This is a genomic window from Burkholderia sp. Ac-20384 (genome assembly GCF_017104605.1).
Classification (GTDB): Bacteria; Pseudomonadota; Gammaproteobacteria; order Burkholderiales; family Burkholderiaceae; genus Burkholderia; species Burkholderia lata.
The window spans coordinates 1-48,225 of sequence record NZ_JAAGPE010000046.1; the positions used below are offsets into that span (position 1 = coordinate 1).

52 protein-coding genes and 4 tRNA genes are annotated in these 48,225 nt (G+C 61.4%); 54 read left to right on the forward strand and 2 right to left on the reverse strand.

What is annotated here, in order from left to right:
* Positions 1-2,408: 2,408 nt before the first annotated feature.
* The 50 genes from G3O00_RS11635 (at position 2,409) to dsbD (ending at position 40,446) form a co-directional block, all read left to right on the forward strand.
* Positions 2,409-2,494 (forward strand) — tRNA-Tyr (locus G3O00_RS11635).
* A 44-nt stretch (positions 2,495-2,538) separates the two neighbouring features.
* Positions 2,539-2,612 (forward strand) — tRNA-Gly (locus G3O00_RS11640).
* Between the two features lie 24 nt (positions 2,613-2,636).
* Positions 2,637-2,711, forward strand: a tRNA-Thr gene (locus G3O00_RS11645).
* Positions 2,712-2,777: 66 nt separating this feature from the next.
* Entirely contained in the window at positions 2,778-3,968 is a 1,191-nt protein-coding gene (gene tuf / locus G3O00_RS11650; protein ID WP_011350666.1) for an elongation factor Tu, read from the forward strand.
* A gap of 59 nt (positions 3,969-4,027) precedes the next feature.
* A tRNA-Trp gene (locus G3O00_RS11655) sits at positions 4,028-4,103 on the forward strand.
* A gap of 43 nt (positions 4,104-4,146) precedes the next feature.
* Entirely contained in the window at positions 4,147-4,527 is a 381-nt protein-coding gene (gene secE / locus G3O00_RS11660) for a preprotein translocase subunit SecE (protein WP_006482892.1), read from the forward strand.
* Between the two features lies 1 nt (position 4,528).
* On the forward strand, positions 4,529-5,086 hold the full coding sequence (gene nusG, locus G3O00_RS11665) for a transcription termination/antitermination protein NusG (protein ID WP_006400672.1): 558 nt from the start codon (positions 4,529-4,531) through the stop codon (positions 5,084-5,086).
* Positions 5,087-5,228: 142 nt separating this feature from the next.
* Positions 5,229-5,660, forward strand: a complete 432-nt coding sequence (gene rplK / locus G3O00_RS11670; RefSeq protein WP_006477201.1) for a 50S ribosomal protein L11 — start codon at positions 5,229-5,231, stop codon at positions 5,658-5,660.
* The gene (rplA, locus tag G3O00_RS11675; RefSeq protein ID WP_174936650.1) at positions 5,661-6,359 is read left to right on the forward strand and encodes a 50S ribosomal protein L1; all 699 of its coding nucleotides are present in this window, start codon (positions 5,661-5,663) and stop codon (positions 6,357-6,359) included.
* A gap of 294 nt (positions 6,360-6,653) precedes the next feature.
* A complete protein-coding gene (gene rplJ, locus G3O00_RS11680) occupies positions 6,654-7,151 on the forward strand; it encodes a 50S ribosomal protein L10 (protein ID WP_011350668.1) in 498 nt (165 codons plus the stop codon).
* Between the two features lie 63 nt (positions 7,152-7,214).
* Positions 7,215-7,589, forward strand: coding sequence for a 50S ribosomal protein L7/L12 (gene rplL, locus G3O00_RS11685; protein WP_011350669.1), 375 nt, complete (start codon positions 7,215-7,217; stop codon positions 7,587-7,589).
* A gap of 379 nt (positions 7,590-7,968) precedes the next feature.
* Entirely contained in the window at positions 7,969-12,075 is a 4,107-nt protein-coding gene (rpoB, locus tag G3O00_RS11690; protein ID WP_011350670.1) for a DNA-directed RNA polymerase subunit beta, read from the forward strand.
* Between the two features lie 21 nt (positions 12,076-12,096).
* On the forward strand, positions 12,097-16,341 hold the full coding sequence (gene rpoC, locus G3O00_RS11695; RefSeq protein ID WP_011350671.1) for a DNA-directed RNA polymerase subunit beta': 4,245 nt from the start codon (positions 12,097-12,099) through the stop codon (positions 16,339-16,341).
* Positions 16,342-16,362: 21 nt separating this feature from the next.
* The gene (locus G3O00_RS11700; RefSeq protein WP_174936647.1) at positions 16,363-16,584 is read left to right on the forward strand and encodes a hypothetical protein; all 222 of its coding nucleotides are present in this window, start codon (positions 16,363-16,365) and stop codon (positions 16,582-16,584) included.
* An 18-nt stretch (positions 16,585-16,602) separates the two neighbouring features.
* On the forward strand, positions 16,603-18,450 hold the full coding sequence (gene recQ, locus G3O00_RS11705; protein ID WP_174936644.1) for a DNA helicase RecQ: 1,848 nt from the start codon (positions 16,603-16,605) through the stop codon (positions 18,448-18,450).
* 227 nt (positions 18,451-18,677) lie between these two features.
* Entirely contained in the window at positions 18,678-19,058 is a 381-nt protein-coding gene (rpsL, locus tag G3O00_RS11710) for a 30S ribosomal protein S12 (RefSeq protein ID WP_006400662.1), read from the forward strand.
* Between the two features lie 172 nt (positions 19,059-19,230).
* Entirely contained in the window at positions 19,231-19,701 is a 471-nt protein-coding gene (gene rpsG / locus G3O00_RS11715) for a 30S ribosomal protein S7 (RefSeq protein ID WP_006477195.1), read from the forward strand.
* A gap of 123 nt (positions 19,702-19,824) precedes the next feature.
* Positions 19,825-21,927, forward strand: a complete 2,103-nt coding sequence (gene fusA / locus G3O00_RS11720) for an elongation factor G (protein WP_206143045.1) — start codon at positions 19,825-19,827, stop codon at positions 21,925-21,927.
* Positions 21,928-21,966: 39 nt separating this feature from the next.
* The gene (gene tuf / locus G3O00_RS11725) at positions 21,967-23,157 is read left to right on the forward strand and encodes an elongation factor Tu (RefSeq protein ID WP_011350666.1); all 1,191 of its coding nucleotides are present in this window, start codon (positions 21,967-21,969) and stop codon (positions 23,155-23,157) included.
* 287 nt (positions 23,158-23,444) lie between these two features.
* Positions 23,445-23,756, forward strand: coding sequence for a 30S ribosomal protein S10 (rpsJ, locus tag G3O00_RS11730; RefSeq protein WP_004199280.1), 312 nt, complete (start codon positions 23,445-23,447; stop codon positions 23,754-23,756).
* A gap of 177 nt (positions 23,757-23,933) precedes the next feature.
* A complete protein-coding gene (gene rplC / locus G3O00_RS11735) occupies positions 23,934-24,584 on the forward strand; it encodes a 50S ribosomal protein L3 (protein ID WP_006482922.1) in 651 nt (216 codons plus the stop codon).
* On the forward strand, positions 24,584-25,204 hold the full coding sequence (rplD, locus tag G3O00_RS11740) for a 50S ribosomal protein L4 (protein ID WP_011350675.1): 621 nt from the start codon (positions 24,584-24,586) through the stop codon (positions 25,202-25,204). The genes rplC and rplD overlap by 1 nt, the downstream gene beginning before the upstream one ends.
* The gene (gene rplW, locus G3O00_RS11745; protein WP_004199275.1) at positions 25,201-25,515 is read left to right on the forward strand and encodes a 50S ribosomal protein L23; all 315 of its coding nucleotides are present in this window, start codon (positions 25,201-25,203) and stop codon (positions 25,513-25,515) included. The genes rplD and rplW overlap by 4 nt, the downstream gene beginning before the upstream one ends.
* 2 nt (positions 25,516-25,517) lie before the next feature.
* A complete protein-coding gene (gene rplB, locus G3O00_RS11750) occupies positions 25,518-26,345 on the forward strand; it encodes a 50S ribosomal protein L2 (RefSeq protein ID WP_006482900.1) in 828 nt (275 codons plus the stop codon).
* A gap of 10 nt (positions 26,346-26,355) precedes the next feature.
* On the forward strand, positions 26,356-26,631 hold the full coding sequence (gene rpsS / locus G3O00_RS11755; protein ID WP_004199273.1) for a 30S ribosomal protein S19: 276 nt from the start codon (positions 26,356-26,358) through the stop codon (positions 26,629-26,631).
* Between the two features lie 12 nt (positions 26,632-26,643).
* Positions 26,644-26,973: a 50S ribosomal protein L22 gene (rplV, locus tag G3O00_RS11760; protein ID WP_004199272.1), complete on the forward strand. Its 330-nt coding sequence runs from the start codon at positions 26,644-26,646 to the stop codon at positions 26,971-26,973.
* Between the two features lie 11 nt (positions 26,974-26,984).
* The gene (rpsC, locus tag G3O00_RS11765; RefSeq protein ID WP_006482899.1) at positions 26,985-27,785 is read left to right on the forward strand and encodes a 30S ribosomal protein S3; all 801 of its coding nucleotides are present in this window, start codon (positions 26,985-26,987) and stop codon (positions 27,783-27,785) included.
* Positions 27,786-27,787: 2 nt separating this feature from the next.
* Positions 27,788-28,204 carry a 50S ribosomal protein L16 gene (gene rplP, locus G3O00_RS11770; RefSeq protein WP_006482873.1) on the forward strand — a complete coding sequence of 139 codons (417 nt, stop codon included), beginning with the start codon at positions 27,788-27,790 and terminating at the stop codon, positions 28,202-28,204.
* Between the two features lie 9 nt (positions 28,205-28,213).
* On the forward strand, positions 28,214-28,408 hold the full coding sequence (gene rpmC, locus G3O00_RS11775) for a 50S ribosomal protein L29 (protein ID WP_006400652.1): 195 nt from the start codon (positions 28,214-28,216) through the stop codon (positions 28,406-28,408).
* Positions 28,405-28,677: a 30S ribosomal protein S17 gene (gene rpsQ, locus G3O00_RS11780; protein ID WP_006477189.1), complete on the forward strand. Its 273-nt coding sequence runs from the start codon at positions 28,405-28,407 to the stop codon at positions 28,675-28,677. Before rpmC ends, rpsQ begins: the two co-directional genes overlap by 4 nt.
* 309 nt (positions 28,678-28,986) lie before the next feature.
* The gene (gene rplN / locus G3O00_RS11785; protein ID WP_006482918.1) at positions 28,987-29,355 is read left to right on the forward strand and encodes a 50S ribosomal protein L14; all 369 of its coding nucleotides are present in this window, start codon (positions 28,987-28,989) and stop codon (positions 29,353-29,355) included.
* Positions 29,356-29,364: 9 nt separating this feature from the next.
* A complete protein-coding gene (gene rplX, locus G3O00_RS11790) occupies positions 29,365-29,673 on the forward strand; it encodes a 50S ribosomal protein L24 (protein WP_006477187.1) in 309 nt (102 codons plus the stop codon).
* Between the two features lie 16 nt (positions 29,674-29,689).
* Positions 29,690-30,229 carry a 50S ribosomal protein L5 gene (gene rplE, locus G3O00_RS11795; protein WP_006477186.1) on the forward strand — a complete coding sequence of 180 codons (540 nt, stop codon included), beginning with the start codon at positions 29,690-29,692 and terminating at the stop codon, positions 30,227-30,229.
* Positions 30,230-30,236: 7 nt separating this feature from the next.
* Positions 30,237-30,542: a 30S ribosomal protein S14 gene (gene rpsN, locus G3O00_RS11800; protein WP_011350676.1), complete on the forward strand. Its 306-nt coding sequence runs from the start codon at positions 30,237-30,239 to the stop codon at positions 30,540-30,542.
* Between the two features lie 14 nt (positions 30,543-30,556).
* Entirely contained in the window at positions 30,557-30,952 is a 396-nt protein-coding gene (rpsH, locus tag G3O00_RS11805) for a 30S ribosomal protein S8 (protein WP_011350677.1), read from the forward strand.
* Between the two features lie 18 nt (positions 30,953-30,970).
* The gene (gene rplF / locus G3O00_RS11810) at positions 30,971-31,501 is read left to right on the forward strand and encodes a 50S ribosomal protein L6 (protein ID WP_006758786.1); all 531 of its coding nucleotides are present in this window, start codon (positions 30,971-30,973) and stop codon (positions 31,499-31,501) included.
* 12 nt (positions 31,502-31,513) lie between these two features.
* Entirely contained in the window at positions 31,514-31,879 is a 366-nt protein-coding gene (rplR, locus tag G3O00_RS11815) for a 50S ribosomal protein L18 (RefSeq protein WP_006477183.1), read from the forward strand.
* Positions 31,880-31,893: 14 nt separating this feature from the next.
* Complete coding sequence (rpsE, locus tag G3O00_RS11820) at positions 31,894-32,412, forward strand: 30S ribosomal protein S5 (protein WP_006482895.1); 519 nt, start codon at positions 31,894-31,896, stop codon at positions 32,410-32,412.
* A 15-nt stretch (positions 32,413-32,427) separates the two neighbouring features.
* The gene (rpmD, locus tag G3O00_RS11825; protein ID WP_006400644.1) at positions 32,428-32,610 is read left to right on the forward strand and encodes a 50S ribosomal protein L30; all 183 of its coding nucleotides are present in this window, start codon (positions 32,428-32,430) and stop codon (positions 32,608-32,610) included.
* Between the two features lie 26 nt (positions 32,611-32,636).
* Positions 32,637-33,071: a 50S ribosomal protein L15 gene (gene rplO / locus G3O00_RS11830; RefSeq protein WP_006477180.1), complete on the forward strand. Its 435-nt coding sequence runs from the start codon at positions 32,637-32,639 to the stop codon at positions 33,069-33,071.
* Between the two features lie 42 nt (positions 33,072-33,113).
* The gene (secY, locus tag G3O00_RS11835) at positions 33,114-34,463 is read left to right on the forward strand and encodes a preprotein translocase subunit SecY (protein ID WP_006482915.1); all 1,350 of its coding nucleotides are present in this window, start codon (positions 33,114-33,116) and stop codon (positions 34,461-34,463) included.
* Between the two features lie 5 nt (positions 34,464-34,468).
* Positions 34,469-34,687, forward strand: a complete 219-nt coding sequence (gene infA, locus G3O00_RS11840) for a translation initiation factor IF-1 (protein WP_004521905.1) — start codon at positions 34,469-34,471, stop codon at positions 34,685-34,687.
* Positions 34,688-34,707: 20 nt separating this feature from the next.
* Positions 34,708-34,824, forward strand: coding sequence for a 50S ribosomal protein L36 (gene rpmJ, locus G3O00_RS11845; protein WP_004199844.1), 117 nt, complete (start codon positions 34,708-34,710; stop codon positions 34,822-34,824).
* Positions 34,825-34,862: 38 nt separating this feature from the next.
* Positions 34,863-35,228 (forward strand): 30S ribosomal protein S13, encoded by a 366-nt coding sequence (gene rpsM, locus G3O00_RS11850; protein WP_006477178.1) that lies wholly within the window; start codon positions 34,863-34,865, stop codon positions 35,226-35,228.
* Between the two features lie 28 nt (positions 35,229-35,256).
* Positions 35,257-35,658 carry a 30S ribosomal protein S11 gene (rpsK, locus tag G3O00_RS11855; RefSeq protein WP_004197937.1) on the forward strand — a complete coding sequence of 134 codons (402 nt, stop codon included), beginning with the start codon at positions 35,257-35,259 and terminating at the stop codon, positions 35,656-35,658.
* Positions 35,659-35,812: 154 nt separating this feature from the next.
* Positions 35,813-36,436, forward strand: coding sequence for a 30S ribosomal protein S4 (rpsD, locus tag G3O00_RS11860; RefSeq protein WP_011350679.1), 624 nt, complete (start codon positions 35,813-35,815; stop codon positions 36,434-36,436).
* Between the two features lie 124 nt (positions 36,437-36,560).
* Complete coding sequence (rpoA, locus tag G3O00_RS11865) at positions 36,561-37,538, forward strand: DNA-directed RNA polymerase subunit alpha (RefSeq protein WP_006477176.1); 978 nt, start codon at positions 36,561-36,563, stop codon at positions 37,536-37,538.
* Positions 37,539-37,675: 137 nt separating this feature from the next.
* Positions 37,676-38,071, forward strand: coding sequence for a 50S ribosomal protein L17 (gene rplQ, locus G3O00_RS11870; RefSeq protein WP_006477175.1), 396 nt, complete (start codon positions 37,676-37,678; stop codon positions 38,069-38,071).
* 202 nt (positions 38,072-38,273) lie between these two features.
* Positions 38,274-38,600, forward strand: a complete 327-nt coding sequence (cutA, locus tag G3O00_RS11875; protein ID WP_206143046.1) for a divalent-cation tolerance protein CutA — start codon at positions 38,274-38,276, stop codon at positions 38,598-38,600.
* Entirely contained in the window at positions 38,593-40,446 is a 1,854-nt protein-coding gene (gene dsbD, locus G3O00_RS11880) for a protein-disulfide reductase DsbD (protein WP_206143047.1), read from the forward strand. Before cutA ends, dsbD begins: the two co-directional genes overlap by 8 nt.
* 154 nt (positions 40,447-40,600) lie before the next feature.
* Here the strand turns inward: dsbD and hemB are convergent, their stop codons facing one another.
* Complete coding sequence (gene hemB, locus G3O00_RS11885) at positions 40,601-41,599, reverse strand: porphobilinogen synthase (protein WP_206143048.1); 999 nt, start codon at positions 41,597-41,599, stop codon at positions 40,601-40,603.
* 252 nt (positions 41,600-41,851) lie between these two features.
* Positions 41,852-42,511: a ribosome biogenesis GTP-binding protein YihA/YsxC gene (gene yihA, locus G3O00_RS11890; protein ID WP_011350683.1), complete on the reverse strand. Its 660-nt coding sequence runs from the start codon at positions 42,509-42,511 to the stop codon at positions 41,852-41,854.
* A 214-nt stretch (positions 42,512-42,725) separates the two neighbouring features.
* On the opposite strand from yihA, the gene G3O00_RS11895 reads away from it, so the two are divergent.
* From G3O00_RS11895 to msrP, 4 genes are all read left to right on the forward strand, one after another.
* On the forward strand, positions 42,726-43,379 hold the full coding sequence (locus G3O00_RS11895; RefSeq protein ID WP_011350684.1) for a c-type cytochrome: 654 nt from the start codon (positions 42,726-42,728) through the stop codon (positions 43,377-43,379).
* 231 nt (positions 43,380-43,610) lie between these two features.
* The gene (locus tag G3O00_RS11900; RefSeq protein ID WP_206143049.1) at positions 43,611-45,827 is read left to right on the forward strand and encodes a cytochrome c biogenesis protein ResB; all 2,217 of its coding nucleotides are present in this window, start codon (positions 43,611-43,613) and stop codon (positions 45,825-45,827) included.
* A 4-nt stretch (positions 45,828-45,831) separates the two neighbouring features.
* Positions 45,832-47,022 carry a c-type cytochrome biogenesis protein CcsB gene (gene ccsB / locus G3O00_RS11905; RefSeq protein ID WP_011350686.1) on the forward strand — a complete coding sequence of 397 codons (1,191 nt, stop codon included), beginning with the start codon at positions 45,832-45,834 and terminating at the stop codon, positions 47,020-47,022.
* A gap of 158 nt (positions 47,023-47,180) precedes the next feature.
* A complete protein-coding gene (msrP, locus tag G3O00_RS11910; protein ID WP_011350687.1) occupies positions 47,181-48,176 on the forward strand; it encodes a protein-methionine-sulfoxide reductase catalytic subunit MsrP in 996 nt (331 codons plus the stop codon).
* Positions 48,177-48,225 lie beyond the last annotated feature (49 nt).

The window sequence follows — 48,225 nt, forward strand, 5'->3', positions numbered from 1 at the left end:
CCCGAACAGGACCGTGAAACGACTCTACGCCGATGATAGTGCGGATTCCCGTGTGAAAGTAGGTAATCGTCAGGCTCCCTAAGCCAGAAACCCCCGCCCGAAAGGCGGGGGTTTTTGCATTGGCGCGGCGGAAATGCACCAAGGGACGGGCGGCCTGGCCGGAGCTGGGGCGCCGAATGCACCGATCCAGGCACCTGCCGTTCTCGAGCGATCCGCGGCACCGTCGCCACGCAAGTCTTTAGGTGCGTTTCGCGGCGCTCCACATCAATCTGGCTGGGGCCGAAGCGCCGAAGCGCCGAAGCGCCGAAGCGCCGAAGCGTCGTCTCGGGTCTCCATTGTTCTCGAGCGGTCGACAGCTCTGCGCCACTGATCAAATCGATCGAGCTGGCCCCGCACTCGTGGCTGGCGCTGGCCGAAACCCACATTCCAACATCCGCCTTCCCGCTGTTCACGACGATGGCGACCAGGTCGAGTAGCGTCTCCATCACATACCTAGCTACCTCTCGACGTAGATTTGAACGTCGCGGGCTCTGGTCCGATGTGGCATCGTCGCCCCCTCGATTGCCGACTATCGGACGTCGTTCAGCGGCGTATTGAGCTCATCCTTGGCCCAAAGTCACCATTGCAATTCCGTGCCTATCGAGCATGTTTCGCTGCCTCCGTCACCGCGTGAAGCGCCAACATGAGCCAGGCAACGGGTCGCCTCAATCGGGTGTTTGGGCGTGTTCTAACCACGAGCGTTGAACGACTGCTACCCGTCGAGCGAGTGAAGACGGATTGAGCCCAGGATGACATCGTGTAGCCATTCAGAGCTGTTTCCGCCTCAATTCATTGCATCTTCGCTCAAGTTGACCTACACGAAGATACGAGCACGCGTAATCAGTCGGTTCGAAAAAAGCGGCGTGTCGCGCGAACCGCACGTCCGCGAGTTCATCGACCGGATAGCGTCAGGAATCCGCGCTGTTGCTTTTGACGAGCACGGGCTGCCCGTCGCGCAACACCTAGATTTCTTCAATGACTGAATAGGCCGTGCCGCCAAAGCAGTCTCACCCTTCGTCCATTGAGCGCGAAGTGTGTGCAGTCGACGTCGACGCCGTTCGATCGTACCGTGCATCCGATACTCGGATCCCGGAGTGCGGAGCCATCGACGGGCGAAAACCAGCGCGCCGTGTTCCGGCCTTGATCTCGGGTTAGCACGACCAACGCCGGGAGCGAGCAGTAGGTACTGAAGACCGGATGTCGAACGCCAGCTTTCCGGCGTCGTCGGATAGATGCGGAGCGGAAAACGCGCCGGCGTCAAACTCCGCGCAGGTATTGATGTTCAACTGCACGAGACGAGCATCGTACGGGCAGGCGGGATGTCGCGTGTATGCTGCGGACTCGCTGCGATAGGCCGACCAGATACTGATGTTCGTCGGCTTACACGATGGAGAGATGCAGTGGGCGGCACATTGCAGAATGTTCGCCGAGATCGCTTCGACAAGCCTGCGGGGCAGGCTCGGGCGGGGCCGCATATCGTCGCCGAGCAATGGCTGCAACGGGTCGACGCTCGCCGGTCCGTCGGACTCACGCTCTGGTGCGTTATCGCCGGCGCAGGCGAGATTACATGGACACCTCGTTGAGCAGCCACGCATAGGCGATCGCATCTTGGCCCAACGGGGAGGCCTAGCAGAACCGATGCGCACGGCACCGAGGCAGCCGGCATCTAGTGCGGGCTTCAGTCGGTCATATGCGGTGAGCACTGCGGCTGCCGCCGGGCGTCCTGGAGCGTGGCTGTCACCCAGCGCCAGCTGGCGGATCCTGGTGATCGTGCTCGGGCGATACCAGGCGTCCGACGGACCGGCGGCATGCACGGTCAAAGCCATGAAGTCATCGCAACGGCAAGCCTGCGCACGAAGATCCGAACCGGAGGCGGGCAGTTGACCCGCGATGGTATCGCGCCTGTCGCTTAAGTCGGCAAAGGTCGGTGTCGCGCCCATCACTTCCGGTCGGCGGCCGGCCGGATGGCCCGAAGCAGCTGCCGGAAAACACCCGAAAGCCTTGCCATGTATATCGCCTGCAGGTCCGGCCAGACAACCGTGAGATCGGAGGCGGCATCGCGCAAAGTATCAGGGGCGGATCAATGAATCCGCCCGGCACGGAATTTGCGGAAATTTTTCGTTTACCCGCTTGGCAGAGTGCGAAAGAGGTCGTATGATGGCGGTCTTTCGTTTTCAGCGTAGATGCAGATCGACGTTGAGGGCGGAGTCTGACGAAGATGTGGCACTGATCGGTAGCACCCATGCTTGCCTTAGCCGGGCGAGGGCGGGAGATCGGTGGTCAAGCCGGTGTCGGGAAGAGAGTGAAAATAATCTTCCGGATGTGCTTGACAGATGTGCGATGCACCCCCATAATCGTCAGTTCTCTACGGAGGGGTGCCCGAGTGGCTAAAGGGGGCAGACTGTAAATCTGTTGGCTTACGCCTACGTTGGTTCGAATCCAACCTCCTCCACCAAGATTATCAGCGCAGTGAGCGGTAAGGAATCGTTTGTGGCCCGTGCGGGTGTAGCTCAATGGTAGAGCAGAAGCCTTCCAAGCTTACGACGAGGGTTCGATTCCCTTCACCCGCTCCAGACCGCGAAGTTGAAGCGTAAAGCGCCCATGTGGCTCAGTGGTAGAGCACTCCCTTGGTAAGGGAGAGGTCGGCAGTTCGATCCTGCCCATGGGCACCAGCAGTACAAAGTCAGTGTCTTGTTTGCGCGCGGCGCAACCTGTGAAATTCCTTTTGGGAGTCGAAAATGGCCAAGGGTAAATTCGAGCGGACCAAGCCGCACGTGAACGTTGGTACGATTGGTCACGTTGACCACGGCAAGACGACGCTGACGGCAGCGATCACGACGGTTCTGACGAAGAAGTTCGGCGGCGAAGCGAAGGCATACGACCAGATCGACGCGGCACCGGAAGAAAAGGCGCGCGGCATTACGATCAACACGGCACACGTCGAGTACGAAACGGCTAACCGCCACTACGCACACGTCGACTGCCCGGGCCACGCTGACTATGTGAAGAACATGATCACGGGCGCAGCGCAGATGGACGGCGCGATCCTGGTTTGCTCGGCAGCTGACGGCCCGATGCCGCAGACGCGTGAGCACATCCTGCTGGCGCGTCAGGTTGGCGTTCCGTACATCATCGTGTTCCTGAACAAGTGCGACATGGTGGACGACGCTGAACTGCTCGAGCTGGTCGAGATGGAAGTTCGCGAACTCCTGTCGAAGTACGACTTCCCGGGCGACGACACGCCGATCGTGAAGGGTTCGGCCAAGCTGGCGCTGGAAGGCGACACGGGCGAGCTGGGCGAAGTGGCGATCATGAGCCTGGCCGACGCGCTGGACACGTACATCCCGACGCCGGAGCGTGCAGTTGACGGCGCGTTCCTGATGCCGGTGGAAGACGTGTTCTCGATCTCGGGCCGTGGTACGGTCGTGACGGGTCGCGTTGAGCGCGGCATCGTGAAGGTCGGCGAAGAAATCGAAATCGTCGGTATCAAGCCGACGGTGAAGACGACCTGCACGGGCGTCGAAATGTTCCGCAAGCTGCTGGACCAAGGTCAAGCAGGCGACAACGTTGGTATCCTGCTGCGCGGCACGAAGCGTGAAGACGTGGAGCGTGGCCAGGTTCTGGCGAAGCCGGGTTCGATCACGCCGCACACGCACTTCACGGCTGAAGTGTACGTGCTGAGCAAGGACGAAGGCGGCCGTCACACGCCGTTCTTCAACAACTACCGTCCGCAGTTCTACTTCCGTACGACGGACGTGACGGGCTCGATCGAGCTGCCGAAGGACAAGGAAATGGTGATGCCGGGCGACAACGTGTCGATCACGGTGAAGCTGATCGCTCCGATCGCGATGGAAGAAGGTCTGCGCTTCGCAATCCGCGAAGGCGGCCGTACGGTCGGCGCCGGCGTCGTCGCCAAGATCATCGAGTAAGCCAGTTATTCGTTGATCGACAGTTTTGGGGCTGGCAACAGCCGGCCCCAGCATGGTTTAGGGGTATAGCTCAACTGGCAGAGCGTCGGTCTCCAAAACCGAAGGTTGGGGGTTCGATTCCCTCTGCCCCTGCCAAAAAATAGCCACGTGTCCTACGTGGCATTTGTTTTAAGGTGTTATGGCGAATCCATCCGTCGAAACTGTAAATACCTCCGGCGATAAGCTGATGCTGGCCCTGGGCGTATTGTTGGTCTTGGCCGGATTCGTGGGCTTCTTCTGGCTGGCCAATCAGCAGTGGTATGTCCGCGGTGCCGCGTTGGCGGTAGGTATCATCGCCGGCGTGGCCGTCGGGCTGATGTCCGCACCTGGCAAGAGCCTCATCGCCTTTGCCAAGGATTCGTACAAGGAAGTCCGCAAGGTCGTTTGGCCCACCCGCAAGGAAGCAACGCAAACCACACTCGTCGTGTTCGGTTTCGTGCTCGTGATGGCGATTTTCCTCTGGTTGAGTGACAAATCGATCGAATGGGTGATTTTCTCGGCGATTCTGGGTTGGAAATGATATGAGCGATACTCCGGCATCCCCGAGCGGAAAGCGTTGGTACGTCGTGCACGCCTACTCCGGTATGGAGAAGAGCGTGCAACGTGCGCTTCAGGAGCGCATTGAACGTGCTGGCATGCAGGACAAATTCGGTCAGATCCTGGTCCCGACCGAAGAAGTGGTCGAAGTCAAAGGCGGCCACAAGGCAGTAACCGAGCGTCGTTTCTTCCCCGGCTACGTGCTGGTTGAGATGGAAATGACGGACGAAACGTGGCACCTCGTGAAGAACACCGCGAAGGTCACCGGTTTCGTCGGCGGTGCACGTAACCGCCCGACCCCGATTTCCCCGAAGGAAGTCGAGAAGATCATGTCGCAGATGCAGGAAGGCGTTGAGAAGCCGCGCCCGAAGACCCTGTTCGAAGTCGGCGAGATGGTGCGTGTCAAGGAAGGCCCGTTCACGGACTTCAATGGCACCGTCGAAGAAGTCAACTACGAAAAATCGCGCGTGCGTGTGTCGGTCACCATCTTTGGTCGATCCACCCCGGTCGAACTCGAGTTCGGCCAGGTCGAAAAAGTTTGATCCCGATTCGGTGGGCAGCCTCGGCTGCCCACCTTCGCGCTTACGGCCCGCGTCATGGCCGTTGAGGAGCGTCAGTAGCCAGTGGCGAAAGCGCGTTACTACTCACCGAACGCCTTCTCCGGCGTTCCAATGAGGTTCACAAATGGCAAAGAAGATTATCGGCTTTATCAAGCTGCAGATCCCTGCAGGTAAAGCCAACCCGTCGCCGCCGGTCGGTCCGGCACTGGGCCAGCGCGGCCTGAACATCATGGAGTTCTGCAAGGCGTTCAACGCGCAGACTCAAGGCATGGAGCCGGGTCTGCCGGTGCCGGTGGTCATCACGGCATTCGCTGACAAGAGCTTCACGTTCGTGATGAAGACGCCGCCGGCGACCGTCCTGATCAAGAAGGCGGCGAAGGTGGACAAGGGCTCGAGCAAGCCGCACACCGACAAGGTCGGTTCGATCACGCGCGCTCAAGCTGAAGAAATCGCGAAGACCAAGATGCCGGACCTTACGGCAGCTGATCTGGACGCAGCCGTTCGCACCATCGCTGGTAGCGCACGCTCGATGGGCATCACTGTGGAGGGCGTGTAAATGGCTAAGATCTCCAAGCGCCGTCAGGCATTTGCTGCCAAGGTTGATCGTCAGAAGCTGTACGCGATCGAAGACGCACTGAGCCTCGTGAAGGAATGCGCGAGCGCGAAGTTCGACGAGTCGATCGACGTCGCAGTCCAGCTCGGCATCGATGCGAAGAAGTCGGACCAGGTCGTTCGTGGTTCGGTCGTTCTGCCGGCAGGTACAGGCAAGTCGGTTCGCGTTGCTGTGTTCGCGCAAGGCGAGAAGGCTGAGCAAGCGCGTGCAGCAGGCGCGGAAATCGTCGGTATGGAAGACCTGGCAGAGCAGATCAAGGCTGGCCAGATGGACTTCGATATCGTGATCGCTTCGCCGGACACGATGCGTATCGTCGGTACGCTCGGCCAGATCCTCGGCCCGCGCGGCCTGATGCCGAACCCGAAGGTCGGTACGGTCACGCCGGACGTCGCAACCGCCGTCAAGAACGCGAAGGCTGGTCAGGTGCAATTCCGTGTCGACAAGGCCGGTATCATCCACGCGACCATCGGCCGTGCATCGTTCGAACCGACCGCACTGCGTTCGAACCTGTCGGCACTGATCGAAGCGCTGCAGAAGGCAAAGCCGGCAACGAGCAAGGGCGTCTACCTGCGCAAGATTGCACTGTCGAGCACGATGGGCGTCGGCGTGCGTGTCGACCAGGGTACGCTGGCAGCACAGTAAGCAAGTATTCGGGCCGCTTCGTTCGCGAAGCGGTCTAAATGGGCTTTGGGCGGTTGTTCGTGCAGTAGGCGGGCAACCGGTTATCAAAGACCGTTGGTGGGGCGCAGCAGTCAGGTGATCCCTTAATTCAAGCCAACGCAGATGGCGAACCCGAAAAAGTTTTGCAGTGGTGAAGCCGCAGGCCGTGAAGCGATTCCCGGCGTGAGGTGGAAATACTCCTAACGAGGTCGGACGCCGTTGTTGAACGAGGTACGCGAGGTTTCGTGCCGAACGTATCGTTTCTGGAGGCTAACCGTGCCGCTTAATAGAGAAGACAAGCAAGCCGTCGTCGCTGAGGTTTCCGCGCAAGTCGCGAAGGCCCAGACCGTTGTGCTGGCTGAGTATCGTGGAATTGCGGTTGGCGATCTGACCAAGCTGCGCGCGCAAGCGCGTGAGCAACAGGTTTACCTGCGCGTGTTGAAGAACACGCTGGCGCGTCGCGCTGTTGAAGGTACGCCGTTTGCTCCGCTGGCAGAGCAGATGACTGGCCCGTTGATCTACGGCATCTCGGAAGATGCAATTGCTGCTGCTAAGGTCGTCAACGACTTCAGCAAGAGCAATGACAAGTTGGTCATCAAGGCTGGTTCGTTCGATGGCAAGGTGATGGACAAGGCTGGCGTGCAAGCGCTGGCAAGCATCCCGAGCCGCGAAGAACTGCTCTCGAAGCTGCTGTTCGTTATGCAATCGCCTGTTTCGAGCTTCGCGCGCGCTCTTGCCGCGCTGGCCGAGAAGAAGCAAGCGGAAGCTGCGTAATCGAACGTGCATCAGCGTCATTGATCGCTGGCTGTATCCGAATTCAATTTAGGAGTATTTCAAATGGCAATCGCAAAAGAAGACATCCTGGCAGCAGTCGAAGGGATGACCGTTCTGGAACTGAACGAACTGGTCAAGGCATTCGAAGAGAAGTTTGGCGTGTCGGCAGCTGCAGTGGCAGTCGCTGGCCCGGCAGGCGGCGGCGCTGCTGCTGCTGCTGAAGAGCAGACCGAATTCACGGTCATGCTGCTCGAAGCAGGCGGCAACAAGGTTGCAGTCATCAAGGCAGTTCGCGAACTGACGGGCCTGGGCCTGAAGGAAGCGAAGGACCTGGTTGACGGCGCACCGAAGCCCGTCAAGGAAGCAGTGCCGAAGGCTGCTGCTGACGAAGCCAAGAAGAAGCTGGAAGACGCAGGCGCGAAGGCTGAAATCAAGTAAGTTTCGGTTCGTTGCGCGAAGGCTGGCGGTATTTTCACCGCCGGCCTTTTTGTGCTTTGTGGGGACGTTATTCTGGCACTCATTCGGGAGCCCGAATAATCGGTCCCAGAAGCCAAAGAAAACCGTCTGATCGTTGCGATTGATCACGAATGGCGGTTCTCTTTGTCTTCTGAAGCGACTGCAGAAGGCAAGTTTGGTCGGGTAGCGGGCAACACAGGCATCCGCTGCCGTCAGCCAGCGGTTGGTAGCGGCCAACCACCAAGCTTCTCGGCTCGTTCAAGCCGTGTCGGACGGCCATCGGGTCTCAGTCGGTGAACACTCGGGTTTGAAACGTCCAGGTATTCCGCCTCGATAGCACCCGCCGTGATTCGGAGATCGTATGCAATATTCCTTCACCGAGAAGAAGCGCATTCGCAAGAGTTTCGCGAAGCGCCCCATCGTTCACCAAGTTCCTTTCTTGCTGGCTACCCAGCTTGAATCATTCAGCACGTTTCTGCAAGCCGATGTGCTCGCGGCGCAACGCAAGCCCGAAGGTTTGCAGGCCGCGTTCACGTCGGTATTTCCCATTGTTTCGCACAACGGCTTCGCTCGCCTCGAGTTCGTGAGCTACGCGCTGTCCGCGCCGGCATTCAACATCAAGGAATGCCAGCAGCGCGGCCTGACGTACTGCTCCGCACTGCGCGCGAAGGTCCGCCTTGTCATCCTCGACAAGGAATCGCCGAACAAGCCGGTCGTCAAGGAAGTGAAAGAGCAGGAAGTGTACATGGGCGAAATGCCGCTCATGACGCCGACGGGCTCGTTCGTCATCAACGGCACCGAGCGTGTCATCGTCTCGCAGCTGCACCGTTCGCCGGGCGTGTTCTTCGAACACGACAAGGGCAAGACGCACAGCTCGGGCAAGCTGCTGTTCTCGGCACGGATCATTCCGTATCGCGGCTCGTGGCTCGACTTCGAATTCGACCCGAAGGACATCCTGTACTTCCGCGTCGACCGTCGCCGCAAGATGCCGGTCACGATCCTGCTGAAGGCCATCGGCCTGACGCCGGAACAGATCCTCGCGAACTTCTTCGTGTTCGACAACTTCACGCTGATGGACGAAGGCGCGCAACTCGAGTTCGTGCCCGAGCGCCTGCGTGGTGAAGTCGCGCGTTTCGACATCACGGATCGTGATGGCAAGGTCATCGTCCAGAAGGACAAGCGGATCAACGCGAAGCACATTCGCGACCTCGAAGCCGCGAAGACCAAGTTCATCTCGGTGCCGGAAGACTATCTGCTCGGCCGCGTGCTGGCGAAGAACGTCGTCGATGGCGACACCGGCGAAGTGATCGCGAGCGCGAACGACGAAGTCACGGAAAGCGTGCTCGAGAAGCTGCGCGAAGCGGGCATCAAGGACATCCAGACGCTCTACACGAACGACCTGGACCAGGGCCCGTACATCTCGTCGACGCTGCGTGTCGACGAAACGACCGACAGGACGGCCGCGCGCATCGCGATCTACCGCATGATGCGTCCGGGCGAGCCGCCGACCGAAGAAGCGGTCGAGGCACTGTTCAACCGTCTGTTCTACAGCGAAGAAGCGTACGACCTGTCGAAGGTCGGCCGTATGAAGTTCAACCGCCGCGTCAGCCGTGACGAGATCACCGGCCCGATGACGCTGCAGGACGACGACATCCTCGCGACGATCAAGATCCTCGTCGAGCTGCGCAACGGCAAGGGCGAAGTGGACGACATCGACCACCTCGGCAACCGTCGCGTGCGTTGCGTCGGCGAACTGGCGGAAAACCAGTTCCGCGCAGGTCTCGTGCGTGTCGAGCGCGCGGTCAAGGAACGCCTCGGCCAGGCCGAAAGCGAAAACCTGATGCCGCACGACCTGATCAACTCGAAGCCGATTTCGTCGGCGATTCGCGAGTTCTTCGGTTCGTCGCAGCTGTCGCAGTTTATGGACCAGACCAACCCGCTGTCGGAAATCACGCACAAGCGCCGTGTTTCCGCACTGGGCCCGGGCGGTCTGACGCGCGAGCGCGCAGGCTTTGAAGTCCGCGACGTGCACCCGACCCACTATGGCCGCGTGTGCCCGATCGAAACGCCGGAAGGTCCGAACATCGGCCTGATCAACTCGCTCGCACTGTATGCGCACCTGAACGAGTACGGCTTCCTCGAGACGCCGTACCGCAAGGTCGTGGACAGCAAGGTGACCGACCAGATCGATTACCTGTCGGCGATCGAAGAAGGCCGCTACATGATCGCTCAGGCGAACGCCGCGATCGACGAGAACGGCCAGCTGATCGACGAACTCGTGTCGTCGCGTGAAGCCGGCGAAACGATGATGGTCACGCCGGATCGTATCCAGTACATGGACGTTGCGCCGTCGCAGATCGTGTCGGTGGCAGCTTCGCTGATTCCGTTCCTTGAACACGATGACGCGAACCGTGCACTGATGGGTTCGAACATGCAGCGTCAGGCCGTGCCGTGTCTGCGTCCGGAAAAGCCGGTCGTCGGTACGGGCATCGAGCGCACCTGTGCGGTCGACTCGGGTACGACGGTTCAGGCGTTCCGCGGCGGCGTCGTCGATTATGTCGACGCGGGCCGTATCGTGATTCGCGTGAACGACGACGAAGCAGTCGCAGGTGAAGTCGGTGTCGACATCTACAACCTGATCAAGTACACGCGTTCGAACCAGAACACGAACATCAACCAGCGTCCGATCGTGAAGATGGGCGACAAGGTCTCGCGCGGCGACGTGCTGGCCGACGGCGCCTCGACGGACCTGGGCGAGCTTGCGCTCGGCCAGAACATGCTGATCGCGTTCATGCCGTGGAACGGCTACAACTTCGAGGATTCGATCCTGATCTCGGAGAAGGTCGTTGCGGACGATCGCTACACGTCGATCCACATCGAAGAGCTGAACGTCGTTGCACGCGACACGAAGCTCGGGCCGGAAGAAATCACGCGCGACATCTCGAACCTGGCAGAAGTCCAGCTCGGCCGTCTCGACGAATCGGGCATCGTGTACATCGGTGCTGAAGTCGAAGCAGGCGACGTGCTGGTCGGCAAGGTCACGCCGAAGGGCGAGACCCAGCTGACGCCGGAAGAGAAGCTGCTGCGCGCGATCTTCGGCGAGAAGGCTTCGGACGTGAAGGACACGTCGCTGCGCGTGCCGTCGGGCATGAGCGGCACCGTGATCGACGTCCAGGTGTTCACGCGTGAAGGCATCCAGCGCGACAAGCGTGCGCAACAGATCATCGACGATGAACTGAAGCGTTACCGTCTCGACCTGAACGACCAGCTGCGCATCGTGGAAGGCGACGCGTTCCAGCGTCTCGCACGCATGCTCGTGGGCAAGGTCGCGAACGGTGGTCCGAAGAAGCTCGCGAAGGGTACGAAGATCGACCAGGCTTACCTGGAAGACCTCGACCACTACCACTGGTTCGACATCCGCCTCGCGGACGACGAAGCAGCGGCGCAGCTCGAAGCGATCAAGAACTCGATCGAAGAAAAGCGTCACCAGTTCGACCTCGCGTTCGAAGAGAAGCGCAAGAAGCTCACGCAAGGCGACGAACTGCCGCCGGGCGTGCTGAAGATGGTCAAGGTGTACCTTGCGGTCAAGCGTCGCCTGCAGCCTGGCGACAAGATGGCAGGCCGTCACGGTAACAAGGGTGTCGTGTCGAAGATCGTCCCGATCGAAGACATGCCGTACATGGCCGATGGCCGTCCGGCAGACGTCGTGCTGAACCCGCTGGGCGTTCCGTCGCGGATGAACGTGGGTCAGGTTCTGGAAGTGCACCTCGGCTGGGCCGCGAAGGGTCTCGGCTGGCGTATCGGCGAAATGCTGCAGCGTCAGGCGAAGATCGAGGAAATGCGCGTGTTCCTGACGAAGATCTACAACGACTCGGGCCGCCAGGAAGATCTGGAAAGCTTCACCGACGAAGAGATCCTCGAACTCGCGAAGAACCTGCGCGAAGGCGTGCCGTTCGCAACGCCGGTGTTCGACGGTGCGACCGAGGAAGAAATGGGCAAGATGCTCGACCTCGCGTTCCCGGACGACATCGCTGAACAGCTCGGCATGAACCCGTCGAAGAACCAGGTCCGTCTGTACGACGGCCGCACGGGTGAAATGTTCGAACGTCGCGTGACGCTTGGCTACATGCACTACCTGAAGCTGCACCACTTGGTCGACGACAAGATGCACGCGCGTTCGACCGGTCCGTACTCGCTCGTCACGCAGCAGCCGCTGGGTGGTAAGGCGCAGTTCGGTGGCCAGCGTTTCGGTGAAATGGAAGTGTGGGCACTCGAAGCGTACGGCGCGTCCTACGTGCTGCAGGAAATGCTGACGGTGAAGTCGGACGACGTGAACGGCCGTACCAAGGTTTATGAAAACCTGGTCAAGGGCGATCACGTGATCGATGCAGGCATGCCGGAATCCTTCAACGTGCTCGTGAAGGAAATCCGCTCGCTCGGTATCGACATCGATCTCGACCGCAATTAATCGGACTACGGAGAGAAAGCAATGAAAGCTCTGCTCGATCTATTCAAGCAAGTCCAACAGGAAGAAGTTTTCGACGCGATCAAGATCGGTCTGGCCTCGCCGGACAAGATCCGTTCGTGGTCGTTCGGCGAAGTGAAGAAGCCGGAGACCATCAACTACCGTACGTTCAAGCCGGAACGCGATGGTCTCTTCTGCGCGAAGATCTTCGGGCCGATCAAGGACTACGAGTGCCTGTGCGGCAAGTACAAGCGTCTGAAGCACCGCGGCGTGATCTGCGAGAAGTGCGGCGTCGAAGTGACGCTGGCGAAGGTGCGTCGTGAACGGATGGGCCACATCGAGCTGGCCTCGCCGGTCGCTCACATCTGGTTCCTGAAGTCGCTGCCGTCGCGTCTGGGCATGGTGCTCGACATGACGCTGCGCGACATCGAACGCGTGCTGTACTTCGAAGCCTATGTGGTGATCGAACCGGGCATGACGCCGCTGAAGGCGCGGCAGATCATGACCGAAGAGGATTACTACAACAAGGTCGAGGAATACGGCGACGAATTCCGTGCCGAAATGGGCGCGGAAGGTGTGCGTGAACTGCTGCGCGCGATCAACATCGACGAGCAGGTCGAGACGCTGCGCACCGAGCTGAAGAACACCGGCTCGGAAGCGAAGATCAAGAAGTACGCGAAGCGCCTGAAGGTCCTCGAGGCATTCCAGCGCTCGGGCATCAAGCCCGAGTGGATGATCCTCGAAGTGCTGCCGGTGCTGCCGCCGGAACTGCGTCCGCTCGTGCCGCTGGACGGCGGCCGTTTCGCGACGTCGGACCTGAACGACCTGTATCGCCGCGTGATCAACCGTAACAACCGGTTGAAGCGTCTGCTCGAGCTGAAGGCGCCTGAAATCATCGTCCGCAACGAAAAGCGGATGCTGCAGGAAGCCGTCGACTCGCTGCTCGACAACGGTCGTCGCGGCAAGGCGATGACGGGTGCGAACAAGCGTCCGCTGAAGTCGCTCGCCGACATGATCAAGGGTAAGGGCGGTCGTTTCCGTCAGAACCTGCTGGGCAAGCGCGTCGACTACTCGGGCCGTTCGGTCATCGTGGTCGGCCCGACGCTGAAGCTGCACCAGTGCGGTCTGCCGAAGCTGATGGCGCTCGAACTGTTCAAGCCGTTCATCTTCAACAAGCTGGAAGTGATGGGCGTTGCGACGACCATCAAGGCTGCGAAGAAGGAAGTCGAGAACCAGACGGCTGTGGTGTGGGACATCCTCGAAGAGGTGATCCGCGAGCACCCGGTGATGCTGAACCGTGCGCCGACGCTGCACCGTCTCGGTATCCAGGCATTTGAGCCGGTGCTGATCGAAGGCAAGGCAATTCAGCTGCACCCGCTCGTCTGCGCGGCGTTCAACGCCGACTTCGACGGTGACCAGATGGCCGTTCACGTGCCGCTGTCGCTCGAAGCGCAGATGGAAGCGCGTACGCTGATGCTGGCGTCGAACAACGTCCTGTTCCCGGCCAATGGCGATCCGTCGATCGTGCCGTCGCAGGATATCGTGCTGGGTCTGTACTACGCGACCCGCGAAGCGGTCAACGGCAAGGGCGAAGGCCTGTCGTTCACGGGCGTGTCGGAAGTGATCCGCGCGTACGAGAACAAGGAAGTCGAGCTCGCATCGCGCGTCAACGTGCGGATCACCGAAATGGTCCACAACGAAGACACGTCGGAAGGCGCACCGCCGTTCGTGCCGAAGATCTCGCTGTACGCGACGACCGTCGGTCGCGCGATCCTGTCGGAGATCCTGCCGCACGGCCTGCCGTTCTCGGTGCTGAACAAGCCGCTGAAGAAGAAGGAAATCTCGCGCCTGATCAACACGGCGTTCCGCAAGTGCGGTCTGCGCGCGACGGTGGTGTTTGCCGACCAGCTGATGCAGTCGGGTTTCCGTCTCGCGACGCGTGCCGGCATCTCGATCTGCGTGGACGACATGCTCGTGCCGCCGCAGAAGGAAACGATCGTCGGCGACGCCGCGAAGAAGGTGAAGGAGTACGACCGTCAGTACATGTCGGGTCTCGTCACCGCGCAGGAACGCTACAACAACGTGGTCGACATCTGGTCGGCAACGTCGGAAGCGGTCGGCAAGGCGATGATGGAGCAGCTGTCGACGGAGCCGGTGACGGACCGCGACGGTAAGGAAACGCGCCAGGAATCGTTCAACTCGATCTACATGATGGCCGACTCGGGCGCCCGGGGTTCGGCGGTTCAGATTCGTCAGCTGGCCGGTATGCGAGGCCTGATGGCGAAGCCGGACGGCTCGATTATCGAGACGCCGATTACCGCGAACTTCCGCGAAGGTCTGAACGTGTTGCAGTACTTCATCTCGACCCACGGTGCACGTAAGGGTCTGGCTGATACGGCACTGAAGACCGCGAACTCGGGTTACCTGACGCGTCGTCTCGTCGACGTCACGCAGGATCTGGTCGTGGTGGAAGACGATTGCGGCACGTCGAACGGCGTGGCGATGAAGGCACTCGTCGAAGGCGGTGAAGTCGTCGAAGCGCTGCGTGACCGTATCCTCGGCCGCGTTGCGGTTGCGGACGTCGTGAACCCGGAAACGCAGGAAACGGTGTACGAATCGGGCACGCTGCTCGACGAAACGGCGGTCGAGGAAATCGAACGCCTCGGCATCGACGAAGTGCGCGTGCGCACGCCGCTGACCTGCGAAACGCGTTACGGCCTGTGCGCAGCCTGCTACGGCCGTGACCTCGGCCGCGGCTCGCTCGTGAACGTCGGCGAAGCAGTCGGCGTGATCGCGGCACAGTCGATCGGTGAACCGGGCACGCAGCTGACGATGCGTACGTTCCACATCGGTGGTGCGGCATCGCGCGCGGCAGTGGCTTCGTCGGTCGAAGCGAAGAGCAACGGTATCGTCCGCTTCACGGCGACGATGCGCTACGTTACGAACGCGAAGGGCGAGCAGATCGTCATTTCCCGTTCGGGCGAAGCGATGATCACCGACGACTTCGGTCGCGAGCGCGAGCGTCACAAAGTGCCGTACGGCGCGACGCTGCTGCAGCTCGACGGCGTGACGATCAAGGCAGGCACGCAGCTCGCCACGTGGGATCCGCTGACGCGTCCGATCATCACCGAGTACGGTGGTACGGTGAAGTTCGAGAACGTCGAGGAAGGCGTGACCGTCGCGAAGCAGATCGACGACGTGACCGGCCTGTCGACGCTGGTCGTGATCGACGTGAAGCGTCGTGGCTCGCAAGCTTCGAAGAGCGTGCGTCCGCAGGTCAAGCTGCTCGACGCGAACGGCGACGAAGTGAAGATTCCGGGCACGGAGCACGCAGTGCAGATCGGCTTCCAGGTCGGCGCACTGATCACCGTGAAGGATGGCCAGCAGGTGCAGGTCGGTGAAGTGCTCGCACGTATCCCGACGGAAGCGCAGAAGACGCGTGACATTACCGGCGGTCTGCCGCGGGTGGCGGAACTGTTCGAAGCGCGTTCGCCGAAGGATGCCGGCATTCTCGCGGAAGTCACCGGTACGACGTCGTTCGGTAAGGACACGAAGGGCAAGCAGCGTCTCGTCATCACGGACCTCGAGGGCAACCAGCACGAGTTCCTGATCGCGAAGGAAAAGCAGGTTCTGGTTCACGATGCTCAGGTCGTCAACAAGGGCGAAATGATCGTGGACGGTCCGGCCGATCCGCACGACATCCTGCGTCTGCAGGGTATCGAGGCGCTGTCGCGCTACATCGTCGACGAAGTGCAGGACGTGTATCGTCTGCAGGGCGTGAAGATCAACGACAAGCACATCGAGGTGATCGTTCGCCAGATGCTGCGTCGTGTGCAGATCACCGACAACGGTGATACGCGCTTCATCCCGGGCGAACAGGTCGAGCGTTCCGACATGCTGGACGAGAACGATCGCATGATCGCCGAGGACAAGCGTCCGGCTTCGTACGACAACGTGCTGCTCGGTATCACGAAGGCATCGCTGTCGACCGACTCGTTCATCTCCGCGGCATCGTTCCAGGAAACGACCCGCGTGCTGACCGAAGCGGCGATCATGGGCAAGCGCGACGATCTGCGTGGCCTGAAGGAAAACGTGATCGTCGGCCGTCTGATTCCGGCCGGTACGGGTCTCGCGTTCCACAAGGCACGCAAGGCGAAGGAATCGTCGGATCGCGAGCGTTTCGACCAGATCGCAGCGGAAGAGGCATTCGACTTCGGCACGCCGAGCGCGCCGGCAGAAGAGCCGCAGCAACACCCGGCAGCCGAGTAAGTGCGGGCGGCGCGAGCCGCCTTGCCTTACCTCGCTGTCACCGAAACCGCCCGGTTCTGCCGGGCGGTTTTTTTTCATCTGTCGTTCACGCGCATGACGAGCCTGCCGCAGCCATCGCAATCACTTGCCGCGCGGACGCCGCAGGCTCGTCATGCGCGCGAACGAACCTGGCCGATCAGCCAAATCCGCACGATTCGCCACGCGTCGCGCGAGCGGGTTGTTAAAATTGCGGTCATCGTTTAGCCGTCCCAGTCCTCATTCATGTCCCGCGCCCTCGAAATCCTCGACGAAGTATTTGGTTATCCCGCATTTCGCGGCCAGCAGGGCGAGATCGTCGAACACGTCGCCGGCGGCGGCGATTGCCTCGTGCTGATGCCGACCGGCGGCGGCAAGTCGCTGTGCTACCAGATTCCGGCGCTGCTGCGCCGCGAGGCCGGGCAAGGCGCCGGCATCGTCGTGTCGCCGTTGATCGCGCTGATGCAGGACCAGGTCGCCGCACTGAGGGAAGTGGGCGTGCGCGCCGCGTACCTGAATTCGACGCTGTCGAGTGCCGAGGCCGCGGCGACCGAGCGCGCGCTGCGCGAAGGCGAAATCGATCTGCTCTACGTCGCGCCGGAACGGCTGATGACGGGGCGCTTCCTCGACCTGATCGAGCGCGCGAAGATCGGGCTGTTCGCGATCGACGAAGCGCACTGCGTGTCGCAATGGGGGCACGATTTCCGTCCGGAATATATCCAGCTGTCGGTGCTGCACGAGCGATTCCCGTCGGTGCCGCGCATCGCGCTGACTGCCACGGCCGATGCGATCACGCGCGACGAGATCATCCATCGCCTCGCGCTCGACGACGCGCGCGTGTTCGTGTCGAGCTTCGACCGCCCGAACATCCGCTACCGGATCGTCGAAAAGGACAACGCGCGTTCGCAGCTGCTCGATTTCATCCGCGCCGAACACACGAATGCCGACGGTACGACGGATGCGGGCGTCGTCTATTGCCTGTCGCGCCGCAAGGTCGAGGAAACGGCCGAATGGCTGAAGGCGCAGGGCGTGCGCGCGCTGCCGTATCACGCGGGGATGGAGTTCGAGGTGCGGCAGAAGCACCAGGAAATGTTCCAGCGCGAGGAAGGCATCGTGATGTGCGCGACGATCGCGTTCGGCATGGGCATCGACAAGCCGGACGTGCGCTTCGTTGCGCACCTGGATCTGCCGAAGAGCGTCGAAGGCTACTACCAGGAAACGGGCCGCGCCGGCCGCGACGGGATGCCCGCGAATGCGTGGATGGCGTACGGTCTCGGCGACGTCGTCCAGCAGCGCAAGATGATCGACGAGTCCGATGCGGACGACGCGCACAAGCGCGTCCAGACGTCGAAGCTCGACGCGCTGCTCGGGCTGTGCGAGACGATCTCGTGCCGCCGCGTGCGGCTGTTGAACTACTTCGGCGAGGAGAGCAAGCCGTGCGGCAACTGCGACACCTGCATCGAGCCGCCGGCTTCGTGGGACGCCACGCGTGAGGCGCAGATGGCGCTGTCCTGCGTGTTCCGCGCGCAGCGCGCAAGCGGCTTCAATTTCGGCTCGAGCCACCTGATCGAGATCCTGCGCGGCGGGCGCACCGAGAAGGTGTTGCAGCGCGGTCACGACCAGCTCACGACGTTCGGGATCGGCGCGTCGCTGTCGGAACCCGAGTGGCGCGCGATTTTCCGGCAGCTCGTCGCGTACGGCTTCCTGGCCGTCGATCACGGCGGCTTCGGCGCGCTCGTGCTGACCGAGGCCGCGAAGCCCGTGCTGAAGAACGAGGAGAAGGTCACGCTGCGCCGCTACGTGAAGCCGCAGCGCACGCGCCAGTCGTCGAGCCGCAGCGGTACGCGCGTCGATCCGACGGCCGGCATGGGCACGCGTGAACGCGCACGGTGGGATGCGCTGCGCGCCTGGCGTGCGGAAACGGCGAAGACGGACGGCGTGCCGGCCTACGTGATCTTCCACGATGCGACGCTCGCCGAGATCGCGCGCAACGCGCCGGAGTCGATCGACGACCTGCGCCATATCCCCGGCATGGGCGTGCGCAAGCTGGAGCGCTTCGGCGACGAGATCATCGACGTCGTCGAATCGGCCTGACACAGGCGTTCCGACCCTTCCGGTAAACCACGCGTTCGGCTGGCAAATCACGCAAGCCGTTGACTTAGTTGGTATTTCCGGAATATGATGCTGGGTTCCGGTATTCGGTGGGCCGAGTCGCGTTCCAAGGTTCGCACCCGTTTCGCCGGTTCGGAAGTCAACTGTGCGCCGATTCTCGCTTTGCCCGAAATCGATGCGCAGATTTTGTTCAATTTCAGGAATAAACAATGCCAACCATCAACCAACTGGTTCGCAAAGGCCGTCAGTCGGAAACGACGAAGAGCAAGAGCCCGGCCCTGCAGGACTGCCCCCAGCGTCGCGGCGTGTGCACCCGTGTGTACACGACGACGCCGAAGAAGCCGAACTCGGCACTCCGTAAGGTCGCCAAGGTTCGTCTGACGAACGGCTTCGAAGTGATTTCGTACATCGGCGGTGAAGGCCACAACCTGCAGGAACACTCGGTTGTGCTGATCCGCGGCGGCCGTGTGAAGGACTTGCCGGGTGTGCGTTACCACATGGTTCGCGGCTCGCTGGATACCCAGGGCGTCAAGGACCGTAAGCAAGCGCGCTCGAAGTACGGCGCGAAGCGTGCAAAGGCTGCCAAGTAAGCAGTTTTTGATCAGGGATCGCCGCAGGGCGGTCAAGGCGGGAGTGCCGGATTGCCGGTGCTGTCGAGTAAGTGGTCACCCGGCCAAGCTGGTTAGTCGTGAAGATGTGATCGGGTTTGTTGGTGGCCGCGGAGCTGGAACCAGCTCCAACTGAACAAGTAAAGGAAGAATCATGCCGCGTCGTCGCGAAGTCCCCAAGCGGGAAGTGTTGCCGGATCCGAAGTTCGGTAACGTTGATGTAGCCAAGTTCATGAACATGCTGATGCTGTCCGGCAAGAAGTCGGTCGCAGAGCGCATCGTTTATGGCGCATTCGAACAAATCCAGACCAAGGGTGGCAAGGACCCGCTGGAAGTGTTCACGGTTGCGCTCAACAACGTCAAGCCGGTGGTCGAAGTGAAGAGCCGTCGCGTTGGTGGTGCCAACTATCAAGTTCCGGTCGAAGTGCGCCCGTCGCGTCGTATGGCATTGGCGATGCGCTGGCTGCGTGAGGCTGCGAAGAAGCGTAGCGAGAAGTCGATGGCCCTGCGCCTGGCAGGTGAACTCTCCGAAGCGGCCGAAGGCCGTGGCGGCGCGATGAAGAAGCGCGACGAAGTTCACCGCATGGCAGAAGCCAACCGCGCGTTCTCGCATTTCCGTTTCTAAGCGCCTGGCTGGGCTGTTAGCGGAAATAAATTCCGGGCGGGTGCGCTTTTCAGGCGCCTCGCCCGTTTGTGTTGAAGCATGATGCAGCAGCGCTGCATCGTGTCATCCCAGTAGAGGATCAAAGTGGCTCGCAAGACTCCTATCGAGCGCTACCGCAATATCGGTATTAGCGCTCACATCGACGCCGGCAAAACGACGACGACCGAGCGCATTCTGTTTTACACCGGTGTGAACCACAAGATCGGTGAAGTCCACGACGGCGCAGCCACGATGGACTGGATGGAGCAGGAGCAGGAGCGTGGCATCACGATCACGTCCGCTGCTACCACCGCCTTCTGGAAGGGCATGGGCGGCAACTATCCGGAACACCGCATCAACATCATCGACACCCCGGGCCACGTCGACTTCACGATTGAAGTCGAGCGCTCGATGCGCGTGCTCGACGGCGCGTGCATGGTGTACTGCGCAGTGGGCGGCGTGCAGCCGCAGTCGGAAACGGTGTGGCGCCAGGCGAACAAGTACAAGGTGCCGCGTCTCGCGTTCGTCAACAAGATGGACCGTACCGGCGCGAACTTCTTCAAGGTCTACGACCAGCTCCGTCTGCGCCTGAAGGCGAACCCGGTTCCGGTCGTGGTGCCGATCGGTGCGGAAGAAGGCTTCAAGGGTGTCGTCGACCTGATCAAGATGAAGGCGATCATTTGGGACGAGGCATCGCAAGGTACCAAGTTCGACTACGTCGACATCCCGACGGAACTCGTCGACACGTGCAACGAATGGCGTGAAAAGATGGTCGAAGCGGCTGCAGAGTCGAACGAAGACCTGATGAACAAGTACCTGGAAGCAGGCGAGCTGTCGGAAGCCGAGATCGTCAAGGGTCTGCGTGACCGTACGATAGCGTGCGAAATCCAGCCGATGCTGTGCGGTACCGCGTTCAAGAACAAGGGCGTGCAGCGTATGCTCGACGCCGTGATCGATTTCCTGCCGTCGCCGGTCGACATCCCGCCGGTTACGGGTGAACTCGAAAATGGCGAGAAGACGGAACGCCGTGCGTCCGACGACGAGAAGTTCTCGGCACTCGCGTTCAAGATCATGACCGACCCGTTCGTCGGCCAGCTGATCTTCTTCCGCGTCTACTCGGGCGTCGTCAATTCGGGCGACACGCTGCTCAATGCGACCAAGGACAAGAAAGAGCGTCTCGGCCGTATTCTGCAGATGCACGCGAACCAGCGCGAAGAAATCAAGGAAGTTCGCGCAGGCGACATCGCTGCTGCGGTCGGCCTGAAGGAAGCGACCACGGGCGACACGCTGTGCGATCCGGCACATCCGATCGTGCTCGAACGCATGATTTTCCCGGAGCCGGTGATTTCGCAGGCCGTCGAGCCGAAGACGAAGGCTGACCAGGAGAAGATGGGCCTGGCGCTGAACCGTCTCGCTCAGGAAGATCCGTCGTTCCGCGTGCAGACCGACGAAGAATCGGGTCAAACCATCATTTCGGGTATGGGCGAGCTCCACCTCGAAATTCTGGTCGACCGGATGAAGCGCGAATTCGGCGTGGAAGCGACCGTCGGCAAGCCGCAGGTGGCGTACCGCGAAACCATTCGCAAGTCGGCCGCGGATGTCGAAGGCAAGTTCGTCAAGCAGTCGGGTGGTCGTGGTCAGTACGGCCATGCGGTCATCACGCTCGAGCGCAGCGAACTGGGCAAGGGCTACGAGTTCGTCGACGCGATCAAGGGCGGCGTGATTCCGCGCGAATACATCCCGTCGGTGGACAAGGGTATCCAGGAAACGCTGAAGAGCGGCGTGCTGGCAGGCTTCCCGGTTGTCGACGTGAAGGTCACGCTGACGTTCGGTTCGTACCACGACGTCGACTCGAACGAAAATGCGTTCCGCATGGCCGGTTCGATGGCGTTCAAGGAAGCGATGCGTCGTGCTGATCCGGTTCTGCTCGAGCCGATGATGGCCGTGGAAGTGGAAACGCCGGAAGACTTCATGGGCAACGTGATGGGCGACCTGTCGGGTCGTCGCGGCATCATCCAGGGTATGGATGACATGGTCGGCGGCGGCAAGATCGTGCGCGCCGAAGTGCCGTTGTCGGAAATGTTCGGCTACTCCACGTCGCTGCGTTCGCTGACGCAGGGTCGCGCAACGTACACGATGGAGTTCAAGCACTACGCTGAAGCTCCGAAGAACGTTGCAGAAGCGATCATCAGCGCGAAGACGAAGTAATTCGTTATCACAATCGATTATTTTTGAAAGAAGAGAATCATGGCAAAAGGTAAATTCGAGCGGACCAAGCCGCACGTGAACGTTGGTACGATTGGTCACGTTGACCACGGCAAGACGACGCTGACGGCAGCGATCACGACGGTTCTGACGAAGAAGTTCGGCGGCGAAGCGAAGGCATACGACCAGATCGACGCGGCACCGGAAGAAAAGGCGCGCGGCATTACGATCAACACGGCACACGTCGAGTACGAAACGGCTAACCGCCACTACGCACACGTCGACTGCCCGGGCCACGCTGACTATGTGAAGAACATGATCACGGGCGCAGCGCAGATGGACGGCGCGATCCTGGTTTGCTCGGCAGCTGACGGCCCGATGCCGCAGACGCGTGAGCACATCCTGCTGGCGCGTCAGGTTGGCGTTCCGTACATCATCGTGTTCCTGAACAAGTGCGACATGGTGGACGACGCTGAACTGCTCGAGCTGGTCGAGATGGAAGTTCGCGAACTCCTGTCGAAGTACGACTTCCCGGGCGACGACACGCCGATCGTGAAGGGTTCGGCCAAGCTGGCGCTGGAAGGCGACACGGGCGAGCTGGGCGAAGTGGCGATCATGAGCCTGGCCGACGCGCTGGACACGTACATCCCGACGCCGGAGCGTGCAGTTGACGGCGCGTTCCTGATGCCGGTGGAAGACGTGTTCTCGATCTCGGGCCGTGGTACGGTCGTGACGGGTCGCGTTGAGCGCGGCATCGTGAAGGTCGGCGAAGAAATCGAAATCGTCGGTATCAAGCCGACGGTGAAGACGACCTGCACGGGCGTCGAAATGTTCCGCAAGCTGCTGGACCAAGGTCAAGCAGGCGACAACGTTGGTATCCTGCTGCGCGGCACGAAGCGTGAAGACGTGGAGCGTGGCCAGGTTCTGGCGAAGCCGGGTTCGATCACGCCGCACACGCACTTCACGGCTGAAGTGTACGTGCTGAGCAAGGACGAAGGCGGCCGTCACACGCCGTTCTTCAACAACTACCGTCCGCAGTTCTACTTCCGTACGACGGACGTGACGGGCTCGATCGAGCTGCCGAAGGACAAGGAAATGGTGATGCCGGGCGACAACGTGTCGATCACGGTGAAGCTGATCGCTCCGATCGCGATGGAAGAAGGTCTGCGCTTCGCAATCCGCGAAGGCGGCCGTACGGTCGGCGCCGGCGTCGTCGCCAAGATCATCGAGTAATATCGACGATCCGCGGATCCCGACGGGGTCCGCGATTCCGCGGTATGCAGTCCGTACCGCCGAAACCGGGTGTCCAGCTTGCGCTGGCACCCGGTTTTGTTTTTCCGTCACGCTGAAGCGTGGGGTGAGAAACTCGCACCATCGCTCCAGAATTTCGTGTAGAATCGCGGGCTTAGCAGTGGAAGTACCGCAAGGAACCTGATGTCTCGCTCCCCGCAGGCGTCAAGTTTCACGTTCTTTTAGTGTCCGGCGATGCAACATCGCCTCGCTCTTTTCAAGGAATCGTCATGCAGCAACAGAAAATCCGCATTCGCCTGAAGGCATTCGACTATCGTCTGATCGATCAATCGGCTGCCGAAATCGTCGATACCGCGAAGCGGACTGGCGCAATCGTCCGTGGCCCGGTGCCGCTGCCGACGCGCATTCAGCGTTTTGACATCCTGCGTTCGCCGCACGTCAACAAGACGTCGCGTGATCAGCTCGAAATCCGTACCCACCAGCGCCTGATGGACATCGTCGATCCGACCGACAAGACGGTTGACGCGCTGATGAAGCTCGACCTGCCGGCTGGCGTCGACGTGGAAATCAAGCTGCAGTAAGGCTTCCAGCGCCGATCGGCTTGTCGGGCGGCGCTAAGTCTTTGATTGCTTGCGGAAAACGCGAGGTCGGGCTATAATGCTTGGCTTTTCGCGTATTCGCGTAAAAAAGTTGGGCCTTGCGTGCCCGGCATTTTGTAAATCAGCCCCGACCAATCGCAGTCGGGAATGGAGAAAATGATGAGCCTTGGACTCGTAGGTCGCAAGGTTGGCATGACCCGTATCTTCACGGCGGAAGGGGATTCGATTCCCGTCACCGTGCTGGACGTGTCGGACAACCGCGTGACGCAGATCAAGACTGTTGAAACCGACGGCTACACGGCCGTGCAGGTTGCATTCGGCTCCCGTCGTGCCTCGCGCGTGACGAAGCCGCTGGCAGGTCATCTCGCCAAAGCCGGTGTCGAAGCCGGTGAAATCCTCAAGGAATTCCGCATTGACGCGGCCAAGGCAGCTGAGCTGTCGAATGGCGCCGTGGTCGGTGCTGATCTTTTCGAAGTGGGCCAGAAGGTCGACGTGCAAGGCGTGTCGATCGGTAAGGGCTACGCCGGTACGATCAAGCGTTACAACTTCTCCTCCGGCCGTGCCACGCACGGTAACTCGCGCTCGCACAACGTGCCGGGCTCGATCGGTATGGCGCAGGATCCGGGTCGTGTTTTCCCGGGTAAACGCATGACGGGTCACATGGGTGACGTGACGGTGACGGTGCAGAACCTCGAAATCGCGCGTATCGACGCAGAGCGCAAGCTGCTGCTCGTGAAGGGTGCGATTCCGGGCGCGAAGGGCGGCAAGGTCTTCGTGACGCCGGCCGTCAAGACCAAGGGGGCGAAATAATGGAACTCAAGCTCCTGAACGAAAATGGTCAGGAAGGTGCAGTGGTCAACGCATCGGACGTCGTGTTCGGTCGTGACTACAACGAAGCGCTGATCCACCAGGTCGTCGTCGCTTACCAGGCGAATGCTCGCCAGGGTAACCGCGCACAGAAGGACCGTGAGCAAGTCAAGCACACGACGAAGAAGCCGTGGCGCCAGAAGGGTACGGGCCGCGCTCGTGCCGGTATGTCGTCGAGCCCGTTGTGGCGTGGCGGTGGTCGTATCTTCCCGAATTCGCCGGAAGAAAACTTCTCGCACAAGGTCAACAAGAAGATGCATCGCGCAGGTCTCTGCTCGATCTTCTCGCAGCTGGCCCGTGAAGGCCGTCTGTCGGTCGTCGAGGACATCATCCTCGAAGCGCCGAAGACCAAGCTGCTGGCCGAAAAATTCAAGACCATGGGTCTCGACTCCGTTCTGATCATTACGGATACGGTTGACGAAAACCTGTACCTGGCATCGCGCAACCTGCCGCACGTGGCAATTGTCGAGCCGCGCTACGCTGACCCGCTCTCGCTGATCTACTTCAAGAAAGTGCTGGTCACGAAGGCTGCGGTCGCCCAGATCGAGGAGTTGCTGTCATGAGCGAGATTCGCAAGAACGATCATCGTTTGATGCAGGTCCTGCTCGCACCGGTGATCTCGGAAAAGGCGACGCTGGTTGCCGACAAGAACGAGCAAGTCGTGTTCGAAGTCGCACCGGATGCCACGAAGCAGGAAGTGAAGGCGGCTGTCGAGCTGCTGTTCAAGGTTGAAGTTGATTCCGTCAACGTGCTGGTTCAGAAGGGCAAGCAAAAGCGCTTTGGCCGTTCGATGGGCCGCCGCAAGGACGTGAAGAAGGCGTACGTTTGCCTGAAGCCCGGCCAGGAAATCAACTTTGAAGCGGAGGCCAAGTAATCATGGCAATCGTTAAAGTTAAGCCGACATCGCCGGGTCGCCGCGCGATGGTCAAGGTGGTCAACAAGAACCTGCACCAGGGCAAGCCGTTCGCGGCACTGCTCGACTCGCAGAGCTCGACCGCCGGCCGTAACAACAACGGTCGTATCACCACGCGTCACAAGGGTGGTGGTCACAAGCAGCACTACCGTATCGTCGATTTCCGTCGCACGAAGGATGGCATTCCGGCAAAGGTCGAGCGTCTCGAGTACGACCCGAACCGTAGCGCGAACATCGCGCTGGTGCTCTACGCAGACGGCGAACGTCGCTACATCATCGCCCCGAAGGGCCTGACCGTCGGCCAACAGCTGATGTCGGGTTCGGAAGCGCCGATCCGTGCAGGCAACACGCTGCCGATCCGCAACATTCCGGTCGGTACGACGATCCACTGCATCGAGATGCTGCCGGGCAAGGGCGCGCAAATGGCGCGTTCGGCTGGTACGTCGGCAATGCTGCTGGCACGTGAAGGCGTCTACGCGCAGGTTCGTCTGCGTTCGGGCGAAATCCGCCGCGTGCACATCGAGTGCCGTGCAACGATCGGTGAAGTCGGTAACGAAGAGCATAGCCTGCGCCAGATCGGCAAGGCTGGCGCGAACCGCTGGCGCGGTATCCGCCCGACGGTGCGTGGCGTTGCGATGAACCCGGTTGATCACCCGCACGGTGGTGGTGAGGGCAAGACGGCTGCAGGTCGCGATCCGGTTAGCCCGTGGGGTACGCCGGCTAAGGGTTATCGCACCCGTAGCAACAAGCGCACGACGACGATGATCGTCCAGCGCCGTCACAAGCGTTAAGGAGTAGGCAATGGCACGTTCTGTTAAAAAAGGTCCGTTCTGCGACGCCCATTTGCTGAAGAAAGTTGAGGCGGCTGCAGCTTCGCGCGACAAAAAGCCGATCAAGACCTGGTCGCGTCGCTCGACGATTCTGCCGGATTTCATCGGCCTGACGATCGCTGTTCACAACGGCCGTCAACACGTTCCGGTGTACATCTCGGAAAACATGGTCGGCCACAAGCTTGGCGAGTTCGCACTGACCCGTACGTTCAAGGGTCACGCAGCCGACAAGAAGGCCAAGAAATAAGGGGCAATCAAGATGGAAGTGAAAGCAATTCATCGCGGTGCCCGCATCTCGGCGCAAAAAACGCGCCTTGTGGCTGACCAGATCCGCGGTTTGCCGGTCGACAAGGCGCTGAACGTTCTGACGTTCTCGCCGAAGAAAGCGGCTGGCATCGTGAAGAAGGTTGTGCTGTCGGCAATCGCGAATGCGGAGCACAACGAAGGCGCCGATATCGACGAGCTCAAGATCAAGAGCATCTACGTCGACAAGGCTGCATCGCTCAAGCGTTTCACCGCGCGCGCCAAGGGTCGCGGTAACCGCATCGAGAAGCAATCCTGTCACATCACTGTGACGGTCGGGAATTAAGGAGCCATACGATGGGACAGAAAATTCATCCGACTGGCTTCCGCCTGGCTGTCAGCCGCAATTGGGCTTCGCGTTGGTACGCGAACAACAACAATTTCGCGGCGATGCTGCAGGAAGACATCGGTGTTCGTGAATACCTGAAGAAGAAGCTGAAGAACGCTTCGGTCGGTCGGGTCGTCATCGAGCGTCCGGCGAAGAACGCGCGCATCACGATTTACAGCTCGCGTCCGGGTGTGGTCATCGGCAAGAAGGGCGAGGATATCGAGCAGCTGAAGACGGAACTGCAACGCCGCATGGGCGTTCCGGTCCACGTCAACATCGAAGAAATCCGCAAGCCGGAAACCGATGCTCAGCTGATCGCTGACTCGATCACGCAACAGCTCGAGCGCCGGATCATGTTCCGTCGCGCGATGAAGCGTGCGATGCAGAACGCGATGCGTCTGGGTGCCCAGGGCATCAAGATCATGAGCGCGGGCCGTCTGAACGGTATCGAAATCGCTCGTACGGAGTGGTATCGCGAAGGTCGCGTGCCCCTTCACACGCTGCGTGCTGATATCGACTACGCGACCTCGGAAGCGAAGACGACCTACGGGATCATCGGCGTCAAGGTGTGGGTTTACAAGGGCGATACGCTCGGCCGCAACGACGCACCGGTGGTGGAAGAAGTAGCCGAAGACAAGCGTCCGCGTCGCAATGCGCGTCCGGGCGACCGTCGTCCGCGCCGTGATGGCGAAGGCGGCGCTCCGGGTGCTCGTCGTGGCGCACCGCGCCGTGGCGCCGGCAAGCCCGAAGACGGCAAGACTGGAGAATAACGATGCTGCAACCGAAACGCAGGAAGTATCGTAAAGAGCAGAAAGGTCGTAACACCGGCAAGGCGACGCGCGGCAACGCAGTGTCGTTCGGTGAATTCGGCCTGAAGGCTATCGGTCGCGGTCGTTTGACCGCACGCCAGATTGAAGCGGCGCGTCGTGCAATGACGCGTCACATCAAGCGTGGCGGCCGCATCTGGATCCGGATCTTCCCGGACAAGCCGATTTCGCAGAAGCCGGCCGAAGTGCGTATGGGTAACGGTAAGGGTAACCCTGAGTACTACGTCGCCGAGATTCAGCCGGGCAAGATGCTCTATGAAATGGACGGCGTAACCGAAGAACTGGCACGCGAAGCGTTCCGTCTGGCTGCAGCCAAGCTGCCGCTGAAGACGGCGTTCATCGTGCGCCAGCTCGGCGCCTAAGGAGAAAATATGAAGGCTTCCGAACTTCTCCAGAAAGACCAGGCCGCGCTCAACAAGGAGCTGGCGGACCTGCTGAAGGCGCAATTCGGCCTGCGCATGCAACTCGCGACCCAGCAGCTCACGAACACGAGCCAGCTGAAGAAGGTTCGTCGCGACATCGCACGTGTGCGGACCGTCATGACTCAGAAGGCGAACCAGAAATGAACGATAGCGTGAAAACCTCGCTGAAGCGGACGCTGGTCGGTCGGGTCGTCAGCAACAAGATGGACAAGACCGTCACCGTGCTGATCGAGCACCGCGTCAAGCATCCGATCTACGGCAAGTATGTCGTGCGCTCGAAGAAGTACCACGCGCACGATGAAGCGAACACCTACAACGAAGGCGATCTCGTCGAAATCCAGGAAACTCGTCCTGTTTCGAAGACGAAGGCCTGGACGGTGTCGCGCCTCGTCGAAGCAGCTCGCGTCATCTAAGCGGGCTGTGCAGTAGGCAGTAACAGGCACTTCTCCGCGAAGTGCTTGAAATCGCAAAGTATTTGCTTGCGTGACCAGGATTATTTGTTATAATCCTGGTCTTCCCTCTTTATGGGAGCCCCGTCGCGGGCGAAGTTGGTGGGGGAAGCGGACTGGCGCCTGCCTGTCCGAAAGATTCACCGAATTGCGATGGCGGGTTTCGTTTGCCGTCGCTGCTGTTCCAACCCAAGCAGCCGATTGGCTGACGGGACCAAGACTGACCGAATGCATCATGGTGGTGCATCCGGATTAAGTTGGGAAAGACAAACCATGATCCAGACCGAATCTCGGCTCGAAGTAGCCGACAACACGGGTGCACGTGAAGTCCTGTGCATCAAGGTGCTCGGCGGCTCGAAGCGTCGTTACGCCGGCATTGGCGACATCATCAAGGTGAGCGTCAAAGAGGCAACGCCGCGCGGGCGCGTGAAGAAAGGCGAAATTTACAACGCCGTGGTGGTCCGCACCGCCAAGGGCGTGCGCCGTCAAGACGGCTCGCTGATCAAGTTCGACGGCAACGCCGCTGTGCTTTTGAATAACAAGCTCGAGCCGATCGGCACCCGTATCTTCGGGCCGGTCACGCGTGAGCTGCGTAGCGAACGATTCATGAAGATCGTTTCGCTGGCGCCGGAAGTGCTGTAAGGAGTCGCGATGAACAAGATTCGCAAAGGTGACGAAGTCATCGTCGTCACTGGCAAGGACAAGGGCAAGCGCGGCGTCGTGCTGGCTGTCGGTGCAGAGCATGTGACGGTTGAAGGTATCAACCTCGTCAAGAAGCATGTGAAGCCGAACCCGATGAAGGGTACGACGGGCGGCGTGGAAGCGAAGACGATGCCCCTGCATATTTCGAACGTCGCACTGGTCGACGCGAATGGCAAGGCGTCGCGTGTTGGCATCAAGGTCGAGGAAGGCAAGAAGGTTCGCTTCCTGAAGACGACCGGTGCTGTACTGAGCGCCTGACGCAGCGGAGTAAAAAATGGCTCGTTTTCAAGAGTTTTACAAAGAAAAGGTAGTGCCCGGCCTGATCGAGAAGTTCGGTTACAAGTCGGTCATGGAAGTGCCGCGCATCACCAAGATCACGCTGAACATGGGTCTTGGCGAAGCGATCGCTGACAAGAAGATCATCGAGAACGCCGTTGGCGACCTCACGAAGATCGCTGGTCAGAAGCCGGTCGTGACGAAGGCACGCAAGGCAATCGCAGGCTTCAAGATCCGCCAGGGTTACCCGATCGGCGCGATGGTGACGCTGCGTGGCCAAGCAATGTACGAATTCCTCGACCGTTTCGTGACGGTTGCCCTGCCCCGCGTGCGTGACTTCCGCGGCGTGTCGGGTCGTGCTTTCGATGGCCGTGGCAACTACAACATCGGTGTGAAAGAGCAGATCATTTTCCCCGAAATCGACTACGACAAGATCGACGCACTGCGTGGGCTGAACATCAGCATCACGACGACTGCGAAGACCGACGACGAAGCAAAGGCACTGCTCGCCAGCTTCAAGTTCCCGTTCAGAAACTGAGGTTACCGTGGCTAAACTGGCACTGATCGAACGTGAAAAGAAGCGCGCCCGCCTGGTCGCGAAGTTCGCAGCAAAGCGCGATGCGCTGAAGGCGATCGTCGAAGACCAAAGCAAGTCGGAAGAAGAGCGCTACGAAGCACGCCTGGAGCTGCAGCAACTGCCCCGCAACGCAAACCCGACCCGCCAGCGTAACCGCTGCGCGATCACGGGCCGTCCGCGTGGCACGTTCCGTAAATTCGGCCTCGCGCGTAACAAGATTCGTGAAATCGCATTCCGTGGCGAGATTCCTGGCCTGACCAAGGCGAGCTGGTAATAGGAGAAACGTAAATGAGCATGAGTGATCCTATCGCCGATATGCTGACTCGCATCCGCAACGGGCAGATGGTCGAGAAGGTATCGGTGTCGATGCCCTCGTCGAAAGTCAAGGTTGCAATCGCGCAAGTCCTGAAAGACGAAGGCTATATCGACGATTTCGCCGTGAAGGCGGAAGGTGCGAAGTCCGAACTGAATATCGCGCTGAAGTACTACGCTGGCCGTCCGGTCATCGAACGCATCGAACGCGTTTCGAAGCCTGGCCTGCGCGTGTACCGTGGCCGTAACGACATCCCGCAGGTCATGAATGGCCTCGGTGTGGCAATCGTGTCGACGCCCAAGGGCGTGATGACCGACCGCAAGGCGCGCGCTACCGGCGTCGGCGGCGAAGTCATCTGCTACGTCGCTTAAAGCCGAGGAGAGAGAAACATGTCTCGAGTAGGTAAGAGCCCGATCGCGCTGCAAGGCGCGGAAGTCAAGCTGGCCGACGGTGCGATCACCGTCAAGGGCCCGCTGGGCACCATCACGCAAGCGATCAATCCGCTCGTGAACGTGGCGAACAACGACGGCACGCTGAACCTGTCGCCGGTGGACGAAAGCCGCGAAGCAAATGCACTGTCGGGCACGATGCGCGCGATTATCGCGAATGCCGTGCACGGCGTGACCAAGGGTTTCGAGCGCAAGCTGACGCTGGTTGGCGTCGGTTATCGTGCGCAAGCGCAAGGCGACAAGCTGAACCTGTCGCTGGGTTTCTCGCACCCGGTGGTGCACCAGATGCCGGAAGGCGTCAAGGCAGAAACCCCGACGCAAACCGAAATCGTGATCAAGGGGATCAACAAGCAACAAGTCGGTCAAGTGGCTGCGGAAGTCCGCGGTTACCGTCCGCCGGAGCCCTACAAGGGCAAGGGCGTGCGCTACTCCGACGAGGTTGTGATCCTTAAAGAAACGAAGAAGAAGTAAGGGTGCGCAATCATGGATAAGACTCAATCTCGCCTGCGCCGCGCTCGCCAGACGCGTATCAAGATCGCTGAGCTGCAGGTCGCGCGTCTCGCCGTGCATCGCACGAACACGCACATCTACGCTCAAGTGTTCTCGCCCTGCGGCACCAAGGTGCTCGCCAGCGCGTCGACGCTCGAAGCTGAAGTGCGCGCCGAGCTCGCCGACAAGTCGGGCAAGGGCGGCAACGTTAATGCTGCGACGCTGATCGGCAAGCGTATTGCCGAGAAGGCAAAGGCCGCCGGCATCGAATCCGTCGCCTTCGACCGCTCGGGCTTCCGCTACCATGGCCGCGTCAAGGCGCTGGCTGAGGCAGCTCGCGAAGCTGGGCTCAAGTTCTAAGGAAGGAATTCGTCATGGCAAAGATGCAAGCGAAAGTTCAGGCTGACGAGCGCGACGACGGCCTTCGTGAAAAGATGATTTCGGTCAATCGCGTGACCAAGGTCGTGAAGGGTGGCCGTATTCTCGGCTTCGCCGCACTGACCGTGGTTGGCGATGGTGATGGCCGCATCGGTATGGGCAAGGGCAAGGCGAAGGAAGTGCCGGTCGCTGTCCAGAAGGCAATGGAACAAGCTCGTCGCAACATGTTCAAGGTGCCGCTCAAGAACGGCACGCTGCAACACGAAGTGCACGGCAAGCATGGCGCATCCGCTGTCCTCCTCGCTCCGGCGAAGGCAGGTACGGGCGTGATCGCCGGCGGCCCGATGCGCGCAGTGTTCGACGTGATGGGCGTTCAGAACGTCGTGGCAAAGAGCCACGGTTCGACGAACCCGTACAACCTCGTTCGCGCCACGCTGGACGGCCTGCGCAAGCAGTCCACCCCGGCAGACATCGCGGCGAAGCGCGGCAAGTCCGTCGAAGAAATTTTGGGCTAAGCCCGGGTGGTCACCATGTCTGAAAAAACTGTCAAGGTTCAGCTCGTTAAGAGCCTGATCGGGACCCGCGAATCGCACCGCGCGACCGTGCGTGGCCTGGGCCTGCGCCGACTCAACTCGGTCAGCGAGCTTCAGGACACGCCGGCGGTCCGCGGCATGATCAACAAGGTCTCGTACCTCGTTAAGGTCATCGCGTAAGCGGCCCTACGGATCAAGGAGTTGATATGGAATTGAATAACCTGAAGCCGGCAGCTGGCGCAAAGCACGCCAAGCGTCGCGTCGGCCGTGGCATCGGTTCGGGCCTCGGCAAGACGGCTGGCCGTGGTCACAAGGGTCAGAAATCGCGTTCGGGCGGCTTCCACAAAGTCGGTTTCGAAGGCGGTCAGATGCCGCTGCAACGTCGTCTGCCGAAGCGCGGCTTCACGTCGCTGACGAAGGAATTCGTCGGTGAAGTGCGCCTGAGCGACCTCGAGAAGCTGCCGGTCGATGAGATCGATCTGCTCGCACTGAAGCAAGCCGGCCTGGTCGGCGAGCTGACGAAGAGCGCAAAGATCATCGCGACGGGCGAACTGAAGCGCAAGATCGTCGTGAAGGGTCTCGGTGCCACCAAGGGTGCGCGCGCTGCGATCGAAGCGGCTGGCGGTTCGTTCGCCGAGTGACACGCGTAGCGCGTCGTCACTTGCATTCATCGGAGAAGGTACTTGGCTAACAGCCCGAGTCTTGCAAAACCCGGTCGAAGCACGGCGAAATTCGGCGATCTGCGCCGGCGAGCAATGTTCTTGCTCCTGGCGCTGATCGTCTATCGCATCGGCGCGCACATTCCCGTGCCGGGCATCGATCCGGATCAACTGGCAAAGCTGTTCCAGAGCCAGGCGGGCGGCATCCTGGGCATGTTCAACATGTTCTCGGGTGGCGCGCTTTCCCGCTTCACGATCTTTGCGCTGGGGATCATGCCGTACATCTCGGCGTCGATCATCATGCAGTTGCTGGCGATCGTCTCGCCGCAGCTCGAGGCGCTGAAGAAGGAAGGGCAGGCAGGGCAACGGAAGATCACGCAGTACACGCGGTATTTCACCGTGGTGCTCGCGACCTTCCAGGCGTTCGGTATCGCGGCTGCGCTGGAAAACCAGCCGGGCCTCGTCACTGACCCCGGCATGCTGTTCCGTCTGACGACGGTCGTGACGCTGGTTACGGGCACGATGTTCCTGATGTGGCTCGGCGAGCAAATTACCGAGCGTGGTCTGGGCAACGGTATCTCGATCATCATCTTCGGCGGGATCGCAGCAGGGTTCCCGAATGCCGTCGGTGGGTTGTTCGAGCTGGTGCGTACGGGTTCGATGAGCATCATTTCGGCGATCATCATCGTCGTTCTGATTGCCGCGGTGACTTACCTGGTCGTGTTCATCGAACGCGGTCAGCGCAAGATCCTCGTGAACTACGCGAAGCGCCAGGTCGGCAACAAGATCTACGGTGGGCAGTCGTCGCATCTGCCGCTGAAGCTGAACATGTCGGGTGTGATTCCGCCGATCTTCGCATCGTCGATCATTCTGTTCCCGGCAACGATTCTCGGCTGGTTCAGCACCGGTCAGCCGACGGGAAGCTGGATTTCCAATACGTTGCATAACGTTGCGGAAGCGCTGAAGCCGGGCCAGCCGGTCTATGTGCTGCTGTACACGCTGGCGATCGTGTTTTTCTGCTTCTTCTACACCGCACTGGTGTTCAACAGCAGGGAGACCGCGGACAACCTGAAGAAGAGCGGCGCGTTTGTTCCGGGCATCCGTCCGGGCGATCAGACCGCACGATATATCGACCGCATCCTCACGCGTCTGACGCTGGCCGGTGCGATCTACATCGTCTTCGTGTGTCTGCTGCCGGAGTTTCTGGTGCTGCGCTGGAACGTGCCGTTTTATTTTGGTGGAACGTCGCTGCTGATCATTGTCGTCGTCACGATGGACTTTATGGCGCAGGTGCAGTCGTACGTTATGTCGCAACAGTATGAGTCACTGCTCAAGAAGGCGAACTTCAAGGGCGGCAACATCCCGATGCGTTAAGGACTATGGCCAAAGACGATGTAATCCAGATGCAGGGTGAGGTGATCGAAAACCTCCCGAATGCGACCTTCCGTGTGAAGCTGGAAAACGGCCATGTCGTGTTGGGGCATATTTCCGGGAAGATGCGGATGCACTACATCCGCATCCTGCCTGGCGACAAGGTGACGGTTGAATTGACGCCTTACGATCTGTCTCGTGCGCGGATCGTGTTCCGGGCGAAGTGATTTGAAAAAAGGGTATTATCATGAAAGTGATGGCATCGGTTAAGCGCATTTGCCGCAATTGCAAGATCATCAAGCGCAAAGGCGTCGTTCGCGTGATCTGCAGCTCGGATCCGCGCCACAAGCAGCGCCAAGGCTGACCGCGCGTTTGTTTGCGCTTTTTGTTTGAGGAAAAACAATGGCTCGTATCGCAGGGGTTAACATCCCGAATCACCAGCACACCGAGATCGGCCTGACGGCAATCTTTGGTGTCGGCCGCACCCGTTCGCGCAGCATCTGCGTGGCAGCTGGCGTCGATTTTTCGAAGAAGGTCAAGGACTTGACCGACGCAGACTTGGAAAAGCTGCGTGAAGAAGTGGGCAAGTTTGTCGTCGAAGGCGATCTGCGCCGTGAAGTGACGATGAACATCAAGCGCCTGATGGACCTCGGTTGCTACCGTGGCGTTCGTCATCGCAAGGGCCTGCCGATGCGCGGTCAGCGTACGCGTACGAACGCACGTACTCGCAAGGGTCCGCGTCGTGCAGCGCAAGCGCTGAAGAAGTAAGCGGAACTGACAGTTACAGGAAAACGTAATGGCTAAGGCTTCGAACACCGCGGCGCAACGCGTTCGCAAGAAGGTTAAGAAGAACGTCGCTGAAGGCGTGGTTCACGTTCACGCGTCGTTCAACAACACGATCATCACGATCACCGATCGCCAAGGCAATGCACTGGCATGGGCGACGTCGGGCGGTCAGGGCTTCAAGGGCTCGCGCAAATCGACGCCGTTCGCTGCCCAGGTCGCAGCCGAGTCGGCTGGCCGCGTCGCGATGGAATACGGCGTGAAGAATCTGGAAGTGCGGATCAAGGGCCCGGGCCCGGGTCGTGAGTCGGCAGTGCGCGCACTGCACGGCCTCGGCATCAAGATCACCGCGATTTCGGACGTCACCCCGATTCCGCACAACGGCTGCCGTCCGCCGAAGCGTCGTCGTATCTAAAGGTGTGCTGGCACGTTCGTGCTAGCACATTGCCTGTCGCCGCTCAGCGTCGACGGGCGTTGCTTTTTTGATTGACTAAGCCCACCGTTCGCCCCAAAGGGCGCGAACTAGCGCGGATTCAGATCTGCGTGACTGATTGATAGAGGAATGCAAAGTGGCACGTTATATCGGCCCGAAGGCCAAGCTGTCCCGCCGTGAAGGCACCGACCTGTTCCTGAAGAGCGCACGCCGCTCGCTCGCCGACAAGTGCAAGCTCGACAGCAAGCCGGGTCAGCACGGCCGTACCTCGGGCGCACGTACGTCCGACTACGGTACGCAGCTGCGCGAAAAGCAGAAGGTCAAGCGTATCTACGGCGTGCTGGAACGTCAGTTCCGCCGTTACTTCGCTGAAGCCGACCGCCGCAAGGGCAACACGGGTGAAAACCTGCTGCAACTGCTCGAGTCGCGCCTCGACAACGTCGTGTATCGCATGGGCTTCGGCTCGACCCGCGCTGAAGCGCGTCAGCTGGTGAGCCACAAGTCGATCACCGTGAACGGCGTCGTTGCGAACGTCCCGTCGCAGCAAGTGAAGTCGGGTGACGTCGTCGCGATCCGCGAAAAGGCGAAGAAGCAAGCGCGTATCGTCGAAGCGCTGTCGCTGGCTGAGCAAGGCGGCATGCCGAGCTGGGTTGCAGTCGATGCGAAGAAGTTCGAAGGCACGTTCAAGCAAATGCCGGAACGCGCTGAAATCGCAGGCGACATCAACGAAAGCCTGATCGTCGAATTGTATTCGCGTTAATCCGATTGACGGCCGAGGTACCCCGATTGCGTTGCGCAAGGAGGGGCCTCGGCTGTTTATTTTCTGGTTGTTACCGGTCAGCCTTATCGGTGTAACGAGCCGAGGGTATTGAAAAGGAAAGCCCATGCAAACCAGTTTGCTGAAACCCAAGATCATCGCCGTGGAATCGCTGGGCGAGAACCACGCGAGGGTGGTCATGGAACCGTTCGAACGCGGTTACGGCCATACCTTGGGCAATGCGCTGCGTCGCGTGCTGCTGTCGTCGATGGTTGGCTACGCGCCGACCGAAGTGACGATCGCGGGCGTGGTGCACGAGTACTCGACGCTGGATGGCGTGCAGGAAGACGTCGTCAACCTGCTGCTGAACCTGAAGGGCGTGGTGTTCAAGCTGCATAACCGTGACGAAGTGACGGTTACGCTGCGCAAGGAAGGTGAAGGCGTTGTCACGGCCGGCGATATCGAGCTGGCTCACGACTGCGAAGTCATCAACCCGAATCACGTGATTGCGCACCTGTCGAAGGGCGGCAAGCTCGACGTTCAGATCAAGATCGAAAAGGGTCGCGGCTATGTGCCCGGCAACGTCCGTCGCTACGGCGAAGACACGGCCAAGATCATCGGCCGCATCGTCCTCGACGCATCGTTCTCGCCGGTTCGCCGCGTGAGCTACGCTGTCGAAAGCGCACGTGTCGAGCAGCGTACCGACCTCGACAAGCTCGTGATGAACATCGAGACGAGCGGTGTGATCACGCCGGAAGAAGCGATCCGTCAATCGGCCCGCATCCTGGTCGACCAGCTGTCCGTGTTCGCGGCGCTGGAAGGCACGGAAACGGCAGCCGAAGCGCCGTCGCGTGCACCGCAGATCGATCCGATCCTGCTGCGTCCGGTGGACGATCTCGAGCTGACGGTTCGTTCGGCGAACTGCCTGAAGGCCGAGAACATCTACTACATCGGCGACCTGATCCAGCGCACGGAAAACGAGCTGCTGAAGACGCCGAACCTCGGTCGCAAGTCGCTCAACGAGATCAAGGAAGTGCTCGCTTCGCGCGGTCTCACGCTGGGCATGAAGCTCGAGAACTGGCCGCCGGCTGGTCTCGACAAGTAAGCCTGGTTGATGCTGTAGTTGGCAAAGATGCGGATTTTCCTTTAAAATCCGCATCTTGCTTTTTTCGCTACCGGCCCGTGCACCCTTCGAGGTGCGATAGAAGAGCTGGATCAAAACTTTGAATCAAGGAAACTGAAATGCGCCATCGTCATGGTCTGCGGAAACTGAACCGCACGAGCAGCCACCGTCTGGCTATGCTCCGTAACATGTCCAACTCGCTGATCGAGCACGAAGTCATCAAGACGACGCTGCCGAAGGCGAAGGAACTCCGTAAAGTCGTCGAGCCGCTGATCACGCTCGGCAAGAAGCCGTCGCTGGCAAACCGTCGCCTGGCGTTCAACCGCCTGCGCGATCGTGACTCGGTGGCGAAGCTGTTCGACGTGCTCGGTCCGCGTTTCGCGAACCGTCCGGGCGGCTACCTGCGCGTGCTGAAGTTCGGCTTCCGCGTGGGCGACAACGCACCGATGGCACTGGTCGAGCTGCTCGATCGTCCGGAAGTCGACGAAACGGAAAACGTGCAAGAAGCTGAGTAAGCTTCCGGTACGCAGCAGTATCTGAAAGGGGCCGAGCGATTGCTTGGCCCTTTTTGTTTTTCCGGCGCCGGCTGCGATCGATTGTCGCAGGGCGGTGCCGGCAGCGTTGCGCGGGCTGCGCTACGATACGGGGCAGCCGGCGCGCTCCCCAGATGGGCAATCCGCGTCGGCAGGAGCCGATAGACCAGCCAGGAGGGCGCGGATGATAGTGGTGCTGATGCTGACGACGGTGCCCGATGCCGAGGCCGCCAAGGTGCTTTCCGACGGTGCGCTCGATGCCCGGCTTGCCGCGTGCGTGTCGGAGCTCGGTGCGATCAAGTCGCGCTATCACTGGCAGGGCAAGGTCGAAACGGCCGACGAGATCCAGTTGCTGTTCAAGACGAGCCCCGTGCGGGCGCTCGAACTGGAGCGATTTATTCTCGCGCATCATCCTTACGAGACGCCCGAAATCGTCTCGTGGCAGACGACGGCATTGGCCGCGTACGGTCAGTGGGTGACCAGCGAAACTCAACGTCTATTTCATGTTTAACGGTATGGCGCTTCCCGTCCGCGTGCGCGCGCTGCGGTTCCTCGCAGTCCTGTTGTCGTTCATGCTCGTGCTGGGCAGCCTGTCGGTCGCGCGCGCTGCCGACGATTTCCTTGATCCGTCGGTGGCGTTCAAGTTCAGTGCGAGCGAATCGCCGGGACAGGTGGACGTCCGCTTCAAGGTCGCCAACGGCTACTACCTGTACCGCGAGCGGTTCGCGTTCGCGGTAAAGAGCGGGCAGGCGACGCTCGGCGATCCGCAATTCCCGGCCGGCCACGTGAAGTTCGACCAGACGTTCCAGAAGAACGTCGAGACCTACCGTGACGAAGTCGTCGTGCACGTGCCCGTCAAGCAGGCGTCGGGCCCGTTCGAGCTCGCGGTGACATCGCAGGGCTGTGCGGACGAAGGCATCTGCTATCCGCCGGCCGAGCACGTCGTGAAGGTCGACGGCGCCGCGTTGGGGGCTGCTTCGTCCCCGTCGTCCGGCGATGCGGCGGCCGCCGGCAGCTGGTTCGACAAGGTTACGAGTGCCGATTTCGCGCAGTCGCTGCTGGAAGGGCACGGTTTCTTCACGATCGTCGCCCTGTATTTCGTCGCGGGCGTCGTGCTGAGCCTGCTGCCATGCTCGTACCCGATGATCCCGATCGTGTCGGCGATCATCATCGGCCAGGGCACGCGCGCGACGCATGCGCGCGGCTTCGCGCTGTCGCTGACCTATGTGGTCGGCATGGCGCTGGTCTATACGGTGCTCGGCATCGCCGCGGCGCTGGTCGGCCAGAGCCTCGGCGCGTGGCTGCAGAACCCGTGGGTGCTCGGCGCGTTCGGCGTGCTGCTGACCGCGTTCGCCGTCTCGCTGATCTCGGGCAAGGACATCGCGCTGCCCGCGCGCTGGCAGAACGGCGCAGCCGAGGCATCGGGCGCGCGCCAGGGCGGCCATTTCGTCGCGGTCGCGGCGATGGGCGCGCTGTCCGCGCTGGTCGTCGGCGCATGCATGACGGCGCCGCTGTTCGCGGTGCTCGCCTTCATCGCGCACACGGGCAATGCGCTGCTCGGCGGTGCCGCGCTGTTCGCGATGGGGCTGGGGCTTGGCGTGCCGCTGCTGGTCGTTGGCGTCGGTGCGGGGACGGTGCTGCCGCGCGCCGGCGCATGGATGGACGGCGTGAAGGTGTTCTTCGGCATCGTGCTGCTCGCGGCCGCGCTGTGGATCGTGTGGCCGGTGCTGGCCGGTGGCCTGAAGATGGTGCTCGCTGCATTGTGGCTGCTGATCGCGGCCGCGGCGCTCGGGCTGTTCACGCCGAATGCCGGCGCCACGTCTATCTGGCGTCGTCTCGGCCGTGGCGTGGGCGCGGCACTCGCAATCTGGGCGGCCACACTGCTCGTCGGCCTGGCCGCGGGATCGACCGATCCGGTCAAGCCGCTGGCGGTGCTGGCAGCACGCACGGTTGCGTCGGGCGGCGCTGCAACGGCAGGTACGGCCGCCGCGCAGGACGGGCCTGCATTCGCATCGGTGCGCTCGAGCGGCGAACTCGACACGCTGCTGAAAACGTCGGGCCAGCCCGTGATGCTCGACTTCTACGCCGACTGGTGTGTGAGCTGCAAGGAGATGGAGCATCTGACGTTTACCGACGCGCGCGTGCAGGCGCGGCTCGCGCAGCTTCACCTCGTGCGCGCGGATGTCACCGCGAACAACCCGGACGACCAGGCGCTGCTGAAGCGTTTCAACCTGTTCGGGCCGCCGGGCATCATCTTCTTCGATCGCAACGGCAACGAAATCGGGCGCGTGGTCGGCTATCAGGCCGCTGAGACGTTCCTGCGCAGCCTCGACCGGGCTGCGGTCCCGACGGTATGACTGTAGGTATCGCGAGCGTGCTGGTGGCGAACCGGCGCGTTGGCGTGGCCTGAGCTGACGATCGACAAGGGCAGACGGTCCCGATCGACAGCGAAAAAAAACGGCGGGACACCGAAGTGTCCCGCCGTTTTGCTTTCCGCCTGCCGGCGGGCAATCAGCGTTGCGCTTTCAGCAGACGCGCAGCGTCGAGTGCGAAGTACGTGAGCACGCCGTCGGCGCCCGCCCGCTTGAACGCGAGCAGCGATTCGAGCACGACCTTGTCGTGATCGAGCCAGCCGTTCATCGCGGCGGCCTTCAGCATCGCGTATTCGCCGCTCACCTGGTACACGTAGGTCGGGAAGCGGAACTCGTCCTTCACGCGGCGCACGATATCGAGGTACGGCATGCCGGGCTTGACCATCACCATGTCGGCGCCTTCGTCGATGTCCAGGCGCACTTCGCGCAGCGCTTCGTCGCTGTTCGCCGGATCCATCTGGTAGGTCATCTTGTTGCCCTTTCCCAGGTTGGATGCCGAGCCGACCGCGTCGCGGAACGGGCCGTAGAACGCCGACGCGAACTTGGCCGAATAGGCCATGATTCGCGTGTGGATATGGCCGTCGCTTTCCAGCATTTCGCGGATGGCGCCGATGCGGCCGTCCATCATGTCCGACGGGGCGACGATGTCGACACCGGCTTCAGCCTGCACGCGTGCCTGGTCGATCAGGATCTCGATCGTGTCGTCGTTGATCACGTAGCCGTTTTCGTCGAGGACGCCGTCCTGGCCGTGGCTCGTGTACGGATCGAGTGCGACGTCGGTCAGCACGCCGAGTTCGGGGAAGCGCTGCTTCAACTCGCGCACCGCGCGCGGGATCAGGCCTTCCGGATTGGCTGCCTCGCGGCCGTCAGGCGTCTTCACCGACGGTTCGATGGCCGGGAACAGCGACAGCACGGGCACGCCGAGTTCGACGCACTGCTCGGCGACCTGCATCAGCAGATCGACGGACACGCGTTCGACGCCGGGCATCGACGGTACCGGCTGCCGTTCGTTGGTGCCTTCGACGACGAACACCGGATAGATCAGGTCGTCGGTGGTCAGGCGGTTTTCGCGCATCAGGCGGCGGGAGAAGTCGTCGCGGCGCATCCGGCGCGGACGATGAAGCGGATGGAAGCTCATGGCGATTGGGTAGAAATCGGGGCAGTAAGACCTTACGGAACCCTTAGGTCATTTTCGGGAGCGTTGGTATATGATAGCGATCGAGCGGCACGCGTCGCGTGCAGCTCCCCGCTTCTCCTCCCTGAGCGGGTGCCTGTCGTTTTTCGATTAGGCTGTTTGACCCGCCGTTCAACGGCGGGTTTTTTTATGAGCCGGCCGAAACCGCAGGCGCCGTCAGGTGCGCGCCGCCGATCCCGGCCGCGCGTTGCCCGATCATTGTGCTACAGGCTCGCTTTTTTCGTCGGCGACGGACGGCCGCACCCAGCTTTCGATCAATTCGTGCGCCTCGTCGAGCCCAACGCGCTTCATCGCCGAGAACAGCTGAACCGTCAGCTTGCCCTGGACGCCCTGGTCACGATACGCATCGAGACCCTTTTGCGCGGTCCGCAGCGCATTGATGCTTTCCTGCCGCGTCAATTTGTCGCACTTCGTCAGCAGTGTGTGGATCGGCTTGCCGGTCGGCACGAACCACTCGATCATGCGGCGGTCGAGGTCGGTCAGCGGACGGCGCGAATCCATCATCAGGATCAGGCCGCAAAGTTGCGAACGGGTCGCGAGGTAGGACGACAGCAGCATTTCCCAGTGGGCCTTGGCGGCACCGGGCACTTCCGCGTAGCCGTAGCCGGGCAGGTCGACGAGATTCGCGACGGGCTCGTCGGCCGGGCCGACGGAGAAGTAGTTGATATGCTGCGTGCGGCCGGGCGTCTTCGACGCGAAGGCGAGCCGCTTCTGGTTGCACAGCACGTTGATCGCCGTCGACTTGCCGGCATTCGAGCGGCCCGCGAACGCGATTTCCGGCTGGACCGTCGGCGGCAGGTCGCGCAGATGGTTGACGGTCGTGTAGAAGCGGGCTTGATGGAGCAGAAAGGCCATGGGAACCGGAAGGACGGGCGGCGCGAGCCGCTTGGTGGAGGCGGGGTAGCCCCGATAGGCGCGGGAGCTTTCAACACGATATTGTACAATACGGCGGTTTTACCGAAGGCTACCGGGCGCCTGCCTCGCGCTTTTATGTAGCTTCTGCGGTAGACTGAACGCCGTCGTTTTTTGCAGAACCTCAAATTCCCACAAGACGAAACAGGGTGTGCGAATGAATCGACTGTGCAAGTCTCTGATGGTGCTTCAGGTTGCAGCAGGGTTCGTAGGTTTCGTAGCGGAGGCAAACGCGGCGGATGCGGCAAAGCCGGATCTCGACCGTGGCAAGGCAATTGCCGGGCAGGTTTGTGCGTCGTGTCACGGCGCCGACGGCAATAGCGCGTCGGGCAGTTTTCCGAAGCTTGCCGGCCAGCATCCCGAATATCTGGTCAAGCAGTTGAACGACTTCAAGACGCAGCCGGGCGCGAAGGGGCCGGTGCGTACCAACGCGGTGATGGTCGGATTCGCGAGCGCGTTGAGCGCGGACGACATGCGCAACGTCGCCGCGTACTACGGGTCGCAGACGACGAAGCTCGGCACCGCGCGCGATGCGGCAACCGTGCCGATCGGCCAGAAGATCTATCGCGGCGGCATCGCGGAGAAGGGCGTCCCCGCCTGCGCGAGTTGCCACGGGCCGACAGGGCAAGGGATCCCGGTCCAATACCCGCGTCTGTCGGGGCAATGGGCCGATTACACGGTCGCGCAGTTGACCGCGTTCCAGCAGGGTGCCGGTGCGCGTAACAACAACGAGGCGATGCATCAGATCGCGACGCGGCTGTCGGACAACGAGATCAAGGCCGTCGCGGATTACATCGCGGGCCTGCGTTGAGCGGTCAGCCGCGAATGGAATGACCGGGCGCCCGAAGGGCGGCCGGAGTCAGAACAAGAAAAGGGTGGGGCGCCGCACGGTTGCGGTCGCCTTGCCCTTTTTTGTTGTCAGCACTCGCCGGGCCGAGCCATGCCAAGCCAGGATGAAGAGGCATGCCGGGAATGGGGGGCTGTGCTCCCCAAAGCGAACATAGTGAGCGTTGGGGGCTGTTTCCCCTTAGTCGGAGTTTGAATGAGCGTTACCACGTCGGGGTTGCAGTCGAAGTCGGGTCAGGGTGCGTCGAAGCGCGCGGTCGAGCTGCTGAGCTCGATGCGCTTCGCAATTGCGCTGCTGGTGGTGCTGTCGATTGCGAGCATCATCGGCACGGTCCTGACCCAGGACGATCCGTATCCGAACTACGTGAATCAGTTCGGGCCGTTCTGGGCGGACATCTTCCGCTCGCTCGGCCTGTACAACGTGTACAGCGCGTGGTGGTTCATGCTGATCCTGATCTTCCTCGTCATCTCGATCTCGCTGTGCGTGATCCGCAACGCGCCGAAGATGCTCGCCGATGCGAAGAGCTGGAAGGACAAGGTTCGCGAAGGCAGCCTGCGGGCGTTCCACCACAAGGCCGAATACACGACGTCCGGCACGCGCGCGACGGTCACGGCGACGCTCGCCACGTTCGTCACCAAGGCCGGCTACAAGCACATCGTGCGCGAGAACGACGGCGCGACGCTGATCTCCGCGAAGCGCGGGGCGATGACCAAGTGGGGCTACATCTCCGCGCACCTCGCGATCGTCGTGATCTGTATCGGCGGCCTGCTCGACAGCAACCTGCCGATCAAATTCCAGATGTGGATGTTCGGCAAGAGCCCGGTCAACACGAGCGCGACGATCAGCGAGATCTCGCCCGACCACCGCCTGTCCGCGTCGAACCCGACGTTCCGCGGCTACGCGTGGGTGCCCGAGGGGCAGTTCGTGTCGACCGCGATCCTGAACCAGCCGAGCGGCTCGCTGATCCAGGACCTGCCGTTCTCGATCCAGCTCAACAAGTTCATCGTCGACTACTACACGACGGGCATGCCGAAGCTGTTCGCGAGCGACATCGTCGTGATCGATCGCGAGACCGGCCAGAAGATCCCGGCGCGCGTCGAGGTCAACAAGCCGTTCACGTACAAGGGCGTGTCGATCTACCAGTCGAGCTTCCAGGACGGCGGCTCGCAGATGCAGATGACGGCCTACCCGATGACGGGCGGCAACGCGACGACCTTCCCCGTGAAGGGGACGATCGGCAGTTCGGCGCCGCTGCAGATGCCGGGCAACGACGGCGACACGATCGAGTTCTCCGATTTCCGTGCGATCAACGTCGAGAACATGGCTGACGCGAACGGCAAGCCGGACGTGCGCGGTGTCGCGACGACGAGCTCGCTGCGGGAAGTGTTCGACGAACGGCTCGGCTCCGGCGCCAAGACGTCGAAGCCGACGCAGCTCCACAACATCGGCCCGTCCGTGCAGTACAAGATCCGCGGCAAGGACGGCCAGGCGCGCGAATTCAACAACTACATGCTGCCCGTCGACATGAATGGCGAGCGCGTGTTCCTCGCCGGCGTGCGTGCGAGCCCGAACGACCCGTTCCGCTACATGCGGATTCCGGCCGACAGCCAGGATTCGATTGGCGAATGGATGCACCTGCGCGCCGCGCTCGAGGATCCGTCCGCGCGCGCCGAAGCCGCCGCGCGCTTCGCGCAGCGTTCGCTGCCGGGCACCGACGCATCGCTGCGCAGCCGCCTGCAGGACAGCGCACTGAAGGTGCTGACCCTTTTTGCGGCGAGCGACGACAGCGTCGGCCGTGGCGCCGACGGCCAGCCGATCGGCGGCTTCCAGGCTGTCGCGACGTTCATCGACCGCTCGGTGCCCAAGGCCGAGCAGGAAAAGGCCGCGAGCCTGCTGCTGCGCATGCTCGAAGGCTCGATGTGGGAGGTCTGGCAGATCGCGCGCGAGCGCGCGGGCGAGCCGGCGGCGCAGCAGGGCACCGACACGATCCGCTTCGTGCAGAATGCCATCAATGCGCTATCTGACAGCTTTTTGTATGGATCGCCGGTCTATTTGCAGCTTGACTCATTCAAGCAGGTGCAAGCTTCGGTATTTCAGTTGACGCGCGCACCCGGCAAGAATCTGGTGTATCTTGGCAGCCTGCTGCTGGTCGCCGGCATCTTCTCGATGTTCTACGTGCGCGAGCGGCGCCTCTGGTTCTGGCTGAAGGACGCCAGTTCGGGCGTCGATGTGGTGATGGCAATGTCCACGGCCCGCAAGACCTTCGATTTCGAGAAAGAATTCGTGCAGACGCGCGATGCGGCCGGTGCCGCGTTGCACGCCGCACCTCGCGACGCCGCGCCGGCCGGTGCGGCATCGACGGCCCGTCCGCCTGCCGGCGGCGGTTCCGATTCCGAGAATTCCACCCGGTAACATCATGGATCTCACGCAAGTTTCCTCTTCCCATCGGGCGTCGGCCCAGGCTCCGGTTATGGCGCCGCTGTTCGACGACCGTCCGTTCCTCGCGCGCCTGTCGTTGCTCGACTGGCTGTTCGCACTGGCGCTCGTGGTGGGCGCGGGCTATGCGCTCGTGCACTATAACGCGCACATGGATTACTACGACAAGGCGGTGATGATCGGCACCGTGCCGGCGCTCATCACGCTCGGCTGGCGCTGGAAGCCCGCGCGGCTGATGATGGCGTCGATCGCGGTGCTGGCACTGCTGTCGATCCAGATCTACCAGGGCGATCTCGCACGCGCCGATTCGGCGTTCTTCCTCAAGTACTTCCTGTCGAGCCAGTCCGCGATCCTGTGGATGAGCGCGCTGTTCGTGCTCGCGACGATCTTCTACTGGATCGGCTTGCTCGCGCGCTCGGAGTCGGGCTCCGCGATCGGCCAGAAGCTCACCTGGGTCGCCGTGCTGATGGGTTTCACCGGGCTGATGGTGCGCTGGTACGAGTCCTACCTGATCGGCGCGGACGTCGGGCACATTCCGGTGTCGAACCTGTATGAAGTGTTCGTGCTGTTCAGCCTGATCACCGCGCTGCTCTATCTGTATTACGAAGGCCACTACGGCACGCGCGCGCTCGGCGCGTTCGTGCTGCTGGTGATCAGCGCGGCCGTCGGCTTCCTGATGTGGTACTCGGTCGCGCGCGATGCGCAGCAGATCCAGCCGCTCGTGCCGGCGCTGCAGAGCTGGTGGATGAAGATCCACGTGCCGGCGAACTTCATCGGCTACGGCAGCTTCGCGCTGTCGGCGATGGTGTCGGTTGCGTACCTGATGAAGGAGCGCGGCGTGCTCGCGGATCGCCTGCCGACGCTCGAAGTGCTCGACGACGTGATGTACAAGTCGATCGCGGTCGGTTTCGCGTTCTTCACGATCGCGACGATCCTCGGCGCGCTGTGGGCCGCCGAAGCATGGGGCGGCTACTGGAGCTGGGACCCGAAGGAAACCTGGGCGCTGATCGTGTGGCTCAACTACGCGGCGTGGCTGCACATGCGCCTGATGAAGGGCCTGCGCGGCACGGTGGCCGCATGGTGGGCGCTCACGGGCCTGCTCGTGACGACCTTCGCGTTCCTGGGCGTCAACATGTTCCTGTCCGGGCTGCACAGCTACGGCAAGCTGTAAGATTTCCGCTGTTCGTCCGACTATGAGACCGCCGGTGCACCGTGTGCCCGGCGGTTTTCTTTTGTAACGGGCGGGCGGTCCGGGCGTCGAACGGCGCAAGACGGGTCGGGTCGAACGCTCATGAAGCTGCGCGCGGCGCATGCAGGAGGAGCAGCACGATGTGGATCAAACGCCCTTTGCGGAACGTACTGACCGGCGGCGATATCGCGCCCGGCGAAATCACGCCGCGTGCAGTGTTCGAGAACCGGCGGCGCGTATTGCAGGCGGCCGGCCTCGCGGCAGCGGGCGGGCTGCTCGGCGGCAGCGGTGCGGCATTTGCCGCCTATGCGTCGCCCGACGCGCGGGCCGCGAAGCTGGCGGCGAAGACGAATCCGAAGTTCGTCGCGGCCGACAAGGTGACGCCGTTCAAGGACATCACGTCCTACAACAACTTCTACGAATTCGGCACCGACAAGAGTGACCCCGCGCAGAACGCCGGCACGTTGCGCCCGCGCCCGTGGCGCGTGAGCGTCGAGGGCGAGGTGCTGCATCCGAAGGTGTTCGATCTCGACGAACTGCTGAAGCTCGCGCCGCTCGAGGAGCGCGTGTACCGGCTGCGCTGCGTCGAGGGATGGTCGATGGTGATCCCGTGGATCGGCGTGCCGTTGTCCGAGCTGATCAAGCGCGTGCAGCCGACCGGCAACGCGAAGTACGTGCAGTTCATCACGCTCGCCGATCCGTCGCAGATGCCGGGCCTCTCGACGCCGGTGCTCGACTGGCCGTACTCGGAAGGGCTGCGGATGGACGAGGCGATGAATCCGCTGACGCTGCTGACGATGGGCGTCTACGGGCAGGTGCTGCCGAACCAGAACGGCGCACCGGTACGGATCGTCGTGCCGTGGAAGTACGGCTTCAAGAGCGCGAAGTCGCTCGTGAAGATCCGCTTCGTCGACAAGCAGCCGAAGACGAGCTGGAATACGTATGCGTCGAACGAGTACGGTTTTTATTCGAACGTGAACCCGAACGTCGATCATCCGCGCTGGAGCCAGGCAACCGAGCGGCGCATCGGCGAGGACGGTTTTTTCACGCCGAAGCGCAAGACGCTGATGTTCAACGGCTACGGCGATCTCGTCGCGTCGATGTATCAGGGCATGGACCTGAAGAAGAATTTCTGAGGGCGACGGTGAGAAGCGATATGCCCTCTTCGACGCTGACTCCGCCAGC

What these genes read in the sequence shown, in the direction of transcription:
- rpsJ (WP_004199280.1), top strand. Translation starts at nt 23,445, where the DNA reads ATGCAGCAACAGAAAATCCGCATTCGCCTGAAGGCATTCGACTATCGT.
- msrP (WP_011350687.1), top strand. Translation starts at nt 47,181, where the DNA reads ATGTGGATCAAACGCCCTTTGCGGAACGTACTGACCGGCGGCGATATC.
- rplK (WP_006477201.1), top strand. Translation starts at nt 5,229, where the DNA reads ATGGCAAAGAAGATTATCGGCTTTATCAAGCTGCAGATCCCTGCAGGT.
- rpsH (WP_011350677.1), top strand. Translation starts at nt 30,557, where the DNA reads ATGAGCATGAGTGATCCTATCGCCGATATGCTGACTCGCATCCGCAAC.
- cutA (WP_206143046.1), top strand. Translation starts at nt 38,274, where the DNA reads ATGATAGTGGTGCTGATGCTGACGACGGTGCCCGATGCCGAGGCCGCC.
- rpsG (WP_006477195.1), top strand. Translation starts at nt 19,231, where the DNA reads ATGCCGCGTCGTCGCGAAGTCCCCAAGCGGGAAGTGTTGCCGGATCCG.
- rplE (WP_006477186.1), top strand. Translation starts at nt 29,690, where the DNA reads ATGGCTCGTTTTCAAGAGTTTTACAAAGAAAAGGTAGTGCCCGGCCTG.
- G3O00_RS11895 (WP_011350684.1), top strand. Translation starts at nt 42,726, where the DNA reads ATGAATCGACTGTGCAAGTCTCTGATGGTGCTTCAGGTTGCAGCAGGG.
- rplX (WP_006477187.1), top strand. Translation starts at nt 29,365, where the DNA reads ATGAACAAGATTCGCAAAGGTGACGAAGTCATCGTCGTCACTGGCAAG.
- rpmD (WP_006400644.1), top strand. Translation starts at nt 32,428, where the DNA reads ATGTCTGAAAAAACTGTCAAGGTTCAGCTCGTTAAGAGCCTGATCGGG.
- rpsE (WP_006482895.1), top strand. Translation starts at nt 31,894, where the DNA reads ATGGCAAAGATGCAAGCGAAAGTTCAGGCTGACGAGCGCGACGACGGC.
- rplR (WP_006477183.1), top strand. Translation starts at nt 31,514, where the DNA reads ATGGATAAGACTCAATCTCGCCTGCGCCGCGCTCGCCAGACGCGTATC.
- secE (WP_006482892.1), top strand. Translation starts at nt 4,147, where the DNA reads ATGGCGAATCCATCCGTCGAAACTGTAAATACCTCCGGCGATAAGCTG.
- rpoC (WP_011350671.1), top strand. Translation starts at nt 12,097, where the DNA reads ATGAAAGCTCTGCTCGATCTATTCAAGCAAGTCCAACAGGAAGAAGTT.
- rplQ (WP_006477175.1), top strand. Translation starts at nt 37,676, where the DNA reads ATGCGCCATCGTCATGGTCTGCGGAAACTGAACCGCACGAGCAGCCAC.
- rpsL (WP_006400662.1), top strand. Translation starts at nt 18,678, where the DNA reads ATGCCAACCATCAACCAACTGGTTCGCAAAGGCCGTCAGTCGGAAACG.
- rplF (WP_006758786.1), top strand. Translation starts at nt 30,971, where the DNA reads ATGTCTCGAGTAGGTAAGAGCCCGATCGCGCTGCAAGGCGCGGAAGTC.
- nusG (WP_006400672.1), top strand. Translation starts at nt 4,529, where the DNA reads ATGAGCGATACTCCGGCATCCCCGAGCGGAAAGCGTTGGTACGTCGTG.
- rplP (WP_006482873.1), top strand. Translation starts at nt 27,788, where the DNA reads ATGCTGCAACCGAAACGCAGGAAGTATCGTAAAGAGCAGAAAGGTCGT.
- rplA (WP_174936650.1), top strand. Translation starts at nt 5,661, where the DNA reads ATGGCTAAGATCTCCAAGCGCCGTCAGGCATTTGCTGCCAAGGTTGAT.
- rplB (WP_006482900.1), top strand. Translation starts at nt 25,518, where the DNA reads ATGGCAATCGTTAAAGTTAAGCCGACATCGCCGGGTCGCCGCGCGATG.
- rplV (WP_004199272.1), top strand. Translation starts at nt 26,644, where the DNA reads ATGGAAGTGAAAGCAATTCATCGCGGTGCCCGCATCTCGGCGCAAAAA.
- yihA (WP_011350683.1), bottom strand. Translation starts at nt 42,511, where the DNA reads ATGGCCTTTCTGCTCCATCAAGCCCGCTTCTACACGACCGTCAACCAT.
- recQ (WP_174936644.1), top strand. Translation starts at nt 16,603, where the DNA reads ATGTCCCGCGCCCTCGAAATCCTCGACGAAGTATTTGGTTATCCCGCA.
- rplL (WP_011350669.1), top strand. Translation starts at nt 7,215, where the DNA reads ATGGCAATCGCAAAAGAAGACATCCTGGCAGCAGTCGAAGGGATGACC.
- rplO (WP_006477180.1), top strand. Translation starts at nt 32,637, where the DNA reads ATGGAATTGAATAACCTGAAGCCGGCAGCTGGCGCAAAGCACGCCAAG.
- infA (WP_004521905.1), top strand. Translation starts at nt 34,469, where the DNA reads ATGGCCAAAGACGATGTAATCCAGATGCAGGGTGAGGTGATCGAAAAC.
- ccsB (WP_011350686.1), top strand. Translation starts at nt 45,832, where the DNA reads ATGGATCTCACGCAAGTTTCCTCTTCCCATCGGGCGTCGGCCCAGGCT.
- rpsK (WP_004197937.1), top strand. Translation starts at nt 35,257, where the DNA reads ATGGCTAAGGCTTCGAACACCGCGGCGCAACGCGTTCGCAAGAAGGTT.
- rpsM (WP_006477178.1), top strand. Translation starts at nt 34,863, where the DNA reads ATGGCTCGTATCGCAGGGGTTAACATCCCGAATCACCAGCACACCGAG.
- tuf (WP_011350666.1), top strand. Translation starts at nt 21,967, where the DNA reads ATGGCAAAAGGTAAATTCGAGCGGACCAAGCCGCACGTGAACGTTGGT.
- rpsC (WP_006482899.1), top strand. Translation starts at nt 26,985, where the DNA reads ATGGGACAGAAAATTCATCCGACTGGCTTCCGCCTGGCTGTCAGCCGC.
- rplW (WP_004199275.1), top strand. Translation starts at nt 25,201, where the DNA reads ATGAGCGAGATTCGCAAGAACGATCATCGTTTGATGCAGGTCCTGCTC.
- rpmC (WP_006400652.1), top strand. Translation starts at nt 28,214, where the DNA reads ATGAAGGCTTCCGAACTTCTCCAGAAAGACCAGGCCGCGCTCAACAAG.
- rplD (WP_011350675.1), top strand. Translation starts at nt 24,584, where the DNA reads ATGGAACTCAAGCTCCTGAACGAAAATGGTCAGGAAGGTGCAGTGGTC.
- rpoB (WP_011350670.1), top strand. Translation starts at nt 7,969, where the DNA reads ATGCAATATTCCTTCACCGAGAAGAAGCGCATTCGCAAGAGTTTCGCG.
- rplC (WP_006482922.1), top strand. Translation starts at nt 23,934, where the DNA reads ATGAGCCTTGGACTCGTAGGTCGCAAGGTTGGCATGACCCGTATCTTC.
- rpmJ (WP_004199844.1), top strand. Translation starts at nt 34,708, where the DNA reads ATGAAAGTGATGGCATCGGTTAAGCGCATTTGCCGCAATTGCAAGATC.
- rplN (WP_006482918.1), top strand. Translation starts at nt 28,987, where the DNA reads ATGATCCAGACCGAATCTCGGCTCGAAGTAGCCGACAACACGGGTGCA.
- G3O00_RS11900 (WP_206143049.1), top strand. Translation starts at nt 43,611, where the DNA reads ATGAGCGTTACCACGTCGGGGTTGCAGTCGAAGTCGGGTCAGGGTGCG.
- tuf (WP_011350666.1), top strand. Translation starts at nt 2,778, where the DNA reads ATGGCCAAGGGTAAATTCGAGCGGACCAAGCCGCACGTGAACGTTGGT.
- hemB (WP_206143048.1), bottom strand. Translation starts at nt 41,599, where the DNA reads ATGAGCTTCCATCCGCTTCATCGTCCGCGCCGGATGCGCCGCGACGAC.
- rpoA (WP_006477176.1), top strand. Translation starts at nt 36,561, where the DNA reads ATGCAAACCAGTTTGCTGAAACCCAAGATCATCGCCGTGGAATCGCTG.
- dsbD (WP_206143047.1), top strand. Translation starts at nt 38,593, where the DNA reads ATGTTTAACGGTATGGCGCTTCCCGTCCGCGTGCGCGCGCTGCGGTTC.
- rpsQ (WP_006477189.1), top strand. Translation starts at nt 28,405, where the DNA reads ATGAACGATAGCGTGAAAACCTCGCTGAAGCGGACGCTGGTCGGTCGG.
- rpsS (WP_004199273.1), top strand. Translation starts at nt 26,356, where the DNA reads ATGGCACGTTCTGTTAAAAAAGGTCCGTTCTGCGACGCCCATTTGCTG.